The organism is Micromonospora sp. NPDC049662 (assembly GCF_040675055.1).
GTDB lineage: Bacteria > Actinomycetota > Actinomycetes > Mycobacteriales > Micromonosporaceae > Micromonospora.
On record NZ_JBFAOC010000042.1, the window covers coordinates 1 to 55,580 of the forward strand.

The following is a 55,580-nucleotide window of genomic DNA, read 5'->3' on the forward strand; positions in this document are numbered from 1 at the left end:
CGCGCGCTCTCGTCCGCTCTGACACTGGTCGGACTCATCGGGGCGATCGTCCTGCTGTCGGTCGCGCCGGCCCACGCGGGCGAGAACACCTTCGTCGAAGTGACACCGAACAGCGTCCCGGCGGGCAGCCGGGTCACGATCCGCGCGAGCTGCGACAACAACAACGATCGGCAGGCGAACGTACGCTCCGACGCGTTCGGGCACGTCATGCTCAGGCCGGACAACGGCTTCCTCAAGGGAGAGGTCACCGTTCCGGGCAACAAGGAGCCCGGTGACTACCAGGTCGACCTGCGCTGCCAGAACAACCAGACCGCGCAGACGATGCTGACCGTGCTCAACATGGCCTCGCCCAGCAAGGGGCCGGCGACCGGGGGCGGCGGGACCGCCGGCGGCCGGGGAACCGGCTCGGTCCTGGTCCTCGGCGGCGTGGCACTGGTGGCCGCCGCGGTCGCGCTCGGCATGATGGGCGGCCGGCGTCGGCCCGGAGCCGGCTCCTGACCCGGAGCTGCCATGACCCGCAGATCCGCGCGTACGCGGCCGGATGGCCCTGCCCGCTCCGCGCGTACGCGGCCGGATGGCCCTGCCCGCTCCGCGCGGTCGGACCGTACGGCCCGCGTCCGGGCCGCGAGGACGCTGCGCGCCGCCGGCCGGCTGGTGGCCCGGGCCTCGGGCCGGCTGCGGCGGGTCGCCGGGCAGGCGGTCTCCGCCAGTGTCGCCACCACCGACCCGGACGCGCGGCCGCTGCCGCCGCGCCGTCCCGGCGGGTCACCGTTGGCCCGGCGTCGGCTGGGCGGTACCGGTCCGGGGGTGCCGGTCCTGGTCATCGCCACGCTGATGGTGCTGATCGTGGCGATGCTCGGCGTCGAACGGGTGACCGGGGTGAGTCTGCTGCCGGACCGGATCAGCGCGGGCCTGCGGCCGCCGCCGAAGAAGTTCCCGGTGCTGCCGGCCAGCCCACCGACCGCCCTCGCCATCGACACGATCGACCTGCGGGCGCCGCTGCACGACGTGGGCATCGCCCCGGACGGCACCATCGCCGTGCCCGACGTGGCCCGCGCGCAGGAGGCCGGCTGGTACGACCAGGGCCCCACCCCGGGGCAGTACGGGCCGGCGGTGATCGTCGGGCACGTGGACACGACCACCGGGCCGGCCGTCTTCCACCGGCTACGGGAACTGCGCTCCGGCGACCGGGTCGACATCACCCGCGCCGACGGTCGGGTGGCGGTCTTCGAGGTGGATTCGGTGGAGCGGTTCAGCAAGGATCGGCTACCGGTGGACGAGGTGTACGGCGACTTCAGCCGTCCCAGCCTGCGACTGATCACCTGCGGCGGCCGGTGGGTGGGCGGTGAGACCGGCTACTCGGACAACCTGGTGGTCTTCGCCTCGCTGGTCGAGGCACGTGGCGGGTGACCTCCCGCGCCGTCGTCGAGGTACGCGGCGAGCCGGGCGGCCCCGGTGAGCATGGCCCGGCCGCGCTCGGTGAGTCGTCCGCGCCACTGGGTCACTGACGCGGCCAGTGGTTCGGCGCCGCCGGCGTCCCGTACGCGACGCAGCACGTCGGCGATGTGGCTCAGCCGGTACCCGCCCCGGCGCAGCAGGTGCGCGAGTTCGGCGTCCCGGACGTCGTCGGGCGAGTAGACGCGGTGGCGGGTGGCCCGGTCGCGCTCCGGTCGCAGGATTCCGGCCGACTCCCACTTGCGCAGCGTCGCCGGTCGTACGCCGACCCGGTGCGCGAGCACGCTGATCGGTACGGCCCGCCGGGTCTGCGGCGCGGGCTTCGTGGCGGTGAGCGTGCCGACCGCCACCTCGACCGCGTCCAGGGTCTCCCGGTCGCGTCGCAGCAGGCCGTGGCCGTCATCGATCGCCCGCAACGCGGTGTCGAGCTCGCCCCGGTTGACGGCGCGCATGATGTCACCGCCGGCCGCGTGACCGTGGCCCGCGACGAGGGCGAGGTAGGCGTCAAGTGCCCGGGCGTGCGTCTCGGTGAACCGACGGTACCCGCTGACGGTGCGCTCGGCCGGCGGCAGCACACCGTCGCGTTCGTAGTTGCGGACGGCCTGCGCCGACAGCCCGTGCCGCCGGGCGAGGTCGACCGGCCGGCGTACCCCTGGGTTTGAGGGTTTTGGGGTGACCACCGTGCTCTCCTGCTCTGAAGTCTCAACCGCTGGTTCAACGATACGGTCGATGCAATGACCACTGTTCTCGACCTGCTCGCCGGCTCACCGACCCTGCTCGCGATCGGCGAGCCGACGCACGGTGAATCCGCCTTCCTCCAGATCCGCAACGACACCTTCCTGACGCTGGCCGAGCACGGTTACCGCTCCATCGCCCTGGAGAGCGACCGGGCCGCCGGGCTGCTCGCCGACGAGTTCGTGGACGGCGGGCCCGTGCCGCTCGACCGCGCGCTCGCCGAGGGGTTCAGTCACGGCTTCGGCGCCGCCCCGGCCAACCGTGACCTGCTGCTGCGGATGCGGGAGTGGAACGCCGGACGACCCGCCGCGCAGCGCCTGCGGTTCCACGGTTTCGACGCGCCGCTGGAGATCGAGGGCGCCCCGAGCCCGCGCCGGCACCTGACGTTCGTCTGCGACTTTCTCGGCCTGGACCGGTCGGCGGAGATCGACGACCTGGTCGGGGACGAGGCCCGGTGGAGCGACACGGCCGCGGTGTGGGAGCCGGGCCGGTCCGTCGGACGCTCGACGGACGCCCACCGGCTGCGGGTCCTCGCCGACGACCTGCTGACCGAGCTGTTTCTCCAGGCGCACCGCCGGCCCGCGGGCTGGCGGGAGGCCCACGTGCACGCCATGTCCGCGGTCGCGTTGCTGCGGTACCACGCCGCCGCGGCGACCGACCTCGCGCCGGAGGAACGGTTCGCGCGCCTGGCCGGGGTCCGGGACGCGCTGATGGCCGAGAACCTGCTCGCGATCCGGGCGGTCGAGGCCGACCGGGGACCGACGCTGGTCTTCGCGCACAACACGCACCTGCGACGCCATCCGGCCACCATGACGATCGGTGGCGCGACGGTGTCGTGGGCCGGCGCCGGCGCGATCGTCGGAGCGCTGCTGGGCGAGCGGTACGCGGTGGTGGTCGGCGCCCTCGGCGCGAGCCCCGCGCTCGGCATCGACGCGCCCGCCGCGTCGACCTACGAGGGTCGGCTCCAGCGTCTGGGCGACCTCCCCGGGTACGTCCCGACGGCCGACATCGAGCCGGCCGAGCGCAGGACGCACGACTACCGCTACTTCCCGCTGGACCAGGCGACCATCGACAACGCCGAGGCGGTGCTGCATATCCCGACCGGCGTCGACGCGGCCGTGCTCGCCGAGCGGATCGGCGCGCTGCCCGGCGTCGAACAGGTGGTGGCGGGCGCGGAGAACGGATCACCGGAGGCCGCGTGGGGCGATCGCTTCTTCCACGTCGGGCCGGACCGCCGCCAACCGTTCGCCACCATCGTCGAGCACGACGTGCCCGGCTTCGACGAGGCCGGGCAGCTCGACCGCCCCGGCGTCTTCCGCCTCAACCTGGAGCTGGGCCGGGCCGAGTTCGAAAAGGCGTTCGGCTTCGCGCCGGCTGCCTTCGAGGAGCACCGGGAGGACTTCGACTACGCCCGGCTGGACACTCTCACGCCGCACCCGGGCTACGCGCTGTACGGCTTCGCCAGCATCGTGATGCCGGGTCCGCAGATGCTGCCCGAGGTCGACCGGCTTCTCGCCATCGCGCACCGGCGGGCGGTCGACCGGCACGAGCGCGCGACGCGCCGGGCCGCCGGCCAGCAGGACTGAGCCCGACGCCGGCCTGCCGTCCTGCACGGCGGGGCCCGCGGGTGCAGCCGGGCCCGCACGGGTACGGGTCAGGCCGCTGCTTCGGGCTCGCGCAGGTCGAGCCAGTCGGCCCAGCGCGGGTCCGGAGCGCGGTGCCCGAGGACCCGCCACGCGGTGCCCTTCGGCGCGGCCGGCAGGGCGTGCAGCCGCCAACCCAGCTCGGCCGGAGTCTTGTCGCCCTTGGTGTGGTTGCACCGCGCGCACGCGGCGACCACGTTCTCCCATGCGTGCCGGCCGCCCCGGCTGCGCGGGAAGACGTGGTCGATGGTCTCGGCCGGGCCCCGGCAGTAGGCGCACCGCCAACCGTCCCGGGCGAAGATCGCCCGGCGGGACAGCCCGACGTGGGTGCGGTAGGGCACCCGGACGAAGCGGGTCAGCCGCACGACCGATGGCACCGGCAGCGCGTCCCGGGCGCTGTGCAGGATGCCGTCGCCGTCGGCGACGCAGACGGCCTTGGAGGAGAGGACGAGGATCGCGGCGCGACGCACCGACACGACACACAGCGGCTCGTAGGTGGCGTTGAGAACCAGCGCGCCGGAGCCCACCGCGGGTCGTATGTCAGGCATCGCGATCACCCTCCCGGTTCAGCGGCTGCTGCGAACCTGCCGCCGACCGGAGTTGGGCACGAGGGCCCGCACCGTCGACGCCCGTTCGATCACCGACGTCCGTTGCGCCAATAGTCCCTGATCGGACCCCGGATTGCACGTACTAATCCGGGGTCGGATGTGAAGCTCTTTTCCGCACCTGTCACGATGGCCGGTTCGCCCCGGTCCGACCCGGCGCTCCGGCGCATCTCACCCGGCTGGTGGGTCGGCGGCGACCGGTCCGAGGTGTTGCGGTACGAAGACAGGGTGAGTGCCGCCAGCGTGACGCCCCTTGCCCTGCCCGACGTCGTGTCGGTGAACTGTCAGGGCAGCACCTCCTGCGAATGGATCTACGGGATCACCCGCTCGGCGTGGTTCGCCGAGGGCAGCTACTGGATCCTGCTCAAGCCACTGCGGGTCCTGCTGATCCTGGCGCTGGCGATGGTGGCGCGCTGGGCGCTGCACCGGACGATCAACCGGCTGGTCCGGACGACCACCGACGGCGCGGTGCCGACGATGCTGCGGCCGCTGCGCGAGCGGGTGCCGACCGCGGCGGTCGACCCGACCGAGTTCGTGCCGGAGCGGCGGCGGCAGCGGGCCGAGGCGATCGGCTCGGTGCTGCGCAGCCTGACCACGGCGTTCGTCTTCGGCATCGCGCTGTTGATGATCCTGCGCGAGTTCAGCTTCGACCTGGCGCCGCTGCTGGCCAGCGCCGGCATCGCCGGCGTCGCACTGGGCTTCGGCGCGCAGAGCCTGGTCAAGGACCTGATCGCCGGTCTCTTCATGCTCATCGAGGACCAGTACGGCGTGGGCGACAACGTCGACCTCGGCGAGGCGTCGGGCGTCGTGGAGTCGGTCGGGCTGCGCGTCACCACGGTCCGGGACGGACGTGGCGTGCTGTGGTACATCCGCAACGGCGAGATCATCCGGGTCGGCAACAAGAGCCAGGGCTGGGCGCTGGTGGTGGTGGACCTGCCGATCGGCTTCAGCGGCACGGAGGAGGCCAACGCGGTGCTGCGGACGGCCGCCGCGTCGGTGGCGGTGGACCCGGACCTGTCGCCGGAGATCGTGGAGGCGCCGGAGGTGCTGGGCGTCGAGCAGATGACGGTGGAGGGCGCCGTGATCCGAACGGTGGTCAAGACGACTGCCGACGGCCAGTTCGCGGTGGGCCGGGAACTGCGGCGCAGGTTGGCGGAGGCGCTAGAGAACTCGGGCATCACCGCGCAGATCGCCGCTGCCCGCAGCTATCCCGGCGTGCCGAGCCGGCCCTTGCCGGACGGTGAGACCGGTCAGGGCGGCGCCACCTGACCCGGTGAGAATGGCCGGCAATCCAGGGGTCGCGGTCCAGCCGGCCCCTGGAGTATCGTCCGTTCGTTCAGTCGGGGATGCGACGAACGATCCGTTCACCCTAGCTAGTCGTCGGACGATCGGGCAGAATCCCGAAGCACGCGTTCCCGCTGGAGCGCGGTCACATCCTCGCTGATCCGACAGATCTGACGAGTGTTCCCGGCCCGGCGGCCACAAGCAGCCGTGCCCGGGGGCCGATGGAGGCGACGGTGCCCGACGAGCGACCTTCCGCGGAAGGTCCGGCCACTTTTCGCGAAGTGTTTGCCCAACGTGAGTTCCGGGCTGTCTTCACCGCCGGGTCGCTGTCCTGGGTCGGTGACTACGTCGCCAGGGCCGCCGTGACCCTCCTCGTCTACCAGCAGACCAGGTCCGTCGCGCTCTCCGCCGCCGCGTTCGCGGTGAGCTACCTGCCGTGGCTGCTCGGTGGTCCGCTGCTCGCCGCGCTGGCCGAGCGGCACCCGTACCGGCGGGTGATGGTGGCGTGTGACGTCATCCGGATGGTGCTGATGGTGCTCATCGCCCTCCCTGGTCTGCCGGTCCCGGTGGTGCTGGTGCTCCTCTTCACCACCACGCTGGCCAACCCGCCCAGCCAGGCGGCGAAGTCGGCGCTGATGCCGCAGATCCTCACCGGAGACCGCCTGGTGGTCGGACTGTCGCTGAACGGCAGTATCGGGCAGGCCGCACAGGTCGTCGGGTACCTGTTCGGCGCCGCCGTCGCCTCGATCGACCCGACCGTCGCGCTGCTGTTCAACGCCGCGACCTTCGGCGTCTCGGCGCTGCTGCTGCGCTTCGGCGTCCGGAATCACGCCGCCGCGATAGCCACCGCCCACCGGGGCCACCTGCTGCGGGAGACCGCCGAGGGCTTCGGGATCGTCTTCCGTACGCCGGTGTTGCGGGCCATCGCGGTGCTGGTGTTCAGCGCGATGCTCTTCTCGATCGTCCCGGAAGGGCTGGCCGCCGCCTGGGCCAACGACGATGCCAGGAGCGGCATGGCCGCCGGTACCGCGCAGGCCGTCATCATGGTCGCCAGTCCGGTGGGCTTCATCCTCGGCGGGCTGCTGGTGAGCCGGTTGTGCGGCCCGGCCCGCCGGTTGGCCATGATGCGCCCGCTCGCGGTGCTCGCCCCGCTGGCGCTGGTGCCCGCGCTCTTCGATCCGCCACCGCTGGTGGTGGCGCTGCTGGCCGCCCTGTGCGGATTCGCGGTCGCCGGCATGCTCCCGATGGCCAACGGGCTGTTCGTCCGGGCCCTGCCGGCCGGGTTCCGGGCTCGCGCGTTCGGCGTGATGGCCACCGGTGTGCAGGTCATCCAGGGGATCGCCGTGCTGGTTACCGGGTTGCTCGCCGAACGGTTCCCCATCCCGGTGGTGGTCGGCCTCTGGAGCGCCGCCGGAGTGCTGCTGATGACTGTCGCCACCCTGCGCTGGCCGAGCCGGCAGACGATGGAGGAGGCGGTGGCGGCAGCCACGGCCGCCAACGTCGCGCAGGCCCGCGCGGCGGGCGACGTCGCCGTCAGCGGGACGACGGGGCTCACCGACCCCCGGGCAGCCGGAGGCCACCGTCGGCACGCGGTCACGTGATCCACGGGGTGAGCCGACGCACGGCCTCCGGGTCGGGTCCACGGCCGACGCACCTGGCAGGATGGAATGGTGAACCCCGCAGGTGAATCCGACCGTCCCGACGCGTCGATGACGCTCTTCGAAGCGGTCGGCGGCGAACCCACCTTCCGCCGGCTGGTGGACGAGTTCTACGTCGGCGTCGCCAGCGATCCGCTGCTGCGACCCATGTACCCGGAGGAGGACCTGGGCCCGGCGGCCGACCGGTTGACCCTGTTCCTGATGCAGTACTGGGGTGGGCCGAACACGTACTCCGCGCAGCGCGGTCACCCACGGCTGCGGATGCGGCACGCCCCGTTCCGGATCGGGGTGGCCGAGCGGGACGCCTGGCTGCGGCACATGCGCCAGGCGGTGGACCGGCTCGACCTGGAACCGCAGCTCGCCGTCGCCCTCTGGGACTACCTGGAGCGGGCCGCGTACTTCATGGTCAACGCCATGGAGGACCCGGCCGAGCGCGCCTGACGGCGCGCGCACCGGGCACCCGGGCCGCGGCCCGTCTCAGAGCAGCGCGCCCTCGTCGTGCAGCCAGTCCACGAAGCTGGTGGCCACGGCCGCGCCGCAGTCGAGCATCTCGACCAGCAGCGCGTCGTGCGTACCGGCGCCGAGGGGGACCTGCAGCTCGGCGTAGATCGGTAGCTGGCCGCGCTCGGTCGGATCACCGATGTACGCCTTGCAGAAGCGGCGGGTGTGGTTCCACTCGTTGACCACCCGGTAGGCCCGGTCGGCCCAGTCGGGCGGGACCGTGGCGTGCGGGCGGGCCCGCATCACCAGGATCTCGTCCTCCGGACCCTCAAGGGTCACCAGCACGGCGTGGCGCTCCCACATGGCCAGCAGGTTGCCGTCACCGTCGGCCAGGTAACGCACGTCGAGCAGGTCGAGTGCGTCACAGACCCGGCGCAGGCTCACCGGCTCGATGCTGGCCGCCATTTCGGCCAGTACGGGTCGGTCGCTGCCCGGGCAGTCGTCCCCCGGCTGGCGAGGACTCGGCGGCCCGACCCGGACCGCGCTCTCCACTGTGATCCCGCTTCGGGTTTCCGGATCACCGCCGTCGGCGGGACCGGGGCGCCATGACCACCACGGCATCGCTCGTCGCACCTCACTCCCCAGCGGATCCAGCCGCCTACGGTGCGTTGGATCCGAGGATGGACGGTACCCGGACAGCCGGGTTGAAGCACCCCCCCAACGACCCCACCGGCCCAGAAGAATGAAGGGGGGTCATCCGTTCGGACGAGTAGTGAGCGGAGTCACGGCGAGATCGGTGGCCTTCTGCAACCAGGCCGCTCCGTACGGTCCCACCAGGCCCACCCAACGGCCGGCGACCCTTACCCGCACCGCGGCGCGCGCCGCAGGGACGGCCGGCTCGTCGACCGCGCCGAGGAAGCCCATCCGGACCAGTCCCTGCACCAGTCGCTGCGGCACCTCGACCGGCGGGCCCGGCGGATCGTCCGGCGTGACCACCACCGCCACGTGGTCGAGCAGCGCGTCGCGCAGGACCCGCTGACCCACCGCGCGGCCCGCCACCCCCTCGGCGCTCGCCGTACGCAGGGTGCCCGCCGCCGCGGCCGCGATCCGGCGCACCTCGACGCCGGGCAGCACCTCAACTGGCTCGCTGCGCGCCGGCGGCAGGGGCCAGCGCCACTGCGCGTCCCGGCGCTCCGGCAACGCGGTACCGCCGCGTCCCAGCTCGGCCAGCAGGTCGGCCGCGCCCACGGTGACGTCCCCGGCGGCGTCGCCGGCCACCGTGGAGGCGACCAGCACCTGCCACGGCAGCCGGGCCCACAGGACGACCCGCCCGGAAGCGCCGGCCGGCCGCAGCCGCACCGGCGCCGCCGGGTCCAGCCGGACCAGCCGGGCCAGGAAGGCGCCCGCGTCGGCCACGCCGGCCAGGCCGTGGCTGGACGCCGACGACGCCACCCGTTCCGGCCGCGTCACGATCCGCCGCCCTGCGGGGCGTACGTCAGCAGGAAGTCCCGCTCCTCGACGGTGATCCGCCGGGGCACCTGACGCGTCAGGTCGAACGGCACCAGCACCGAGCGGGCGCGACTGGCCAGCACCTCACCGTCGTACAGCTCGTAGGCGACGGTGAACCGGGACGCCCTTATCTCCTCCACCCACAGCTCGATGCGGACCGTGGGCGCGGACTCCGCGGTGGCCCGTCCGAGCGCGTAGTCGACCGGGCGCAGGTAGTCGACCTCGTGCCGGCGGATCACCACCCCGTCGGCGAACGAGCCCACTCCCCAGGCCCGGCCGCCGGCGAACATCAACGCCACCCGCGCCTCCTCGTACAGCGTGAGGAAGCGCGAGTTGTTGACGTGTCCGTACGCGTCCAGGTCGGACCAGCGCAGCGTGCAGTGGTAGACGAACCGGTCAGTCACGGGTCAGCTTGCGGTAGGTCACCCGGTGCGGTCGGGCGGCCTCCGCGCCGAGGCGGTCGATTTTGTTCTTCTCGTACGCCTCGAAGTTGCCCTCGAACCAGAACCACCTGGACGGGTCCTGGTCGTCGCCCTCCCAGGCCAGGATGTGCGTGGCGACCCGGTCCAGGAACATCCGGTCGTGAGAGATGACCACGGCGCAGCCGGGGAACTCCAGCAGGGCGTTCTCCAGGCTGGACAGCGTCTCCACGTCCAGGTCGTTCGTCGGCTCGTCGAGCAGGATGACGTTGCCGCCGATCTTGAGGGTCAGCGCCAGGTTGAGCCGGTTGCGCTCACCGCCGGAGAGCACCTTCGTCGGCTTCTGCTGATCCGGCCCCTTGAAGCCGAACGCCGCGATGTACGCCCGCGACGGCATCTCGACCTTGCCCACCATCAGGTAGTCCAGCCCGTCGGAGACGACCTCCCAGACGGTCTTGTCGCCGTTGAGGCCCTCGCGGTTCTGGTCGACGTACGACAGCGAGACCGTCTCGCCGACGCGCACCGAACCGGCGGTCGGCTCCTCCAGCCCGACGATGGTCTTGAACAGCGTGGTCTTGCCGACGCCGTTGGGGCCGATGATGCCGACGATGCCGTTGCGCGGCAGCGAGAACGACAGGTTGTCGATCAGCAGCCGGTCACCGAAGCCCTTGCTGAGGTTCTGCGCCTCGATCACGGTGCTGCCCAGGCGCGGGCCCGGCGGGATCTGGATCTCTTCGAAGTCCAGCTTGCGGGTCTTCTCCGCCTCGGTGGCCATCTCGTCGTACCGGTCCAGGCGGGCCTTGGACTTGGTCTGCCGGGCCTTGGCGTTGGAGCGGACCCACTCCAACTCCTCGGTGAGGCGCTTCTTCATCTTGGCGTCGCGGCGGCCCTCGACGGCCAGCCGGGCGGCCTTCTTCTCCAGGTAGGTGGAGTAGTTGCCCTCGTACGGGTACGTCCGGCCACGGTCCAGCTCAAGGATCCAGTTGGCCACGTTGTCCAGGAAGTACCGGTCGTGCGTGATCGCCATGACGGTGCCGGCGTACTTCGCCAGGTGCTGCTCCAGCCAGGAGACGCTCTCCGCGTCCAGGTGGTTGGTGGGCTCGTCCAGCAGCAGCAGGTCGGGCGCCTCCAGCAGCAGCTTGCAGAGCGCGACCCGGCGGCGCTCACCACCGGAGAGCTGGGTCACGTCGGCGTCCGGCGGCGGGCAGCGCAGCGCGTCCATGGCCAGTTCGAGCTTGGAGTCGACGTCCCAGGCGTCGAGGTGATCAAGCTCTTCCTGGAGCTTGCCCATCTCCTCCATCAGCTCGTCGGAGTAGTCGGTCGCCATCTGCTCGGCGATCTTGTTGAACCGCTCCAGCTTGGCCTTGGTCTCGGCGACCGCCTCCTCGACGTTGCCGAGCACGGTCTTGGCCTCGTTGAGCGGGGGCTCCTGGGCGAGCATGCCGACGGTGTAGCCGGGCATGAGCCGGGCCTCGCCGTTGCTCGGCTTGTCCAGCCCTGCCATGATCTTGAGGAGGCTGGACTTACCGGCGCCGTTGGGGCCGAGCACACCGATCTTGGCCCCCGGCAGGAAGCTCAACGTGACGTTGTCGAGCACGACCTTGTCGCCGTGCGCCTTGCGCGCCTTTTCCAGGACGTAGATGTACTGGGCCACGGTGCGGGCTACCTCCGTCGGTTTGCTGTCGCCTGAGTGGGCGGCGCGGCGCGAGCTGAGACCTCCGCCCGCCGCCGCCGGCCGGGAGCCGGCCGCGCGCACGCCATCGTCAATCCTGACAGGTACGACGCGCTTCGCCCACATCACCCCGCCCCAGGAGTACGCCGGCGAGCGCGTCGACCTCTGACCGTCGGGCTGTCGACAAGATCACCTTCAGGATTCACCGCACACTGGGCGGGTAGGAGACTCCGGCACGGGGGCCCAGACACCGCAGCTACGCTCAGTACGCTCATCGCGGTGGACCCGTCAGTACCCGGAGGTGGCCGATCGTGACCGTCCGTAGCTCCTTTGTCGTAGTGGCGAATCGTCTGCCGGTCGACGAGGTGAGCACACCCGAGGGACGGCAGTGGCGACGCAGCCCCGGTGGGCTGGTCACCGCGCTGCATCCCGTACTCGCCGAGCACCAGGGCACCTGGGTGGGCTGGGCCGGCGGCACCGGTGCCGCTCCCGAGCCGTTCGACCTGGAGGGCATCCGGCTGCACCCGGTCCCGTTGAGCGCCGAGGAGTTGGAGCGCTACTACGAGGGCCAGTCCAACGCGACGATCTGGCCGCTCTATCACGACGCGGTGGAGACACCGGCGTACAAGCGTCGCTGGCGTGAGGCGTACCGGCTGGTCAACGCCCGGTTCGCGGAGGCCGCAGCCGACGTCGCGGCCGAGGGCGCGACGGTCTGGGTGCAGGACTACCAGCTCCAACTGGTGCCGGCCATGCTCCGCGAGCTGCGCCCCGACCTGCGGATCGGCTTCTTCCTGCACATCCCGTTCCCGCCGATCGAGCTGTTCATGCAGATGCCGTTCCGTACCGAGCTGCTGCGCGGTCTGCTCGGCGCGGACCTGGTGGGCTTCCAGCAGCGGTTGGCCGCGCAGAACTTCGTCCGGCTGGCCCGGCACCTGCTCGGGCTCCGGTACGAGGGTCAGATGATCCAGGTCGACGGTCGGCAGGTGAAGGCGGGCGCCTTCCCCATCTCCATCGACACGCAGGAGATGGAGCGGATGGCGGCCGACCCGGCGATCCAGGCGCGGGCCAAGCAGATCCGCGCCGAACTGGGCGACCCGAAGACGATAATCCTGGGCGTGGACCGGCTCGACTACACCAAGGGCATCGAGTTGCGCCTGAAGGCGTTCCGCGAGTTGCTTGCTGACGGAAAGTTGACAGTTCCGGACGCCGTTATGGTGCAGGTGGCCACGCCGAGTCGCGAGCGCGTCGAGCACTACCAGGCACTTCGGGTCAAGGTGGAGCGCGAAGTTGGTCGGATTAATGGCGAATTCGGCCGAGTCGGCGTGCCGGCCGTGCATTACCTCCATCAGTCGTACAGTCGCAGTGAACTGGCCGCGATGTACGTTGCTGCGGACGTGATGATGGTGACCCCGCTGCGAGACGGCATGAATCTCGTGGCCAAGGAGTACGTCGCATCCCGTGCCGACCAGGGCGGTGCGCTCGTGCTCAGCGAGTTCGCTGGCGCCGCAACGGAGCTGCGCCAGGCATTCCTATGTAACCCGCACGACCCGGACGCGGTGAAGGACGCCCTGCTCCGGGCCGTGCACGTGGAGAAAACCGAGGCACGCCGCCGGATGCGGACAATGCAACGTCACCTGCGTACCCACGACGTGGGGCACTGGGCCAAGTCTTTCCTCTCCGAACTGGGAGTTTCCGAGGCGGAGGCCGCGTGAACACGGCCGTCAACGACGGAACGGCGATCGCCACCGGGGTGATGGACCCCGAACTGCGATCCGCCATCGGCCGGATCGCCCGGGTTCCGCAGCTCCTGATCGCCTGCGACTACGACGGCACACTCGCGCCGATCGTCGAGGATCCCAGCACCGCCGTACCGCTGCCCGAGTCGGTGGCCGCGATCCGCGCGCTCGCGGCGCTGCCGCAGACGAGCGTGGCCGTGGTCTCCGGTCGCGCCCTGCGCGACCTGGCCGCGCTCTCCCGGCTGCCCAGCGAGGTACACCTCGTCGGCAGCCACGGCTCCGAATTCGACATCGGCTTCGTCGAGCGCCTCTCCCCCGAGCTGGTCGCGGTCCGCACCCAGGTGCGCAACGCGCTGCGCGAGATCGCCGCCGAACACCCGGGCATCCGGCTCGAACGCAAGCCGGCCAGCGTCGCGGTGCACACCCGGGGCGTCGACCCGCAGGTCGCCGCCGCCGCCATCGAGGCCGTCCGCAACGGCCCGGCCGCCTTCGACGGCGTCACCGTGACGCAGGGCAAGGAGGTCATCGAGCTGTCCGTGGTGGCCACCCACAAGGGCACGGCCGTCGACCAGCTACGGACCCAGCTCTCGGCGAGCGCGGTGCTCTTCATCGGCGACGACGTCACCGATGAGAACGCCTTCGGCAACCTGCACGGGCCGGACCTCGGTATCAAGATCGGCCCAGGCGACACCAAGGCCAACTTCCGGGTGGCCGAGCCCATCGAGGCCGCCCGCGCGCTCGGGCTGCTGCTGGAGACCCGCCGGCACTGGCTGTTCGGCGAGCGGGCGGTGCCCATCGAGCGGCACTCGATGCTGGCCAACGGTCGTACCGTCGCCCTGCTCACCCCCGAGGCGAAGGTGAGCTGGCTCTGCCACCCCAAGCCGGACTCGGCGGCGATCTTCGCCGACCTGGTCGGCGGCAGCCCGGCCGGTCACTTCAGCATCGCCCCGGAGCGCGGCGGCATCCCGCTGGGCCAGCGCTACCGCTCCGGCACGATGACCGTCGAGACCCGGTGGTCCGGGCTCACCGTCACCGACTGGCTGGACAAGCCGGCCCGCGAGACGACGCCCGACGGTCCCGCCGTGGTCACCGGCGACTCGACCCTCGTCCGGGTCCTCAGCGGCAACGGGCGGGTCCGGGTGGAGTTCGCGCCGCGCCCCGAGTTCGGCCAGGTGGCCGTGCAGTTGCAGCCCGTCGGCGACGGCCTGCTGGTGCTCGGCTCGAACGAACCGGTCGCCCTCTACTCCCCCGGGGTCGAGTGGCAGGTCAACAACGACGGTGGGTACGAGACCGCCAAGGCGGTCGTCGACCTCTCCGCCGCTGGTGGGCAGGTCGTGCTGGAGCTGCGCTTCGGCACGCACAGCCTGGAGCACCACCGGGTGCCGATCCACGAGCGGCAGGCCGCTGCCGAGCAGCCGTGGAAGGACTGGGTGGCCTCGCTGCGGCTGCCGTCCACCTCCCGTGACCTGGTCGCGCGCAGCGCCCTCACCCTGCGCGGGCTCTGCCACGAGACGACCGGCTCGATCCTCGCCGCGGCCACCACCTCCCTGCCGGAGGAACTGGGCGGCGTCCGCAACTGGGACTACCGCTACTGCTGGCTGCGCGACGCCGCGCTGACCGCCCGCGCGCTCGTCGACCTCGGCTCCATCGACGAGGCCGAGGCGTTCCTGCGCTGGGTGGACGGCTGCATCGAGCGCACCGGCGGCCACCCGGAGCGGCTGCACCCGCTCTACACCATCGACGGGTACGAGCTGGGCGCCGAGGCGGTCATCGACACGCTGCCCGGGTACGCCGGCTCCCGGCCGGTCCGGGTCGGCAACCTCGCCAACCACCAGCTCCAGCTCGACGTGTTCGGCCCCATCGCCGACCTGATCGCGGCCGTCGCCGACGCGCGCGGCTCGGTCCGCGACGACGAGTGGCGGGTCCTGGAGAACATGGTCGAGGCGGTCCGCCGCCGCTGGCACGAGCCCGACCACGGCATCTGGGAGGCGCGGCTGCCACCCCGGCACCACGTCTTCTCGAAGGTGATGTGCTGGATGACCGTCGACCGGGCGCTGCACGTGATGCGTCAGCACGGCGGCGAGGACCGGCCCGAGTGGACGGACCTGCGCGACCGGATCGGCGCGAACGTGCTGGAGCACGGCTGGCACGACGACGTCGAGGCGTACAGCGTCGCGTACGGGGACGAGGACATGGACGCCTCGTCGCTCTGGATCGGCCTCTCCGGCCTGCTCCCGGGTGACGACCCGCGCTTCCTGTCCACGGTCCTGAAGATCGAGGCGGACCTGCGCAGCGGCCCGGTCGTCTACCGGTACCACTGGGACGACGGCCTGCCCGGCCGCGAGGGCGGCTTCCACATCTGCACGGCGTGGCTGATCGAGGCGTACCTGCGCACCGGCCGCCGCACCGACGCGGAGGAGCTGTTCGCGCAGATGGTGCTGACCGCCGGCCCGACCGGCCTGCTCCCCGAGCAGTACGACCCGCTCGCCGAGCGCGGCCTGGGCAACCACCCGCAGGCGTACAGCCACCTCGGGCTGATCCGCTGTGCCCTGCTGCTGGACAACATGCTCAAGCAGTAACGACAGCACGTACGACGGGGCCGGGAGCGCTGACGCTCCCGGCCCCGTCGTCACGTGGCACCACCTCGCCGATCATGGCGCCGTGGTGGGCAACAAAACGCCGGTAAGGCACCAACCCGGGCACCACAACTCCATGATCGCCGCATCCGGACTACCCTGCTCGCCGATCTTGCACTTCCTGTCCCGACACAAGGGAGATATAAAGCGTATCGACCGCCGAAACCGCAAGATCGGTGGGCACCCGTTGCTCAGGCGTCGAGGGCACCCACCACGTCGCCCACGACGACCACGGCGGGTGGGCGCACCTCGGCTGTGTGCACGTCGGCGGCGACCGCTTCGAGCGTGGACCGCAGCACCCGCTGCGTGCCCGTGGTGGCTTCCTGGACCACGGCGGCCGGTGTCTGCGGCGACCGGCCATGCGCGATCAACGTCTCGGCGATAGCGGCGAGGTTCTTCAGCCCCATCAGGATCACCAGGGTGCCGCGCAGGCCGGCCAGGGCGTCCCAGCGCACCAGCGACGCCGGCGAGTCGGGCGCCACGTGCCCGGAGACCACGGTGAACTCGTGCGCCACCCCCCGGTGGGTGACCGGGATGCCGGCCGCAGCCGGCGCGGCGATCGAGCTGGTCACCCCGGGGACGACGGTCACCGGCACACCGGCCGCCGCGCAGGCCAGCAACTCCTCGCCGCCCCGGCCGAAGACGTACGGGTCGCCGCCCTTGAGCCGCACCACGGCAGCGCCGGCCAGCGCCCGGTCGACCAGGATCTGGTTGATCTCCTCCTGGGCGCGTGACGGGCCGTAGGGGATCTTCGAGGCGTCCACCAGCTCGACGTCGGGGCGCAGCTCGTCCAGGAGCAGGCCGGGTACCAGCCGGTCGGCGACCACCACATCCGCCTCGGTGAGCAGCCGCCAGCCCTTCACGGTGATCAGCTCCGGGTCACCCGGCCCGGACCCGACGAGAGCCACCCGCCCGCCGGTCGAGTTAGGAAGGGCCCCTTCCTCTACCCCAGGCGTTAAGAGGGGGCCCTTCCTTGCAGCGAGCAGGTCGCGGATGGCGTCGCGGACGCTCATCGCCCGTCGGGGGTCACCACCGCCGAGCACCGCCACGGTGACCGGTCCCTGCCGGGTCACCGCCGGAGTCCAGGCGGTGGCGGCCGCCCGGTCGTCGGCGCGTACGCAGAAGATCCGCCGCTCGTCCGCGACGGCACTGACCGCGGCAGCCGCGGTCGGATCGTCGATCGCCACCTGGACCAGCCAGGCCCCGTCCAGGTCCTCGGGCACGAAGCGGCGCGGCACCCAGCGCAGCCGACCCGCGTCGACCCGGGCCTGCAACGCCGGGGTCAGCTCCGGTGCCACCAGCAGGACATCCGCGCCGGCGTCCAGCAGCGCCGGCACGCGCCGGGTGGCGACCGCGCCGCCACCCACCACGACCACCCGCCGTCCGTCGAGCCGCAGACCAAGGGGGTACGGGTTCGCGCTCATCCGGCACCACCGGACCGCTCGCTGGACGTGGTCACTTCTCGGCCACGCCGGCCGAGTCGAACGTGGCGACCTCGTGCAGCACCCGGACCGCGCCGGTGACCACCGGCAGCGCCAGCAGCGCGCCGGTGCCCTCGCCGAGGCGCAGCCCCAGATCGATGAGCGGGTCGAGGCCGAGGTGTCGCAACGCCACCGTCGCGCCGGGCTCCGCCGAGCGGTGTCCGGCGACCATGGCGGCGACCGCGTCCGGAGCGAACGCGGCGGCGGCGAGCGCCGCGGACACCGCGATCACCCCGTCCAGCAGGACCGGCGTACGACGGGCGGCGGCACCGAGGATCAGCCCGGCCAGGGCGGCGTGCTCCAAACCGCCGACGGCGGCGAGGACACCCAGCGGGTCGGCCGGGTCGGGGGTGTGCCGGGCCAGCGCGGCCCGCACCACGGCCACCTTGTGGGCGTACGTCGCATCGTCCACTCCGGTGCCCCGACCCGTGGAGTCGAGCGGGTCGACGCCGGTGAACGCGGCGATCAGCGCGGCGGCCGGGGTGGTGTTGCCGATGCCCATGTCCCCGGTGAGCAGGATGCCGGCGCCGGCGTCGATCAGCTCGTCGGCGACCCGGACGCCGGTCAGGACCGCCGCCAGCGCCTCGTCCCGGGTGAGCGCTGCGGTCACCGACAGGTCGCGGGTACCGCGGCGTACGGACGCGTCGATCAGCCGCGGCGCGGCCAGGTCCGACACGGGCGCGGCCGAGCCCGTGGGCGCGGCCAGGTCCGACGCGGGCGCGGCCGACCCGGTGGGCGCGGGCAGCGGGTGGGCCACCCCGACGTCGATCACGGTGACCGACGCGCCGGCCTGCCGGGCGAACGCGTTGACGACCGCGCCACCGGCCAGGAAGTTGCCGATCATCTGCGCGGTGACCTCCTGCGGCCACGGGGTGACTCCCTGGGCGTGCACCCCGTGGTCGCCCGCGAAGATCGCCACGGCGGCGGGCTCGGGCACCGGCGGCGGGCAGATCCCGGCCAGTCCGGCGAGGCGTACCGACAGGTTCTCCAGCAGGCCCAGCGAGCCCGCCGGCTTGGTCAGCCGGCCGTGCAGCTCGCGGGCGGCGGCCATCGCCGCCTCGTCCGGGGGCCGGATCGCCGACGTCGTGGTCTCCAGCATCATGCCTCCATGATCTCGCGCAGCACCGCGATGAACGCGTCGGTGGTGTCTCGGTCGCGTACCGCCACGCGCAGCCAGTCCGGGCCGAGCCCGGGGAAGGTGTCGCCCCGGCGGACCGCCCAGCCCCGGTCGCGCAGGGCGGCCCGTACCCGGGTCGCGTCGGGCAGGCGCAGCAGGACGAACGCGCTGGCGGGGCGGCCGGCGACGCGTACGCCCGGCAGGTCGGACAGGCAGGCGACCAGGTGGTCGCGGTCGGCGGCGAGTTCGGCGGCGATCGCGCGTTCGGCCTGGACCGCGACGGGCGTGGCGCAGGCCTCGGCGGCGGCCAGCGCGGGCGTGGAGACGGCCCAGAGCGGCTGGACGGCGGCCAGCCGGGACAGCAGGGCCGCGTCGCCGAGCAGGTAGCCGATCCGCAGGCCGGCCAGGCCCCAGGTCTTGGTGAGGCTACGGAGGACGAGCAACCCGGGCAGGTCGCGCCGCTCGGCGAGCGACTCGGGTTCGCCGGTGTCCGCGCCGCCCGTGGTGTCGGCGAACGCCTCGTCGACGACCAGCACCCGGCCGGGACGGGCGAGCGCGGCGATGGTCCGGGCGGGGTGCAGCACCGAGGTGGGGTTCGTCGGGTTGCCGATCATGACCAGGTCCGCGTCGGCGGGCACGAGGGATTCGTCGAGGCGGAAGCCGTCGGCCGGGTCCAGCAGGACCCGTTCGACCGTGTGCCCGGCGGCCCGCAGCGCCGCCTCCGGCTCGGTGAACTGCGGGTGCACCACCACGGGCCGGCGCACGCCGCGCAGCGCCTGGGCGATGAGCACGAAGCCCTCGGCGGCCCCGGCGGTGAGCAGTACCTCGTCCGGGTGACGCCGGTGCCGGGCGGCGACGGCGGCGCGGGCCGGGGCCGGGGCCGGATAGCGGGCCAGGTCGGTGAGGGTGGCGGCGATCGGATCGGCCAGCCAGGCCGGTAGCGGCGCCCGGCGGACGTTGACGGCGAGGTCGACCAACCCGGCGCTGGCCTCGGCGTCGCCGTGGTGCGCCAGGTCGGGCTCGGCGTCGACGAACGGCGACACCCCGCACGGCTGATCACGCATGTCCGCGATCCTGCCGGGAAGGTGGCCGGCGGGACAGTCGATGTCGACGTAAGCCATGTCACCACCTCGCGGGTTTATGAGTTCTTCTCATGTACGAATCGGAAATGTCATAACTTTGCGACGTGAGCAACCGACCCCTTGCTGCCGCTGGTCGTCTCGTTCCTCTCCTGCGCGCCGGGCTCATCGCCGGCATCGTGATCGCCGCCGCCGCCTACCCGCTGGTCGCCCTCACCGGGCTCGGCGCGAAGGCCACCGCGCACGCCACGGAGCAGAAGACCCGGCTGCTGACCAAAGCCCTGCCCGCCGAAACCTCCTACCTGTACGCCCCGGACGGCAAGACCGTGCTGACCATGTTCTACGAGGAGTACCGGCAGTACACGAAGCTGTCGGACATGTCGCCGAACATCCAGCAGGCGATCGTCGCCGCCGAGGACTCCCGCTTCTACCAGCACCACGGCGTCGACCCGAAAGGCGTGGCCCGCGCCTTCGTGGCCAACGCCCACTCCAGCGGGCTGTCCCAGGGCGCGTCGACGCTGACCATGCAGTACGTCCGGATGGCCCTGCGGGACAGCGCCACCACCCCCAAGGAGGTCCAGGAGGCCACCCAGCAGACCAGCCTGCGCAAGGTCAAGGAGATGCGCATGGCGCTGGACCTGGAGAAGGAGATGAGCAAGGAAGACATCATGGAGCGCTACCTGAACTCGGCGTACTTCGGTCACCGGGCGTACGGCATCTACGCGGCCAGCGAGATCTTCTTCTCCAAGACCCCGAAGGACCTCACCCCGGTCGAGGCGGCCACCCTCGCCGGGCTCGTCAAGTCCCCCTCCGAGTACGACCCGGCCGACTCCGACCAGAAGGAGGCCACCGGGCGGCGCAACTACGTCCTGGACCGGATGAGCCAGCTCGGCTACCTGTCCCCCGACTCGGCCGCCGCCGCGAAGTCCGAGCCGATCCGGCTGAAGCTCACCACCCCACCGAGCGACTGCGCCTCGATCATCGAGAAGTACCAGAGCTGGGGCTTCGCCTGCGACTACGTGAAGAACTGGTGGAGCGCGCAACCGGCGTTCGGCAGCAACCGCCTCGAACGGATGGACAAGCTGCGCCGGGGCGGCTACCGGATCGTGCTCAGCCTCGACCAGAAGGTCCAGGAGGCGGCCGAGAAGAACGTCGGCGCGAAGGAGGGCACCGGCAGCCCGTTCGCCAACGGCATCGTGGTCTCCGAACCGGGCACCGGGCGGGTCAAGGCGATGGCGGTCAACCGGAACTACTCCCTGGATCTGGCCGACAATCCACCCAGCTCCAATCCCGAGGCCGGGCCGAAGGTGAAGGCCAACTACCCCAACACGGTGGCGCCGCTGCTCGGCGGCGGAGACCTGCCCGGCTACCAGGCCGGATCGACGTTCAAGATGTTCCCGATGCTGGCCGCGCTGGACTCCGGGATGACGTTGTCCACCTCGTTCAACGCCCCGTACCGCTACAAGTCGTCCGTCTACGACGGCTGGGCGCCGTCGAACGCCAGCGGCGCGATGACCGGCCAGCAGACCATGTGGTCGGGCTTCGGCAAATCCGTCAACACGTACTTCGTGTGGCTGGAGGAGAAGGTGGGCGCGGAGAAGGCGGTCCGACTCGCCGAACAGCTCGGCCTGCGCTGGCGTACCGACGTCGACCGGGAGCAGGCGTCACCGGGCAAGGCCAACAAGTGGGGCGCGTTCACCCTCGGCGTCTCCGACGCCACCCCGCTGGAGATGGCGAACGCCTACGCGGCCATCGCGGCCGACGGCCGCTACTGCGAGGCGATACCCGTGCAGGCGATCATGAACCGGGACGGCACACCGGCCACGTACACCACGCCGGGCGGCATCCAGCGCGAGGTGGCGAAGCCTCGCTGCCGCCAGGTGGTCAGCGCCGACGCCGCCCGCGCGGCCACCGACGCCGCCCGCTGCCCGACCGGGGACACCCCGGCACGCGGGGGCTGCGGCGGCTGGTCGACGGCCGACAGCGTCCGGGGTACGGTCGGCCGCCCGGTCGCCGGCAAGACGGGTACCACCGACAGCACCCGGTCCGCCTGGTTCGTCGGGTTCACACCGGAACTGGCTGCGGCGAGCTTCATCTCCGACCCGGACAATCCGTTCAACGCGGTCGGTGACGGACAGTCCCAGATCCCGATCGCGGCGGTGGCACAGACCCTGCGCGACGGCCTCAAGGGCACACCTACCCGCCAGTTCACGCCGCCCTCAGACGCCATCGTCGGGTGACGGCGGGGGTCGGCGAAAGGTCCGCCGGGCGGCGGGGCTCAGCGAAGGTCCGCCGCCACGAACGACCAGACTTCGAGGTCGACCCGGCCACCGCCGACGAAGCCGGCGTTGCGCAACAGGCCCTCGTAGCTGAAGCCGGCCTTCTCGGCGACCCGGCGGGACGCCAGGTTGCCGGGCGCGACCCGCAGCTCGACCCGCTGGAAACCGTGCTCCAGGATCAAGGCGATGGCCACCGCGTCCACCGCCTCGGCGGCCAGGCCGAAGCCCCGGGCGTGCGGGGCCATCGCGTAGGAGACCTCGGTGAGGCGGGCACCCCAGTCGGTACGCCGGGTCCAGAGGGAGCCGACCACCTGGTCGTCCTCCCGGCGGATCACTCCGTAGTGGTCGCCCTCGCCGCTGTCGCGTCGCTGCCGGGCCAGGTCGGTGCACCAGGCGTGCCCGTCGATCGGACCGGAGTCGCCGGGCAGCGGCAGCCAACGCCGGGTCAGCTTGTCGGCGAAGATCTCGCCGGCCGCCGCCGCGTCGGCCGCGGTGAGCCGGCGCACCTCCGTACGCGGGGTGGAGACGGTCAACACCGGAAACCGGCGGACCGCCACCTGACCGATCACGCCGGCACCACCGGCTGTGACACCGCCTCGGCTGCTGGCTCGCCCACCGCCGCGGCCACCACCCGGGCGGCGGTCGCCGGATGACCGGCCCAGTGCAGGGTGAGCTGCGAGGCGTGCACGTTGCGCCAGACGAACCCCTCCGGCGTGCCACCTTCCCACCGCCACGCCGGCCGCTGACCGGCGCGCGGGGTGAGCACCGCCCGGTGCTCCTTGTGCCCGACAACCACCGTGCCGCTCGCGGCGACCACGCTGTCGGTCTCGGCGGTCGCCTCCCGGTAGCCCACCACCAGGCCGTCGCGGCTCGCGCCCACCGCGTCCAGCACACCGCACATCGGCAGCCCGTCCAGCTCCCGGGCCAGCCAGAGCAGACCGGCGCCCTCGGCGACCACCGGCCGGCCGGTACGCGCCAACTCGGCCACCGCGATGCAGAGCCGACGGTTGGCCGACAGTTGCTCGGCGTACGCCTCGGGCAGCGCTCCCCCGACGACCAGCGCCCGCGTGCCGACGGGCAACGCCTCGTCGCGCAGCGGGTCGACCGTGACCACCTCGGCGCCGGCCGCCGTCAGCAGCTCCGCGGTCTCCGGGTGGCTGAAGCTGCCACCCGGACCACCGGCCACCGCGACCAGCGGACGCTGCGCGGGCACGACCAGCTCACCGAGCGCGTCCCCCGGCGACCAGGCCACCGCCGGCAGGGGCGGAGCGGAACGGGCCAGCCCGAGCAGACGTTCCAGGTCGACAGTGGCGGCGACGGCCTCACCCAGGCGACGCACCGCGCGGACGGCGTCGGCCGAGGAGTCGACGACCGGCGCGACCCCGTGCCGGCGGGACGGCAGCACGGCCGGCAGATCCTGGCGGCGCAGCGCGCCGTAGACGGGCACACCCACGTCGTCCAACGCCTCGCGCAGCATGCTCTCGTGCCGCGACGACGCCACCCGGTTGAGGATCACCCCGCCCAACCACAACTGCTCGTCGTACGAGCGGAACCCGTGCACCAGCGCGGCCACCGACTGACCCATCGCGGCCACGTCGACCACCAGCACCACCGGGCTGCGCAGCGCCGCCGCGGCGGCGGCCGTGGACTCCTGCTCGGGCCGGCCGCCCACCGAGTCGTACAGGCCCATGCTGCCCTGCACGACCGCGAGACCGGCACCGGCGGCGCCGTGCGCGACCAGCGGGGCGAGCCGGTCGACGCCGACCAGCCGGGGATCGATCACCCGGCCCGGTCGGCCGGCGGCGAGACCGAGGTACGCGGCGTCGACGTGGTCCGGGCCGAGCTTGAACCCGGCGACGTCGACACCCCGCTCGGCCAGGGCGGCGAGCAGCCCGATCGCCAACGCGTTCTTTCCGTGCCCGGAGGACGGCGCGCTGAGCACCAGGCGCGGCACGACGGTCATCATCGACTCCTCGCGGGCGGCGGCGGGTACGCGACGGACAACCGAGGGGGTCGATCCGTCGGCGTGACGATACTCGCCCGCACCGACGGGCGAGCACCGCCAACCGGGGGTCGGCGGACCGTCCCGGCCCGGTCGCGGTGAGTGGCCCCGGTCATACGGGTAGCCTCGGTGCCGTGTACCGGTTCCTGCTGAGCCCACGCTGGTTGGGCGCCCTCGCGCTGACGCTGGTCGCCGCCGCCGTCATGGTGTGGCTCGGCAACTGGCAGCTGGACCGCTACCGGGGTCGTACCGAGATCAACGAGCGGATCGACGCGGGCGAGCGGATGGCCCCGGCGCCCCTGGCCGACGCGTTCCGCCCGCCGGCCGGCGGGCCCGGCACCGCCGGTCCGGCTCCCGCGAAGGACCGGGTCTGGACCCGCGTCACCGCCACCGGCCGGTACGACACGTCGAACACCGTCCTGGTCCGGGGCCGGACGGTCGACAGCCGGGTCGGCTTCGAGGTGCTCACCCCACTCGTGCTCGCCGACGGCACCGCGCTGCTGGTGGACCGGGGCTGGATCCCGCCGGCTCCGGGCGGCGCGACCGCCCAACCGTCGGTGCCCACCCCGCCGGGCGGCGACGTCACGGTCAGCGGCCGGGTGCACGAGACCGAGAGCGGCGCCGGCGTGGTGGACCGCCGCGACGGACGGCTGGAGACCCGGCGGATCGCCGTGCCGCGGCTGGCCCGCGAGCTGCCCTACCCGGTCTACGGCGGCTACCTGCTGCTGGACGAGCAGACCCCGGCCGCCGACCCGCTCTTCAAGGCCGTCCCGGTCGGGCACACCAACAACTGGCAGAACTTCGGCTACGTCGTGCAGTGGTGGCTCTTCGCCGCGATGGCGATCTTCGGCTACGGCTGGGTGGCCCGCCGCGAGGCACGCCGGGCCGCCGGCCTCGGTGGCGCGCCGGCACCGCTGGACCGGGCGGCCGAGCCGACGCCCAGCGCCTCCGCCTGACCCCGCCCTGACAGCCTGAACCGGCGTCAGCCGGTGGGCTGGCCCCGACCGCCGTCAGCCGGTGACCCGGCCCGCGTGGATGGCGCGGACGGCGTCGATGGTGTCGGCCTCGGCGGCGGACTTGTCGTCCCGGTAGCGCACCACGCGGGCGAACCGCAGCGCCATTCCACCGGGATAGCGGGTGCTCGTCTGCACCCCGTCGAACGCGATCTCCACGACCTGCTCGGGACGCACCCGGACCACCCAGTCGCCGCGCTCGACGGCGAGGCCGAGGAACCGCTCGGTCTGCCACCGCAGCAGCTCGTCGGTGAGCCCCTTGAACGTCTTGCCGAGCATCACGAAGTCGCCGGTGCGCGGGTCACGGGCGCCGAGGTGCAGGTTGGAGAGCCAGCCCTTGCGCCGGCCGCTGCCCCACTCCACGGCGAGCACCACCAGGTCGAGGGTGTGTCGGGGTTTGACCTTGACCCAGGCCGCCCCACGACGGCCGGCGTCGTAGGGGGCGTCCGGCGCCTTGACCACCACGCCCTCCTGGCCCGCGTCGAGGGCGGCGGCGAACGCCGCCCCGGCCTGCTCCGGACCGTCGACCTCCATCCGACCGACCAGCAGTGACGCGTCCACCGCGCCGGCGAGCGCGGCCCACCGCTGGTGGCCGGGCAGGTCGATCAGATCCTCACCGTCGAGGTGCAGCAGGTCGAAGAAGTACGGGGTGAGCACCGTCGTGCCGGTGATGGCGGCGGCCGCGAGCACCGCCGGGGCGACCGGCGTACGGCCGGTGGTGCTCGGGGTGGTGCGCCGGGCGGCCCGGCTGGAGGTCTGCTGGAACGGCAGCGGGCGGCCCGTCTCGTCCAGGCCGATCGCCTCGCCGTCGAGCACCAGCTCGCGGCCGGGCAGGGCGCGCACCGCCGCGACGACCTCGGGCACCCGGCTGGTGATCTCGTCGAGGCTGCGGGTGAACACGGCGATGTCGGCGCCGGAGCGGTGCACCTGGATGCGGATGCCGTCGAGTTTCACGTCGACCACGGCCGGCGTGCCGGTCGCGGCCAGCGCCTCGTCAACCGAGGGGGCGCTCTGGGCGAGCATCGGCGCGAGCGGCCGGCCGACCCGCAGGCCGAAACCAGCCAACTCGGCGGCCCCTCCGCGCAGCGCGGCCACCGCCACGGCCCGCAGGTCACCGGCGAGCAGCAGGGCACGGCGGACGGTGGCGGCCGGCACCTCGGCGGCCCGGGCCACGGCATCGGCGAGCAGCCCGGCCTGCGCGCCCTGGCGCAGTTCACCACCGAACAGGCCGGTCAGCAGCCGTTGCTCGTCGGCGGTGGCCGCCGCGTAGAGGGCGCCGAGCAGAGCGCGGCGGCGGGCCTGCGCCCCCGAGCCGTGCACAGCGGCGATCTGGGCGATGGCCGCGTCGACGGCGGCCACGGTCAGCGTCGGCTCGACGGCCGGCGCGGGCAGGTCACGCAGACTGGCGTAGCCCACGCCGGTCTGGCGTTGCCGCAACTCACCGGCGAGATAGCCGGCGCCGGGCTCCACCTCGGCCGGGTCGAGCCGGCGCAGCGCGTCGGCGAGCAGCTCCACCTTGGCCCGCCGGCCGCTGGTGGCGCCCACGGCGGCGGAGGTGGCCGCCAGGTCGATGAACCGCACGACGCTCATCCTGCCAGTCACCTCCGACACCGCCCGGGCATTGCCGTGCCCGGGCGGTGTCGGCGCGGTGCCGCAGCCCGCTGGCCCTGGTTCTCAAGGCACTCAAGGGGCGGCGGGAATCAGGCGGAGACGGGCTCCTCGATGCGCAACCCTCGGGCGCGGACCTCACCGGCCACCCGGGAGAGCACCGAGTCGAGGGCGACCAGGGCGGCGGAGAGCTCACCGAGCTGTTCGTTGAGCGTGTCCTCGGACCACGCGGAGACGTCGACGTCCCCCAGTGCGCTGACGGCGGCCCCCAACCGGGCCATCACCTCGTTCGTACTCATGTTCGAAAGCCTATAACAACCCCATCGACGACACGCCGTAAACACGCAGTTCAGGCGCAAACTTGCCGTTATCACTCCGCCGCAGCGGCCACCTTGCCCAACAGCAGCGCCTCGGCGAGGCAGACCTTGGCGAACTCGCCGAGGTGCAGGCTCTCGTTCGGACCGTGCGCGCGGGCGTGCGGGTCCTCCACGCCGGTCACCAGGATCGCCGCCTGCGGGAACATCTCCTGGAAGGTGGCGATGAACGGGATCGAGCCGCCGACGCCGATGTCCACCGGCTCGGTGCCGTCCCAGGCGGCCTGGAACGCCGAGCGGGCGGCGTCGAACATCGGCCCGGACGCGTCGATCACGCACGGGTTGCCGTCGTGCTCGAAGGTGACCGTGACCTGAGCGCCCCACGGCGCGTGCTTCTCCAGGTGGGCGCGCACCGCCGCGTACGCCCGCTTGGGGTCGTCGCCTGGGGCGAGACGGACGCTGAGCTTCGCCTTCGCGGCGGGCACCAGGGCGTTCGGGGCCTCACCGGTGGCCGGGGCGTCGATGCCGAGCACCGCCAGCGCCGGCTTGGTCCAGAGCCGGTCGGTGAGCCGGCCGGTACCGATGAACTGCACACCCTCGACCAGCCCGGCCTCGGCGCGTACCCGGTCCTCCGGGTAGTCGACAGCGGCGCCCACCCGGCCGACCAGCCCGTCCACCGCCACGTCACCGGCGTCGTCGTGCAGGGTCGCCAGCAGCCGGACCAGCGCGGTCAACGCGTCCGGGATGGCGCCGCCGAACATGCCGCTGTGCACGGCGTGGTCCAGCGTGCGCACCTCGACGAAGCAGTTGACGATGCCGCGCAGCGAGGTGGTCAGCGCCGGTACGCCGATGTCCCAGTTGCCCGAGTCGGCGATCACGATGACGTCCGAGGCGATCTCGTCGCGGTGCTCGACGAGCAGCCGCTCCAACGAGTCGGAGCCGAACTCCTCCTCGCCCTCGATGAACAGCACCACACCGACCGGCAGCGCGTCCCCGTACGCCCGCAGGGCCGCGACGTGCGCCATGATGCCGGCCTTGTCGTCGGCCGCGCCCCGGCCGTACAGGCGGCCGTCGCGCTCCACCGGCTCGAACGGGTCGGACTCCCACAGCGACCGGTCGCCGACCGGCTGCACGTCATGGTGGGCGTAGAGCAGCACGGTGGGCGCGCCGGGCGGGGCGGCGCGACGGCCGATCACGGCCGGCTGCCCGCCGGAACGCACGATGTCGACGTCCAGGCCGCAGCCGCGCAGCAACTCGGCGACCGCCTCGGCGGAACGCTCGACGTGCGAGTGGTCGAAGCCGTCGAAGGCGATGCCGGGGATACGGACGAGGCGTTCGAGGTCGGCCCGGACGCCGGGCATCTCCCGCTCGACGGCGGCCCGCACCTCGGACTCGGACATGATCGGTGAGGTCATGACCGGCATCGTATGCCGGCCTTACCCAGGCCGGCCGGCCGAGCCCGCACCCGCAGCGGGGACCCGCACGAAGTAGCGCGACGCGTCGAGCGGCAGCGTCGGCGCTCCGTCGACCACCAGGTCGGCGTGCGCGGCGGTGTCGTCGGCGCTGAAGTGCGCCCGCTCACCAACATGCCAGCGGCGCAGCTCCGGCAGGATCTTCGCCCCGTCCCGTTCGACCGCGCGGGCCAGCCGCAGCGGCGCGGGCGCGGTCACGAAGACGGCGAGAGTCAGCTCCGGCCGGACGACGGCACGCGCGGCGCTGACCCCCTCCACGATCAGCACCGGCGTCACCGGCACCGGCACCGGGCGGGGCAGGAAGGACCGCCGTACCCAGCTGTACCGCCGGTACGCGCCCGGCTTCCCCTGGCGCAGCCGGGCCAGCACCTCGCCGTCGAGCCGGGGCCAGAAGGTCAACTGGTCGCCCCAGCCGTCGAGCAGGTCGTCGGTGTGCACCACGGGCGGCCGCCCGCCGGGCAGCGCCGCCAGGGCGTCCGCGAGGTGCGCCGCGAACCGGCTCTTGCCCGCGCCGCTCGGCCCGTCGACGGCGACCAGCCGGGTCCGTCCCAACCGCGCCGGGCCCGCGAGCACCCGGCGCGCCACCTCGGCGTACGCCTCGACGACTGCCACCGGTGCCACCTGCGCGGCGGAACCCTCGGTCGGCCCATCGGCGTCGTTTCGGTGTCGAAGGGTGCCGGGCTCACGCAGCGGCGGCCCCGTGCGTCCGAGCGGTCCCCTGGCGAAGAGTCCGTGCACGAGCGCAGTATGCCCCTCCCCTGGTCCGCGCTCGCCAGGCTCGGCGGTCTGGCCGTGATCGACTCGGTTTCACGGATGTCGCTCTCTCCCGCCCGCCACGACACCCCGACCTCACGGAAATCGAGTCGATCATGCCGATCCCGGCCGGGTGACACGTCTGGCTGAGCCTGTTGGGGCGGCCATTCTCACGTCCGGGGGAATTGGGGTGGCGAGGGGTGACGGGCGATCGGTTCGCCGCGCGGGCCGGTAGCCGAGTCGGCATGATTCGGTGGTGCTCCGAGACGTGATGAGCCCCGGCATCGACGCCCTGCTCGAACAGGCCCGCGCCGGGCTGCACCGACTGACTCCACAGCAGACCGTCGAGGCGGTCCGCGGTGGCGCTCTGCTTGTCGACACCCGTACCGACACGCAGCGCCGCGAACAGGGTGACCTCCCGGGGGCGGTCGTCATCGACCGCACGGTGCTGGAGTGGCGGCTCGACCCGGCCAGCGCCTGGCGCATCCCGGAGGCCACCGCGTACGACCGGGAGATCATCGTGGTGTGCCGCCAGGGCTACAGCTCCAGCCTGGCCGCCGCGAGCCTCCAGACCCTCGGGCTGCGCCGGGCCACCGACATGATCGGCGGCGTCGACGCGTGGCTGGCCGCCGGTCTGCCCACCACCGACCGCCCCGCCGACATCCGCCTCTGACCAGCCCGCTATCCCACCTCGCCGATCATGACGTTGTGGTGGCGGACGCAGAGGGCCATCAGCGACATATCAGGCACCACGACTCCATGATCGACGCCGGAGGCGGTGGTCTGTCGCGGGGTGGCGCTGTCGGCGCTGGAGGCGGTGGTCCGTCGTGGGGGTGGCGCTCAGGTGGGCGGGGCGCCGGGCGGGATGAAGGGAAGAGCCTCGGGTGCGCCGGTCTCGATGAGACGCCAGAGGGCGTCGGTGTCGAGGTGCTCCTCGACGAGGTCGCCGAGCAGGTCGAGCGAGCGTTCCCGGGCGGCGGCGAAGCTGGTGGCCGGCGCGACCCGGAAGCCGGTACGCCCGGCCAGCCGCGCCGCCTCGGTGAGGAACCAGCGGCGGAACCCGTCGGACTCGAACGCGCCGTGCCAGTGCGTGCCGTGCACCGCGCCGAGCACCGCTCCCTCGCCCGCGCCGTCGGCCCCGGTCAGCAGCGGGGGCAGGTCCGGGTCGGACTGCGAGACGTACCCGTGGTGGATCTCGTAGCCGCGGACCGTCACGTCGCCGGGGCCGGCGCCCACCGACTGCCGGACGGTCTTGCGGGGATCGAAGGTGATCTCGATGGGCAGCAGACCGAGCCCGGCTACGCTGCCCTGCCGACTCTCGACCGGGTCGTGGATGGCTCGGCCGAGCATCTGGAACCCGCCGCAGAGGCCGAGCAGCGGCTTGCCGGCTGCCGCGTGGGCGGCGACCGCGTCGGCGAGGCCGGTCTCGCGTAGCCAGGCCAGGTCCGCGACGGTCGACTTCGAGCCGGGCAGGACGATCACATCGGCGGAGGCCAGTTCGGCCGGCTCGACGGTGAGACGCACGCGGACACCCGGCTCGGTGGCGAGCGCCTCCACGTCGGTGGCGTTGCTGATGCGAGGCAGCCGGACGACGGCCACGTCCAGCCATTCGGTGCCGTGTGGGGCGGCGGGACGGCCGAGTATCCGGCCGTAGGCGAGGGAGTCCTCCGCGTCCAGCCACAGGTCGAGCGACCACGGCAGCACCCCGTACGTGGGACGGCCGGTCACGCGACGCAGCATGTCCAGCCCCGGCTGGAGCAGGCCGAGGTCCCCCCGGAACTTGTTGATCACGAAGCCGGCGACGAGAGCCTGGTCGGCCGGGTCGAGCAGGGCCACCGTGCCGAACATCGACGCGAAGACGCCGCCCCGGTCGATGTCGCCGACCACGATGGCGGGCAGGTTGGCGTGCCGGGCGAGCCCCATGTTGACGTAGTCCCCGGCCCGCAGGTTGATCTCCGCCGGACTGCCCGCGCCCTCGCAGATCACCACGTCGTACGCGGCGCGCAGCTCAGCCAACGCCGCGTACGCGGTCTCGGCGAGCCGGGGTCGCAGCTGCCGGAAGGTGCCGGCGGTGATCGTGTCGACCGCTTCGCCGAGGAGCACCACCTGACTGGCGAGGTCACTGCCCGGCTTGAGCAGCACCGGGTTGAAGCGCAGGTCGGGTGCGAGCCCGCACGCCGCGGCCTGCATGGCCTGGGCGCGGCCGATCTCCCCACCCCGCCCGTCCGGCCCGACCACGACGGCCGAGTTGTTCGACATGTTCTGCGCCTTGAACGGCGCCACTTTCACGCCCCGCCGGTGCAGCCAGCGGCAGATGCCGGCGGTGAGCACGCTCTTGCCGGCGTCCGAGGTGGTGCCGGCGACCAGCAGCCCGCCGCTCATCGCCCGCTCCCCCACCCCGGGACGCCGCCGACCCGACCCGGCTCCGACCGGACGGGCGGCGGGCCGCCTGCCCAGCGGCCCCGCGAAAACGCCTCCCGGCTCAGCACCGGGCCGGTGCCCCGACCCGTCGCGGCGCGCAGGCCCTGCCGCGCGACCGCGCCGGCGAGGCGACCGACGGTCAGCGGGTAGGCGGCGGCCAGCCCGAGGGCTGCCAGGCCGACAGCGCCGGAGATGCGCGCGGCCCGCTTGAGGTGTCGCGCCTCGGGACGGGGGCCGTCGCCCAGGAACGGGCGGACCTCGGAGCGCCCGAAGTACCTGTTGCGGCCACCGAGGCGGACGCCGAGCGCGCCGGCCATCGCCGCCTCGCACTGGCCAGCGTTGGGGCTCGGGTGGTCGTTGCGGTCCCGCCGCCACACCCGCCAGGCGCGCTCCCGGTCGCCGTGCGCCACCGGAGCGACGGCGATGGTGAGGAGCCCGGTCAGCCGGGACGGCACGAGGTTGAGCAGGTCGTCGAGCCGGGCGGAGGGGGTGCCGAACCGCGCGTAGCGCTCGGACCGGTGCCCGACCATCGCGTCCAGGGTGTTCGCGGCGCGGTAACCCAGCAAACCGGGCAGGCCAGCGACCGCGCCCCAGAGCAGCGGGGCGACCACCGCGTCGGAGGTGTTCTCCGCGACCGACTCGACGGTGGCGCGGGCCAACTCCGACTCGTCCAGGGTCGACGGGTCCCGCCCGCAGAGGTTGCCGAGGCGTTCCCGCGCGGCGGGCAGGTCGCCGTCGCGCAGCGTCCGACCCATGATCGCGGCCTCGCGCCGCAGGGTACGGCCGCCCAGCACGGTCCAGGTGCCGGCGGCGACGAGGACCGCGCGGCTCACCGGCCGGTGCCGGGTGGCCAGCGCGGCGGCCACCCCGAGCGCCACGGGCCCGCCGACCGCCAATGCCGTGAACACCGCCCCGGCGGTCCGGTCCGGGCGGTGCAGGCGACGCTCCAGAGCGCCGGCCACCTGGCCGAACCCGGCGACCGGGTGCCACCGGCGGGGGTCGCCGAGCAACCGGTCCAGGGCGTAACCGGCCACCAGGCCCACCGCGTTCGCCACCGGTGCTGTCCGTCGCACGCTCACCACCCCCGGCCGGCCAGCCTAGACGAGCACCGCATCAGCCAGCCGCGCCTGCCGTACTCCACCGAAGTCTCCTCCACCCGCTCTGCTCACGCGGGGTGACGACGCGAGCCGCGCCGCCACCCCGCCCCCGTCGTGCCCCCGGCGCGTACGGCGTCGGGACCTCACACGGCCGCGCTGCCGCCCCGGGACCGGACACTCATGCCGGCTGCGGCACCCGGCCTCGGCCCCGCCGGCCCCGACCGGACGACGGGACATCCGGCTGACCCTCGTCGGGTACCGGCCCCAACTCGTCGTCGGGGTCGTCCTCCGGGTCGGCGTCGTCCGCCGCCGCCGCGAGGGTGCGGCCGTCGTCGTCCAGGGCGACGTCGAGCGGGCCGTGGCCCAGGGGGCTGGTACGCGGTGCGGCGTACTCGGGCAGCTCGAAGTCGTCGTCGAGCGGACCGTCGTCGGGCAGCGCCGGGGCCTCCTCGGCGGGTACCGGCTCGGTGGGCTCGCCGTGCACGCGGCTCTCGGTGGCGGCGTCCTCGACGATGCTGGTGGTCATGGTCGGCCGGTTACGCAGGAAGCGGGCGCGTCCCCGGGAGAGGTCGTGGCCGACGGCGACCGCCTCCAGCTCGTAGAGGGTGCGGTGGGTGCCGGCCTCGTCGATCCAGTCGCGGGTGTAGAGCCGACCGCAGACCACCACCGGGTCGCCGACCATCACCGACGCGGCGACGCCCTCGGCGAGCTTGCGCCAGCAGTTGACGCGGACACGCAGCGAATTCCCGTCGACCCAACGGCCGCTGTCGCGGTCGAGGCGGCGTGCGGTGGAGGCGACCTTGAAATTGGCCACCAGCGTGTTGCTCTCCTTGGTCCGGCGCCACTCGGGCGCCGTCAGAATATTGCCGACAATCGTGACGTACGTGTCGAACATCGTCCCTCCAGGGGATCGGGGGTGTGCCAGCGCGAGTCGACTCGGCATCGAGCCTGTGCGATGTCGACGGCCACCGCCAGCGCCGCCACCCGGACCTGTGGACAACGGGCCACCTGTGGACAACGCCCTGATCAAGCCCCTGCTGTGGTACGGCCGACCCACCCGAACGGCCAAGGGCGGTTCCGGAGCCGACCGAACTGGGTATGGATTTGATCAACGCACCACCGACAAGCTCCACGTCGACGAGAGGTCAGCACCATGACGATCACTACTTTCGGCTCCGCGACCGTTTCCGAGGTGCGGCGATGAGCGCCGTGGCGAACCCGGCGACCGTGGGCGAGTGCCTGCGGGTCGGCGCTGGGTTCTCGCAGGGCGACCGCAACTGGATCGCCGAGCAGTTCGCCACCCTCGACGCCCGGCTGGCCGGTTTCCACGCCGACGCCACCGAGCTGGAGGTGTCGGTGAAGGACCGGGAGGCGCGGGGTCAGAAGGTCACGCTGGAGTGCTGGATCGCCGGCCGGCAGAAGATCGTCACCACCTCCACCGAGGAGGACCTGCACGCCGCCCTCAACGACGTCCGCGACGACCTGCGTCGCAAGCTCAACGACGCCAAGACCAAGCAGGAGCCGCGCAACAACAAGCACCTGCGCGACATCCCGCAGCCCCAGGGCGAGATCGACCCGATCGACGAGGACCCGGCCCGCGCCGACGCGGAAACGGTCTGACCCACGACCCGCCCGCCGCGCCCGCCCCCGCCCCGCGATCTTGCACTTTCGGACGCCGATATGCGGCTTTCCAGTGGTTATGCCGCAACAGAAAGTGCAAGATCGCGGGCAGGGGCGGGGCGGGCGCGGGCGGAGGCCGGGCAGGGGCGGGGCGGGCGAGGGCGGAGGCCGGGCAGGGGCGAGGGCGAGGGCCGGGCGGGGGCCGGGCAGGGCGAGAGCGCCAGGCGGGGCGGGGCTACCGTTGGGTAGGGCTGCGGGCGTAGCGTCGCGGTTGTGGAACCGGACGTGTTGGGGCTGCCCTACGAGCGGCGGACGATCGACCTGGGCGCCGACGACGAAGGTCCCGTTGTCGCGACCCTGGTCCGGCGGCGGGCCGAGCGGCCCACCGGGCGGGCGGTGCTCTACGTGCACGGGTTCGTCGACTACTTCTTCCAGACCCACCTGGCCGACTTCTTCGCCGAGCGTGGTTGGGACTTCTACGCGCTCGACCTGCGCAAGTACGGTCGTAGTCTGCTCGCGCACCAGACGCCGAACTTCTGCCGCGACATCAGCGACTACTTTCCCGAGCTGGACGCCGCCGCCGACATCATCCGCGGCGAGGACGAGCACGACACCCTGCTGGTGATGGGCCACTCCACCGGCGGCCTGATCATCTCGCTCTGGGCCGACGCCCGCCGCGACGCCGGCATCGTCGACGGCCTGGTCCTGAACAGCCCTTTCTTCGACCTCAACGCTCCCTGGGTGGTCCGTCGACCCCTCGCGGCCGCCGTCGCCCGGCTGGGCCGCAGGGCGCCGCACCGCGTGCTGCCGCTGGGCCTGGGCACGGTGTACGGCGAGAGCCTGCACGCCGACCACCGCGGCGAGTGGACCTATGACCTGGCCTGGAAGCCGCTGGCCGGGTTCCCGGTGCGGGCCGGCTGGCTGAACGCGATCCGCACCGGCCAGCGTCGGCTGCGCGCCGGCCTGGACATCCCGGTGCCGGTGCTGCTGGCCTGCTCGACCCGCTCCTTCCGGGGCAAGAAGTGGCACGACAACGCCACCCTGGCCGACGCGGTGCTGGACGTCGGGCACATGGTGAAGTACGCGCCCCGCCTCGGCCAGCACGTGACCCTGGCCCGCTTCGACGGCGGGTTGCACGACCTCACGCTCTCCGGCCCGGTCGTACGGGCGAAGGTCTTCGACGAGGTCGGTCGCTGGGCCGAGGCGTTCCTGGCCGCCGGCCCCACCGCCCCGGCCGACGACGATGCCGACACCGACGCGCCCACGCTGCCGCAGAGCCGCCGCCCGTCGACCGACACCGCCGAGGCAACAGCGGTCGGCGACTGATCCGACCCAGCTCGGACGACCGCCCGCGCCCAAGCTGTGGTCAGCGACCTGTCCGCCGGCCCGAACGAGCTGACCGCCCCGGGGCGACGGCGCTCAGCGACCGAGCAGCCTCGGAAACGTCGGCGCGCTCGTGCGACTGACCGGTCCCGCTCGGCGGGCCAGCAGCGTCGAAGGAAGGTGGGCGGTGACTGAGCGGTCGAGCCGGGTTCAGGCGTCGCCGCGCGCGGCCGAGAGGACCGCGCCGATCCGGTCGAAGGTCGCCACCGGGTGCCCGCCGACGCCGGGCAGCACCAGGCCGAGGCAGTACAGCGACACGTCGCCCGTGGCGTCGGCCTGCACGACGAAGACGGGCGCACCCACGTACCCCGGTGGTAGTTCCGTGGTGATCCGCACGTCGTCCCCGTCGCGGACCACGCGCTCGATCGCCACCTCCAGGGGGCGGGAGCCGTCTTCGCGTACCCCATGGGCCAGCACGAAAGCGGAACTGGCGTCGGCGCCGAGGTCGGCGACGGCCTCGGGCCCGGCGGCGATCTCCGCCGGTACCGGCTGCACGCGCCACCGCCAGCCGCCGTCGCCGGCGTAGCGGTGCAGGCCAGCGGTCGGCAGTACCGCGACCCCGTCACCCGGAAAGCTGGACCAACCGGGCACGATCTCGCCCTGGGCGACAGCGTCCGGCGCGACGCCCGCCGGCTCGGTGACGCTCGTCCGCAGGCCCAGCTCACCGCCGGCCGCGCCGACGAGGTCGGCCGCCGTCAGCAGCGCCTCCCCCACCGGGTCGTCGCCGCCCTGAAAGAAGAAGGCGGTGCCGTAGGCGTCGGCCGCCCGGTAGGGCAGGATCGCCCGACCGACGACCTGGCACAGCTCATAGGCGACGCTGCTCTCGGCGTCGGGGTCCAGCAACACCAGCCGAGGGTACGGGGAGACGACCGGCCTCCTCGCGGGAACCCGGATGCCGACCGGAGCCGCCTCGTGAGACTCTGCACGGCAACGTGGAGGCGGCACCCATCGACCCGACACGCGGTGGGTCGGCGGTACCCTTCTGGCGCGACTTCCACGCCGCGCGCCCGTAGCTCAGCGGATAGAGCAGGGGACTTCTAATCCCAAGGCCGCAGGTTCGAATCCTGCCGGGCGCACAGGTAGTTCCGGCCATGCCGGACGCTGGCGCGGTGGTCACGTCATCCGCGTTGGCCCCAACGACCGAGGCGACCGCTCCGTCTTCTGGGTAGCACACCGCGACGCGTGACACCCGAGAAACGCATCTACACATCTCCGCGCGACGGGCAACTAGCAGGGAAAAAGGTGGCGGAGGCCAGGCCATCAGGAGCCATCGTTCTCCGCATCTTCGGAAGTCTTCACCAAGCTCACTGCCTGCCTGTGGAGATACCGAGATGGTTCAGCCCCTGCCCGATGGTTGGGTGCGTCGTCAACCGTTCGACCAATCCGAAGGGTGTTGCTCAGTAGCGCCAGGCCGACTATCGTTACTCGGCAATATTTGCCGGAGCGCCCAACGCATTCCTGAGGATACTGATGGAAGTTTTTATTAGCTGGTCGGGGTCGAGAAGCAATCAGTTGGCCCGGTCTCTTCGTGATTGGCTGCCGGAAGTTATCCAGCAGGTGACCCCGTGGATGTCCACTGAAGACATAGCCAAAGGCCAACGCTGGCTAGCCGAAGTTGGCGCGAGGTTGCAAAAGGGAAGCCAGGGAATAATCTGCGTTACCGCCGAGAACGTCAGCTCTCCATGGCTCAACTTCGAGGCGGGCGCTCTGGCCAAATCTCTCACCGAAGCTCGGGTCCGCCCAGTGCTTCTCAACGTCAAACCAGCCGATGTCACTGGGCCTATCGCCCAGTTTCAGGCCACCATGGCCACCGATAGCGAAGATATGCTAAGGCTTGTCTCGTCCATAAACGAGACATGCTCCGCACCGCTCAGCACCACTCGGCTTCAGAAGGCGTTCGATCGCAGCTGGGCCGATTTCTCGAATGCTGTAGGCGCAATATCCAAGAGCCCGGAGTCGCAGGTCGCCCCGGAGGTGCGCGACACTGGTGACGTGCTGCGAGAAGTTCTTGAAGGAGTGCGGGAACTACTGAGAGTTCGCCCGCAGGACGGCTATTCGGTCGTTCTGATGAGCTACGGAAAGAACGGGATCATTCAGGCAATCAAAGCAGTTCGCCAGACGACCGGAATCGGCCTCAAAGAGGCCAAAGACTTGGTTGAGTCAGCTCCGGCGACTGTTCTACAGAACATCAGCCGCGAAGAGGCAGGACGTGTGGCGGCCATTCTAGAAGCCGAAGGCTGCACAGTTGACATCCGGTGATTCATCCGTCGTCCAGGCGCGCCCGCCCCCACCGGAAGAGGTGTTTCCCGGCCGCCAGGCGGGACGATCGATGTCGGGGTTGCTCCAGGGGCCCGGATCCGCGCCTACGTCGATGCCGTCGCAGAACGCTGCACGATCCCCTTCAACCGGGCCGACGAGGTATCAGCGGCAGCAGCGCAACTAGCGGCCGATCATGGGCTCGTCTGCTACGACCCGCAACGGGAACACCTGCGCCCCACTGCCGCTCACCAAACCTGACCCTGCGCCTGGGTCCGCTGATAGCGTCGCCGCGTGTCGATGTTCCGAACTCCTCAGGTGATTCTCTTCAGCGAGGACGTCCCTCGCGCCGCCGAGTTCTACGGCGGTCTCGGCTTCACCGAGACCTTCCGGGTGCCGACCGAGGGCGAGCCGATCCACATCGACCTGACGCTCGACGGCTACAAGATCGGTATCGCCTCGGTCGCCTCCACGCGCGAGGACCACGGACTCGATCCCGTGCCGCAGGGTCAGCGGGCGGCGGTGATCCTCTGGACCGACGACACCGCCGGCGCGTACGCGGCCCTCACGGCGAACGGCGCCCCCGCCCTGGCCGCACCGCACCGCTGGCTCGACCGCCTGCTGATCGCGTGGACGGCCGACCCGGACGGCAACCCGATCCAGATCGTCCAGCAGCTCTGACGACTCGATTCGTCTGCGGCGCAGGCCGTAGCGGCTACTCGTAGAAGCAGCCGGCGCGCAGGGCGTCCGCGAGGAGTTGCCAGGTCGGTTGCGCCGGGAGAGGTTGACCGGCACGCCTCTGCAGGCGGCTTCGGTCCTGTAGGAACGCCGCGCACGCCTCCAGGTAGCGGTCTGTGGTCATGTTCTCGACCGCGTCTGGATCGCGAGCGACATCATCAGCTAGCCACCGCAGCCAGGTGACCAGGTCGTCCAGGCTGTCGACCCGCTTCAGCGGGCGGTTGTCGTCCTCGGTCATTGCCGCCTCACCAGATGCATCGGACGGCCTTACGTGATCGTGAAGAGCTGCTTGAGCCGGGCCTGGATCAGCGGTAGACCGGCGGTGGAGACGTCGTAGTGGCCCGCCCCTTCCAGGACGGCGAGGTTGACGTCGTTGTCGTTGATCAGCATCTTGTTGACGACGTTCCAGGTGACCGTGGCGGGGCTGGTGATGTCGTCGGTCCCGTACAGCCAGAGGATCGAGCCCGGCAGCGTCGCGTTCTCCAACCTGCCCTGGTTCTCCGCGTAGAACCGCCTGTTCTCGGGCAACGAGTTCGGTGTGTCGCCACGGATGCCGGGATAGGTGGTCAGCCGGTTCGCCGGGGACGCGGCCAGGTAGTTCTGGATGTCCTGCTTGACCAGGCGGTTGAGGTCGTCCAGGCAGGTGCGCCAGTTCTCGCGGTAGAACTTCAGCATGTTCGGGCCGTAGATGACGGTCGGGTCGATGTCGTAGCCGGCGTAGCGTTCGGTCCTGGTGAAGTAGATCGTTTCCGCGTTGGCGAAGACGAGCTGTTCGATCTGGTGTTCCGTCGGCGGGAGACCGGAGCGCGCGGCCCGCTCGATGTCGTTCCACAGGACCCGGTTCATGGCGGGCACGTCCGGTACCGGGGCGAGGGTGATGGTGCCGCGGTACTCCAGGTCGGGATCCGCCATGGCGGCCCGGTCGGAGTAGTACGCCGCGGCCAGGGCGGCGAAGCCGCCTTCCGACCATCCGGCCGGCACCCACTGACCCGACAGCCGGTCGCCGAGGAGTCGCTGCGCGGCCACCGCCGCGTAGACCATCGAATTTCCCTCGCTGGCCAGGTTGTAGTAGCCGTGCCCCTCCGGAACACCGTCGGCCACCGGGCCGAGTCCTTCGTAGTCCGGGGCGACCACGGCGATGTTCATTTTCAGGATGGCCGCCAACAGGGCGGCGTTCGGTCCGTCGGCCCACTTGCCGTGCTCCTGGAGTTGCACGCTGGGTGCGCACTCCGGGGCCCACCCGACGGTGCCGTGCCCCCAGACCACGAGTGGCCACCCGCCGGCCGGGGGTGCCTGCGTGGGCAGGAACAGCATCGCGGTGGCGTTGATCTGGTCTCCCTGAATGCCGGGCATGCGGTAGACGATGAGTTCGCCGTCGGCCACGTCGGCGATCACCGAGGGGACGTTGCGCAGGGGTGTGGGGGCACCGACCACGTCCCCGTCGGAGGCCACCTCGACGGTGCTGGTCGGACCGCCGTCGGCACCCCACGCCGGCGTGGCGGCGTTCAGCAGCCCGGCCAGCAGAAGAACCACCGCGACCCCGGGCCGGAAGCGGCCACGGCGGGCGCGTTGTGCGATGGGGTAGCTGATCATCGTGCCCCCGTCGTGGTGAGAGAGCGGTGCCGTCGGGCGTGACGGGGACCCGGATCGGAGCGCCAGGTCGGCGTGGCAGACCGCGCGGTCTCGCCAGCACGCCTTCGTACCTTTTCAGGTGTCTTTCCCACCCGTGGCAGGAAGCGAGGATCCTCCGGATCCGGTGCCTACTGAATGAGGATAAGCAGGTGCGGGCGGTGGGGCGGGGGGTTTCCTGGGCTGGCCCCGAGCGTCATGACGAATCGACCCCCGGCGTGGCCGCACCGACGAGTCTCGCGCGATGTGCTGGTCTGTAGGCGATAGCGGCTTACGGAAGACTGGCACGATGCGAAAACTGACCTTCGGTATGAGCGTGAGCCTGGACGGCTACGTCGCCGCGCCCGGTGACGACCTCGGATGGGGTGTGCCGAGCGACGAGCTGTTTCAGTTCTGGTCCGACCGGGTGGCGGCGACCGGCACGGCGCTGTACGGGCGCAGACTGTGGGAGGCGATGAGTTCCCACTGGCCGACCGCCGACCAGCAGCCGGGTGCCACACCGGCATCGATCGAGTTCTCCGGCCGCTGGCGGGACATGCCGAAAGTGGTCTTCTCCTCGACGATCGACACGGTCGACTGGAACGCCCGCCTGCACACCGGCGACGCGGTCGCTGAGATCACCCGACTCAAGGACGGGGACGGCGGTCCGCTGGACATCGCCGGCGCCACTCTCGCGGCGACGGCGATGCGAGAGGGGCTGATCGACGAGTACGTGCTGGTCACCCACCCGGTCCTGATCGGCGGCGGCAAACCGTTCTTCACCGCCCTCGACAAGTGGGTGAACCTGAGCCTGGTGGAGACCCGGACGTTCCCTGGCGGCGTGCTCCTGACCAGGTACGAGGTCAAACGCTGAACACAGCTCCCGGCCCAGATTGGCGGCCGACGTCCAGGATCTACTCGTCGCGCCCTGTTGAGGACGTGTGATCCTCCTGGAATGGAGGTCTGGGATCACGATGGCAAGCTGTACGAGGTCAACTCCTACTACAGCCTGCCCGACCACGCGTGGCAGTACGAGCTGGTTGGACTGACCGGAGCACCCCGGGACCGGCCCGTACATCACCGTCACGATTCCCGACGCGACGCCGGACGGCAGGCCGTTCACACCACGTCCGGCGAGCGACGTGACGTTCATTGCCGACGGCGGCGACGTCCCCTGGCCCATCCTGCGCCGCTTCGTCGAACTGGTGGAGTCGTCTGGCGACATCGTCCGAGGCCCGGCAGACAGTCCATCGCCGATCACCGAGCCTTCGCAAGATCGCGTTCACCCACCAACCGGTCAGGAAAGTGACGCAGGCCGTGTGTACGTTTTGCCGGTCGCCCAGCAGTGGTGACATGACAGCCGATCGGGAGGTCTCTGTGGGTGTTCTGTACGACTACTTCCGCGCTCGTGACGACGAAGCTGTCGTGAAGCTGATGGCCTCCACCGACGGCGGCCCGGTGGTGCGCGACGAAGGTTCTGCCGTCGAGGATGCCGTGGACGGCAAAGGGATCGATCCGGCCGTCGTCCTCGGCCAGGTCGTCTCGTTCGCCCTCGACGTGCCCTGGAAGGCCGACCTTGTCGGAGAACGACTTGTCTGGCCGGAGGGCGCCGGTGAGGACCGTGAGTACGAAGGGCCGTGGGTCGTCGTACTGAGCGATCGCACCCGCGACGTGCTTGCTGAGATCCCCGACGACCGCCTGCCGGGCCTGGCCGAGCAGTGGTCACACATCGAGGAGTTGTCCCGCTACAGCGACGTGCGGCCGGAGGTCATGCTGTCTCGCTTGCGAGAGTTCGTTGGACTGGCCCGCCGAGCGCGCACGAACGAGGAAAGCATCTACTGCTGGATCTGCCTCTAGTCGCCTGCACCCAGGGCGGCCGGTATCCGGAGATCCGCTTCGTGGTCCGTCGCTACGACACGAGCACGAGTCGGACGATCAGCTGTTAGCCCGCTTTAGCCAGCGGAGACCGCAGCCGACTCACCTCGTCGGACACCACCGCGCCAGGTGCGGGTCAGCCTTGCTCGGCGACGAAGGTGCCTCGCGCGTGCACCGTGACGACCAGGCCGCGCTCACGCAGCTCGCGCATCGCCATCCGGACGGTTCCGCGCGCCACGCCGTACGTCTGCTGCAAGTGAAGTTCGCTCGGCAAGGGCTGTCCAGGTCGGAGCTTGCCCTCCTCGATCTGCTTGGCGAGCAGGTCAGCCAACTGCCGGTAGAGCGGCATGTTGCTGAGCGGGCTCGTCATGGGCGGCAGCCTAGACCCGCCCAGTCGGAAAAGATGGACCCATGCGATTGCTGGTGCTCGGCGGGACCTGGTTCGTGGGGCATGCCGTCGTTACGGCTGCCATCGGTGCCGGCTGGGAGGTGACGACTTTCAATCGCGGCACGTCAGATCCCTTTCTGGAAGCCGTAAGGAACATCCGAGGCGACCGGACCCGGACTGAGGACGTCGCCGCTCTGGCGTCGGCCGGGCCATGGGATGCCGTTGTCGACACCTCGGGCTACGTGCCGAGGAATGTTCTCGACGTCGCTCGCGCGCTCGCGCCTGTCGCCGATCGCTACGTCTTCGTGTCGACACTCAGCGTCTACCGGGACTGGCCGGTCAAGCCGCTGGGCGAGCGAGCCGAGCTGCTCAGCTGCCCGCCGGACGCCGGCCCGGAGTACGGCACCGACACCGAGGACGGACCGAGTCGCTACGGCTACCAGAAGGCCGGCTGTGAGGCAGCGGCACTCGTCGCGTTCGGAGCGGACCGAACCACAATCTTGCGCGCCGGTGTCGTACTCGGCCCGCGCGAGTACATCGGTCGCCTGCCGTGGTGGCTACGCCGTGTGGCCGCTGGTGGCCAGGTATTGGCACCAGGCGCACCCGACCGGGCGATCCAGCCGATCGACGTACGAGACCTGGCGGCCTTCGCACTACGCGCCATCACCGACGACGTGGCCGGCTCGTTCAACGTCTGCGCTCCGGTGGCCAGCGCGACCTTCGGGGACCTACTCGCGCACTGCGCCCACTCGACGCGGGCCGATGTCTCCTTTACCTGGCTGCCCGACGAATTTCTGCTCGCCCAGGGTGTCCGGCAGTGGTCCGAGCTGCCGCTCTGGCGCACCTTCGACGGCGTGTGGAACGTCGACACCGCTGCCGCACAGACCGCCGGCCTCCGCACCCGACCTCTCGAATTGACCGTGCGGGACACCTGGCGGTGGTTGGTCGACAGCGAGGACACCGGCAACCACGAGCGGGCCGCCGAAATCGGGATCAGCCGAGAGAAGGAAGCACAGGTGTTGGCCGCCTGGCACCGCTCACACGACCGGTCGAGCTGACGGCCGAGCGCTCGCACCGCGCTGAAGATGACGACGGGATACAAGCCGTGATGCCGACGCTGCGCACGTAGACCTCCCGCTTGTCGGTGGCCGTGCCCTTCGCGTCGAGGACGTAGCCGGTCAACCACACCCACCCGTGGTATGCGTCGACCGCGCCGATCGACACGAGCCGTACGCGGAGCACGCGGTCTCCGCTGAACTGCACCGAACACGCCGCACCGATCAGCACGACATCACCCGCCTTGAACGCGGTCACGGCACCCACCCGAGGAAGCGGAGCCGAAGGGCCTCCGGTGGCGCGCAGCTCATGTCCTGGCGGGCAGAGGCGAAGCACATGCCCAGGTAGAGCTTCAGCGCGCACGAAGCTTCCGCGTACTCGCCCCGCAGTTCCTCTCGTCGCGCGACGCACGGCCAGGGCCGGTCGCACGTCTCGCAGAGCCAGAGCGGCAGGGTCGGCCCGTGCCGCGTCATTGGTCCTCGCCCGGCCAGAGGCCCCGATTGATGGGGATGCGGTGGCGAGAGTGGCAGGGCAGCTCCACACCACAGCGGCACACGTAACGCCAACGTTCCCAACTCCAGGCCGGACGGTGACGGCGGGCGAGGGTCAGTGCCGTCGACAGCAGATAGTCATCGAAATTGACCCTTCGCATCCGGCCTCCTACCGACTGTCAACCTCTCTGCCGTCACCGCAGCGCTGTACGTATGTGTACGTCCATAGACGTACTGGAGGTCTAGACGTCCATGGACGTGCCCTAAGTTGCGTTCATGATCGATCCGCTGTCTCCGACGCCGATGTACGTGCAGCTCGCAGACGTGATCGCCAAACGGATCGAGACCGGCGAGCTGCCACCGAAGCGACCGATCCCCAGCGAGTCCACGCTTCAGCAGGAGTACGGCGTCGCCCGCGGCACGGTCCGGGCGGCAGTGCGCCTGCTGCGCGAGCGCGGACTGGTCATGACCGTGCCGCAGCGCGGGACCTACGTGAGCGACAAGTAGTCGGAACGGGTGTCTACGGGCGACCCGGCCCGCGGCGTTAATAGGGCGTGACGTTCGAGGAATACGCGTTCGCCCGCACCTCGGCGCTGGTGCGGCTCGCGCGGCTGCTGACCGGCGACGAGCATCGGGCCGAGGACCTGGTTCAGGATGTCCTGGCCCGGGCGTACGCCCGCTGGGGGCGTATCTCGCGGACGGATCAGCCGGATGCCTACGTCCGGCGCATGCTCGTCAACGCCCACCACTCGTGGTGGCGTCGTCGTAGCAGCCGGGAGGTCACCGTCGCCGCCGTACTCGATCGGGCGGGTGACGTGGACGAGGCCGCCGGCGTCGCCGAGCGCGACGCGCTGTGGCGGCTCGTGTCCGACCTGCCGGCGCGTCAGCGCACCGTGATCGTCCTGCGCTACTACGAGGATCTCGACGACATGACGATCGCCGGGATCCTCGCCTGCTCGACCGGCACGGTACGCACCCACGCGAAGCGCGCCCTGACGACGCTGCGCAGACGGCAGGAAGCACCAACCCCCGCACGGGCAGGAGACCTCTGATGGTCAGCGACCTCGATCGGCGGCTCGCCGCCACGCTCGCGCATCGCGCCGGTGGCGACATCGATCCGACGCCCATCGTCGAGCACGCCCGCCAGAACGGCCGTCGTCTGCGGCGACGTCGCCGTGGGCTGCTCGCCGCGAGCGCGGCGGCGGCGTGTGTGGCCCTCGCCGCGGTGGGCCTGACCATCCCCAGCGCCGACGACCCGATACCGCCAGCCACAACGCTCCTGCTGCCGGAGGCAACCGTGCAGAACGGGCTGGCCGTCGGCGCCGACCCCACCACCGTGCACTTCTCGGCGGACGCGCTGGTCGGTGGTGCCGAATACGCGACGTGGCGGGCGGGGCGCGGCTCCGAGAGCGTCGAGTTCCGGGGCCCGGACGGCGCGGCGCGTTTCGCGCTGGCGCGCAGCGTCGCGGCGCTGGACGCGTTGCCGCAGACCCTGTCCTCGTCCGGCCGGCCGCAGCCCCGGACCGACGTACGGGTCGGCGACCGGCCAGGGGTCGCCTGGTTCGATCCGTCCGGCGACCAGAAGCTGTGGTTCGTCCGCTGGCAGCCCGCCGACGGGCTCTGGGCGCAGTTGGACACGTACGCGCCCACCAGCGACGAGGCCATCGCCACGGCGGGCCGGGTGCGGTTCGACGGTGCCCGCCGCTGTGTGGTGCCGTTCCGCCTGGAGTCGCTGCCGGCCGGCGCACGGCTGCTCGAATGCTCGGTCACCCTCGGCCGGTCGGAGAAGGCCGCCTTCGTCGAGGGTTCGCTCGTCGTCGGCGACGACGCCGGCCGCTGGCTGACGGTCCGGGCGCAGCCCGCTCCGGGCCAGCAGGTCAGGTCCGCCGACCTCGTCGCGGGCCCGTACCGGGCCCGTCGCCAGGGCAGCGACGTCCTGGAGATGACCGTCGAACCCTGCTTCGTCGAGGCGTTCCGCAAGGGCTGGGGAAACGGTTACACCGAGGCGGACGGCCTGGCGATCCTCGGCGGGTACCGGCCGACTGGCGACCTGGCCCGCCCCGACACCTGGCGGTAAGGCCAACCAGGCCGCACCGGAAGACGGTGCCGGTCCGTCGTGGCGGTGCCATATGCTGCGCGCGTTCGACACGGGGGCACGGGGAGAAACACATGCGACGGTACGGCTGGGCGGCGCTCACGGCTGCGTTCCTCACGTTGGTGCTAACGGGCTGCGGCACGCCGGCCGGCACGGATGGTGACCTGGCCGACGACTGGCGGCCGATGGCGGCGGCGCAGCAGTTCGTCCCGAAGGCCGACGAGTGTCACCCCACCGCCGAAACCACGTCGTACCTGAGCAGCTACTCCCCCGTCGACTGCGCGACGACCCACAAGGTGGAAACCTTCCACGTCGGCACCTTCACCGGCGCTCTGGCCACCCGCACCGCGCCACCCAAGACGGAGTCGGCGACGTTGCGGTCGACCTTCGCCGACTGCGACAAGCGCGCGAAGCAGTTCGTGGGCGGCGACTGGCGCGACGCCCGACTCTCGGTGCAGGTCACGGTGGCGTCGCCGGCCGCCTGGTCGGGTGGCGCGCGCTGGTACCGGTGCGACATCTTCGAGCTGGACGAGGTCAACGGCCCGAACGGCGAGAGCGACGCGGCGATCCAGCGGGGCGGATCGCTGCGCAACGCCCTGGCCAGCCGCTCCCCGCTGCACTACGGGTGCATGAACGAGGACAAGTGGCACATGCTGCGGCCGGTCGCCTGCACCGCCGGACATCAGTTCGAGTACGCCGGCACCTGGATGGCGCCGGATCGCTCCTGGTTTGACTCGACCCGGGACGAGGACTCCATCCACGCCGCCTGCCGCAAGGTCATCGCCCGGTACGCGAAATTGCCGGTGGACGGCGACCTGATCTACCGCACCGGCACCTCGTACCGCTTTCCGAACCGCTCGCTGTGGGAGCGCGGTGATCGCGGCGTGCGCTGCTACTACTGGTCCGGCGGCACCAACGTCAAGCGTTCGATCGCCGGCGGCGGCAAGAAGGCGCTGCCGATCCAGTACCAGTAAGGCGGCTCAGCTCGGCCCCAGCAGCGCCGCCAGCGCGGCGTCGCCCTGCCCGAGCTGCGACCCGCCGGGCGGTGCCACCACCAGGAAGCGCCGGCAGGCGTCGAGTTCGACGTACCACTCCGGCCCGTTGTCGTCGACGGCCCGGAGCACCGCGAAGCGGGACGCCGGGGTCGCGCAGTCGGCCGCCGGTCGCGTGCCGGCCAACGCCCGCAGCACGGCCGCCTGCCGCTCGGGCGGCAGCGGCCGGCCGTACACGAAGTCACCGGCCGGTTTGCCGCCACCGCGCTCGGACGGGGGCACCTGGTAGACGCAGAGCCGCAGCGGCCCGGTCTTCGGCGCGGTGCCGGGCGCGACGCGGGCGGGACCACCGATGGTGGCCTCTACCCACACCATGTCCGCCCACCGCTGCGCGCATCCGGCGGCCTCGGCCGCCGCAGATTCGACAACTCCGAGGGTACGGCTGTCGACGGTGGTCAACCGCAGCCCGTCCAGCGCCGCGCGGACCTCCGGGCGCGGCTTGCCGCAGACATCCATCGGCAGGTACGGGCGCAACCAGCGGCCCCGGTCGTCGAGCAGCGCCAGCCAGGGCGGGACGAGCATGTCGGCGGTGCAGGCGACCTCCCCGCGGCCGCGTGCCTCGTCGGCCAGGCCCAGGGCGGCGACCACTTCACCGATGTCGTCGGCGCGGCGCTCGGTGGCCACCTGCTCCCGGCCGCCAGCGGCCCCCCGCACGATGTCCCGACCGCACAGCACGGCGGCGACCGGCGTGAACGCCGGGTCGATCCGTCCGACGCGCGGCTCGACCCCGGCCGGCGGCGACGTCGCCGATCCTGGGGGTACGGGCAGCATGACGCCCGCCTGCGGGGCGATCTCGGCGCAGGAGGTCCACTTCTCGGCGATCTCGGCCGGGCCGGGGCCCTTCGGCGTGTCGACCCCTCTGGCGCAGCCGGTCAGTACCAGGCCGCACAACCCCAGGCCGAGCAGCGTCCCCACCAGTTTCGTTCCACCCGGGCGCATCCCGCTCACCACCTCTCCACCGCCGGATGAGACGGCCGGGCGGCCGGCGGGGTTCCCGCGTGACGCCGCCAACCACGGGTGACACCGCCCGCCGCCGTCGGAGCTTCCCTCGGCAGAATGGGCGGATGGCACATCTGGGACTGGTCGCGCTGCTCGTGAACGAGTACGACGAGGCGATCGACTTCTACGTCGGCGGGCTCGGCTTCGAGTTGGTGGAGGACACGCCTCGCCCGGACGGCTCACGCTGGGTGGTCGTCCGGCCTCCCGGGGCTCGGGAGACGGCCCTGCTGCTGGCTCGGGCGGGCAACGCCGAACAACGGGCACGGGTGGGCGACCAGACCGGCGGCCGGGTCGGCCTGTTCCTGCACACCGAGGACTTCGTCGCAGCTCACGCCCGGATGGTCGGGGCCGGCGTGCGGTTCCTCGAGGAGCCGCGGCACGAGGCGTACGGGTCGGTGGCGGTCTTCGTCGACCTCTACGGCAACCGCTGGGACCTGATCCAACCCCGCAGCGCAGAGTGACGACAAGGCGACACCACGCGCACGGTGGGTGAACGCTCACCGTCCGCCATGCTATTCTCCGATGTCGATCTCCGCCGCGCGGACCCGGGACCGGGTCGTTGTCGGAAGGACACCTCCCGATGCCGGCGACTGCCGCCCCGACCGTGCCACCGCCCACCCTGGACAATCCTGCCGGCGGGGCGTTCAGTTTCATCTTCACCACCCTGCCGGCCCTGCTGCGGCTGACGTGCGGGCTGGTCGGCGCCGCCGTGGCGCTGTCGGTGCGTACCCCGCCGGTGGACGCGGCCCTGCTGCTGCCCGGCGTGGCCGCGCTGACCGGGTGGTCGCTCTGGTACGCGGTCCGCGCGCTGCGCCACGGGATCACGCCAGCGCTGGTCGCCGGTGACGTCGCGATCACCGCAGTGGCCTGCCTGCTCATCCCCCGCCTGGTGGCGCCCGAGGTGTTGCCCGGCGAGGGCAGTTGGATCGCGGTGCTCGCCAGCACCACGGTTATCAACGCGCAGGCCACCGCCAAGGTCCGCTGGTCGATCCCGGCCGGACTGCTGGTGACCGCGGCCTACGTGACGGGCGCGCAGGCGGCCGGCGACGTCACCGAGGCCCGCGCACACGCCGCCACCCTGCTCGTGCAGACGGCCTGCACCGCGATGATGACGGGGGTGATGCGCCGCCGGATCGGCCGGGCCGACGACGCGTTCGCCGAGCACCAGCGGCTGACCCGGGAGGCGCTGGTCGCCCGGACCGCCCGGGAGGCGGAGCGCCAGCAGAACCGGGACCTGCACGACACGGTGCTCGGCACCCTGACCATGGTGGGGCTGGGCGCGGTACCCGGCCCGTCGGCCACGTTCCGTGAGCGGTGCGCCGCCGACCTGCGTACCCTCGTCGCGTTGACCGACCGCGGCCCGACGCCCGGCGACGGCCCGGTGCCGCTCGACGAGCGGCTGCGCACGGTGCCCGACCGGCTGCCCGAGCTGCCGGTGAGCCTGCAGCTGACCGCCTGCGCGGTGCCCGCCGGGGTGGCCGACGCGATCACCGAGAGTGCCTACGCGGCGCTGTCCAACGTGGTCCGGCACGCCCCGGGCGCGCGGACCACACTGCGGCTGAGCCGCGACGCGGTCGCCATCGTGGCCGAGGTGGTCGACGACGGCCCCGGCTTCGACCCGGCCACCGTCCCCGCGCACCGGTACGGTCTGCGCGAGTCGATCCAGGGGCGGATGGCGGCGGTCGGCGGGCGGGCCGAGGTGTGTTCCGCGCCCGGCGCCGGCACCCGGATTCGACTGGAGTGGCCCGGTGGCGGCTGACCTCGGCGCGACGGCGGACCGCGCCGGCATTCGTGCCCTACCGGTGCCTCGACCCGGCCCGGTCGACGGGCCCGAGCAGTCGGTGCTCGCCGCGCCCGCCGCCGTGGCCCAGGCCTCCGACCGGGGTGCCCGGATCGTCGCCGTCGCCATCGCGCTGGCCTGGCACGTCGCGATCGGACTGCCGGCGGTGCTGGCGACCCGCGCGCAGTTCTCCGCACCGACGGTCGTGCTCGGCGGCTGGGTGCTGGTCGCCGTGACCGGGGCGGTGGCCGGCGTCCGGCTGCTGCGCGGCACGCCACTGCCGCCGTGGCCGCTCGCCGGGGTGCTGGTCGCCGTCGACGCGGCGGTCTTCGCGGCGGTCGGCGAGCCACACCTGTTCACCGCCGCCAACTGGGTGTGGGGCACGCTCGGCTGGTTCTTCGTGCTCGCCGTGTGGGGGCGGCGGGTCGGCGGTCTCGTCGCGCTGCTGACCACGCACGCGATGATCGCGCTCACCGCCGTCCTCGCGTACGCGCCGAGCGCGGCCGATCTGGCCCGCTACACGATGTACGTCTACGGCACGTTCACGCTGCCGGTGGCGGTCTTCGCCGGCAGCGCGGTGATCGTCGGTCTGGCCCGGGACCGGGCCGCCGCAGCCGCGGCGATGCACACGATCGCCGCCGAACGGGCCGCCGCCGAGCAGGGCCGGCAGGAACGTCGTGACCGGCTCGCCCTGGTGGGCGCGGCGGCCGGGCGGGTGCTCGGCGAGCTGGCCGCCGGGGAGGCGGACCCGGCCGACCCGGAGGTGCAGAGCCGGTGCGTACTGGCCGCGGCCCGGCTGCGTCGCCTGATCGCCGAATCCGACGACGTGCCCGACCCGCTCCTGCACGAGCTACGGGCCGCCGTGGACCTGGCCGAACGCAACGGGTTGCCGATCGACCTGGTCGCCATCGGCAACCCGCCGCCACTGCCGGTGGAGATCCGTCGCCGGCTGGCCGACCCGCTCACCAGCCTGCTCGCCGACGCCCGGGAGTGGGCCCGCCTGACCGTGGTGTCCGGCCCGGACGAGGTGGTGGTCAGCCTCGTCACGCCGGACCGGGAGGGGCCGGACGCGACCGGCCCGCCCACCGAACACCAGGACGGGCCGGTGCAGCACCTTTACGAACGGGACGGGGACATCAGATGGGCGCAGACCCGGTGGTCGGGATGACCGGTGACCGGCCGGTCGGGGTGGCGATCGTCGACGACCATCCGGTGGTCGTCGACGGGGTACGCGCCTGGCTCGCCAGCGAACCGCGACTGACCGTGCTGGCCACCGGGGACGACCCGGACGAGGTACTGCGCGCCGCGCCGGACGCCGACGTCGTCCTGCTCGATCTGCGGCTGCACGGCCGGATGGCGCTGGACAAGCTGGCCGAGTTGAGCGCCACCGGGCGGCGGGTGGTGGTCTACTCGGAGCACACCGACCCGGAGACCATGCTCGCCGCGTTGGACGCCGGGGCGGTGGCGTTCCTGGCCAAGCACGAGGGCCGCGAACACTGCGTGGCGACCGTGCTGGCCGCGGCGAGTGACCGCCCGTACGTGCCTCCGGCGCTGGCCGGCGCGATGGTCGGCGACCCGAGACCGGACCGACCGGCACTGTCCGACAAGGAGCGGGAGGCCCTGCTGCTCTGGTTCCAGTCGATGTCCAAGGCGTCGGTGGCGCGTCGGATGCAGATCAGCGAGCACACCGTGAAGCAGTACGTTGACCGCGCGCGGATCAAGTACACCCGGGCGGGGCGACCGGCAGCCACAAAGGCGGCGCTGCTCGCCCGTGCGATCGAGGACGGCCTCGTCCGCCCGGAGGAGATCGGCATCTACCGGTCACAGGCGACGCACGACCGGCCGACCCCCTAACGGGCGTCATGACAGTGGCCGACGGATCGGCGAAGCTCAACGCACAGCCAGTTCACCGGGAGGTCGTGACGATGCAGGCCGACGCGTCCCCCTTCTTCATCGGCCCGCACCGGTTCGACGCGCCGGACGACGACGCCGGCCCCACCCTCGACCGGCGGTACGACATGCGCCCGCTGCCCGGCGAGAAGGTGCTCGGGCGGCACCGGCTGCTCGTGGCGGGCTACCTGCTCGGGCCGACGGAGACACGATGTGCCTGGCAGCTCCCCGGGCCCGTCTCGGTGACCGTCACCGACCAGCGGATCTGCTGGGTGGGCACCGGCTCGCAGCTCTCGCTGGTCGCCGACGACGCTCCCCGGCCCCGGCCGACCGGCCGCGTGACCGGCCTGATGACCGGCCAGATCCGCTGGCAGTGGCCGTCCCGGCTGGAGCTGCCCGCCGAGCCGCCACAACTGATGATCGTCTGCGACGCGTTGCGGACGATCCAGCAGCCGGCGCTGGCCCTGGGTGGGTCACCGGGTGAGGTCGTCGCGCTGGCCCAGCAGGTCCGCCGGGCGGTGGCCATGTTCCGCCTGACCCGCCCGCAACTGGTGGACCTCTCCGCCCAGGAGCGCGACGTCCTGCTGCTGCGGGCCGGCCCCGCGCTGCTCGCCGGGGACACCCGGATCACCCTGCCCGGCTCGCTGCCGGTGGAGTTCCGCTCCCGCGACGACTACTACCGCTCGGGGCCGGAACCCAGCTCCTGGGACGGCTTCGCCGACGGCACGTCCGGGCGTAACTGACGCGAACGCCGGCCGTCCTCAGAGGCTGGGGGCGCGCTCCTCCCCTTCGGCGTCCAGCGCGGCAGCCTCCTGTGGCGTCGGCGCGCTCCCACCGAGGTGCGCCGGCAGCCACCAGGTGTCCTCCGGGCCGGCCGGCGCGTCCGGGTACTCGCGCTGGGCCCGCTCCACGAGCGCGCTCAGCCGGGTGGTCAACTCGGCGGCCAGCACGTTCGGGTCCGGAAAGTCCGCCGGCAGGATCGGCTCGCCGATGAGGATCGTGATGGGCGTGTGCCGGCGGGTGAGGGTGCGGGGACGGCCCTTGGTCCAGAGTCGCTGGGTGCCCCACAGCGCGACCGGCAGCACCGGCACCTTCGCCGAACGGGCCATCCGGACGGTGCCGCTCTTGAGTTCCTTGACGGTGAACGACCGGCTGATCGTGGCCTCGGGGAAGACGCCCACCACCTCCCCGCGCTTGAGCGCGTCGACGGCCGTACGGAACGAGGCCGCGCCCGCCTGCCGGTCCACCGGGATGTGGCGCATGCCGCGCATCAGCGGACCGGAGATCCGGTGCGCGAACACCGACTGCTTGGCCATGAACCGGACGAGCCGACCGGAGGCGTTCGCGCCCAACCCGGCGAAGATGAAGTCGAGGTAGCTGACGTGGTTGCTGGCCAGCACCGCCCCGCCCGTGCGGGGTACGTGGTGGGCGCCCTCGATGGTGATCTTCAGGTCGAGGACCCGGAACAACGTCTTGGCAGCGGCGATAACGGGCGGGTACACGAGCTCCGGCATCCGCAGAATCTACCGTGCCCGGCTGGGGATCGCCTGGGTGGCGGCCCGGCGGCGACGCGGGTGGCGCGCCTGGGTGGCGGCCCGGCGGCGACGCGGGTGGCGCGCCGCCGCCGGTGTGCCGGGCGCGGCTCAGTCGGAGAGACTGTGCAGATCGAGCCGACCTCGGGCGAAGGCGTCCACCCGCCCCCAACGGCCCGGAATGTCCAGGACTTCGATCCGGCCCATCCCGACCGGGAGACGCGGCTCGACCGCCAGGTGCCCGTCGTGCGGTTCGAGACCGAGCATGGTGCGCAACAGCAGCAGCGGCGTACCCGTCGACCAGGCCTGCGGACTGCATGCCGTGGGGTACTCGACCGGGAACTTGGTCAGCTCCCGCGGGTAGCCGCCGAACGCCTCCGGTAGCCGCCCGTCGAAGTAGGTGGCCGCGTCGAGGATGCCGTTGGCGATGGTGGCGGCCTCCTCGGCGAACCCGTAGCGACGCAGGCCCCAGGCGATGAACGAGTTGTCGAACGGCCAGATCGTGCCGTTGTGGTAGCCGATCGGGTTGTACCGGGCCTCCCCCTCGGCGAGCGTGCGCACCCCCCAGCCGGAGAACAGTCGCGGCCCGACCAGGTGCGCCGCCAGCTTTTCGGCCCGCGCCGGATCGACGATCCCGCTCCACAGCAGGTGACCGATGTTGGAGCTGAGGATGTCGCACTGGCGACCGTCCGGGTCCAGGGCCAGCGCGTAGTACTCGCCGTCGGCCACCCACCAGTCCCGGTTGAACCGCTCCTTCAGCTCCGCCGCCTCCCGCTCCAACTGGTCGGCGAACTCCGGGTCGTCCCAGAACTGACGGGCCATCCGCGCCGCGCGGACCTTCGCGTCGTACGCGTACCCCTGCACCTCGCAGGTGGCCCGGGGAAACGGCGGCAGGGTGCCGTCGGAGTAGGAGATCGAATCCCAGGAATCCTTCCAGCACTGGTTCTCCAGGCCGGTCTCGGTGTTGCGGCGCTCGTACCAGATGTAGCCGTTGCCGACCAGGTCGGCGTAACTGTCGATCCACTTGAGCGCGGCCCGGGACTCCTGCTCCAACTCCTTGACCAGCGCCACGTCCCCGCTCCACCGCTCGTACTCGTCGAGCAGCACGAGGAACAGCGGAGTCGCGTCCACCGAGCCGTAGTACGGCGAGTGTGGCTGCTCCTCGAAGGCGGCGGTCTCGCCGTACCGCATCTCGTGCAGGATCCGTCCCGGGTCCTCGTCCCGGAAGTCGTCGAACCGGCTGCCCTGGAGGGACGCGAGGATGCGCAGCGTCGTCTTCGACAACTGCGGCGTGAACGGCAGCGTCTGGAGGCAGGTGAGGATGCTGTCCCGGCCGAACATGGTCATGAACCAGGGCAGACCGGCCGCGGGCAGGGTCGCGCCCCCGAGCGACAGCGGCGAGAAGCGCAGCGCGGCGAGGTCGATCAGGCTGCGCCGGTAGGTGCTGGCAACCCGTCCGTACTGACTGTTGACCTTCGGCGCGTCCGCGATCCACTGCTCCAGGTCGTGTTGCAGGGCCAGCCGCTCGCCGCCGTGCACGCGCAGACCCATCCGCAGGTCCCGGTCCCCTGGGCCGACCGCGCGCGTCTGCACGTCGATCTGCGCCTCCCACTGCTCATTCGGTTCCAGGCGGACGGTGTACGCGAAACCCCGGTTGTCGTAGCGCGGCGACATCGACGAGGAGATGATCGTTTCGCGCCGGAAGTTGCCCCGGCGGTAGCCCAGGCGCAGCTTGTCGGCCTCGACCTCGGTATAGATCTCGCCCTTCTTGTTCAGGATCTCGTCCTTGACCTGGAACAGGTCGGCGAAGTCGGCCGCGGCGTCCATCCGGATCTCCAGATCGACCGCCTTCTCGTCGTGGTTGAGGATGGTGAGCCGCTCGCAGAAGCTGCCGCCGACCGCGCGCTCGCGGATGATCGACAACTTCGCGTCCACGTAGTGGGTGGCCATCCCCGGCACGAGGAAGAACCGGGACTCGAAGTACTGCAGGTCGTCGTACGAGAGCGAGTTGAGGCGTTCACCGTTGACGCTCAGCACCCACGTCGACAGGAACCGGGTGTCGAGGGAGAAGAGCCCGGTCGGTTCGCTCGGCGTCGCCTCGATGTCACCGGTGTCCTCACAGACGACGAATGTGCTGCCGTCCAGGATCCGGATCGTGTTGCTCTGCCCCATCACCGCACCTCCCCCGCGAATCGGCGACGCGGCCCACGGGCGTCCGGCGACCCGGGGAAGATCCGCTCCACCTGCACCACCAGCCGGGCGTCCCCCGACACCGTCATGTCCCCACGCAACAGCGCCGCCAGGCCGTGCTCACGGCCGGCCGCTATCTCGTCGAACAGCATCGGGCTGGCGCCGATCACCGTGTCGGCCTCGCTGTCCTCCTGGCTC

General features: G+C 72.0%; 55 protein-coding genes, 1 tRNA gene and 1 pseudogene (1 of these 57 running past the window's edge). 29 read left to right on the plus strand and 28 right to left on the minus strand.

Annotated elements, in window-relative coordinates:
- The first annotated feature begins 24 nt into the window (after positions 1-24).
- Positions 25-498, plus strand: a complete 474-nt coding sequence (locus tag AB0J36_RS25220; protein WP_357395301.1) for a hypothetical protein — start codon at positions 25-27, stop codon at positions 496-498.
- A gap of 135 nt (positions 499-633) precedes the next feature.
- A complete protein-coding gene (locus tag AB0J36_RS25225; RefSeq protein ID WP_357395304.1) occupies positions 634-1,410 on the plus strand; it encodes a class F sortase in 777 nt (258 codons plus the stop codon).
- Here the strand turns inward: AB0J36_RS25225 and AB0J36_RS25230 are convergent.
- On the minus strand, positions 1,356-2,135 hold the full coding sequence (locus AB0J36_RS25230) for a TioE family transcriptional regulator (RefSeq protein WP_357174752.1): 780 nt from the start codon (positions 2,133-2,135) through the stop codon (positions 1,356-1,358). The two genes, AB0J36_RS25225 and AB0J36_RS25230, sit on opposite strands and share 55 nt — an antisense overlap.
- 54 nt (positions 2,136-2,189) lie before the next feature.
- On the opposite strand from AB0J36_RS25230, the gene AB0J36_RS25235 reads away from it, so the two are divergent.
- On the plus strand, positions 2,190-3,776 hold the full coding sequence (locus tag AB0J36_RS25235) for a DUF6194 family protein (RefSeq protein WP_357133594.1): 1,587 nt from the start codon (positions 2,190-2,192) through the stop codon (positions 3,774-3,776).
- 68 nt (positions 3,777-3,844) lie between these two features.
- Here AB0J36_RS25235 and AB0J36_RS25240 read toward each other — a convergent pair whose 3' ends face one another.
- Positions 3,845-4,381, minus strand: coding sequence for an HNH endonuclease (locus AB0J36_RS25240; protein ID WP_357133596.1), 537 nt, complete (start codon positions 4,379-4,381; stop codon positions 3,845-3,847).
- 159 nt (positions 4,382-4,540) lie between these two features.
- Here AB0J36_RS25240 and AB0J36_RS25245 point away from each other — a divergent pair, with 159 nt between their 5' ends.
- From AB0J36_RS25245 to AB0J36_RS25255, 3 genes are all read left to right on the plus strand, one after another.
- Entirely contained in the window at positions 4,541-5,707 is a 1,167-nt protein-coding gene (locus AB0J36_RS25245; RefSeq protein WP_357133598.1) for a mechanosensitive ion channel family protein, read from the plus strand.
- 236 nt (positions 5,708-5,943) lie between these two features.
- Positions 5,944-7,323, plus strand: a complete 1,380-nt coding sequence (locus AB0J36_RS25250) for an MFS transporter (RefSeq protein WP_357133600.1) — start codon at positions 5,944-5,946, stop codon at positions 7,321-7,323.
- A gap of 66 nt (positions 7,324-7,389) precedes the next feature.
- Positions 7,390-7,821, plus strand: coding sequence for a globin (locus tag AB0J36_RS25255; RefSeq protein WP_357133602.1), 432 nt, complete (start codon positions 7,390-7,392; stop codon positions 7,819-7,821).
- Positions 7,822-7,857: 36 nt separating this feature from the next.
- Here AB0J36_RS25255 and AB0J36_RS25260 read toward each other — a convergent pair whose 3' ends face one another.
- The 4 genes from AB0J36_RS25260 to ettA form a co-directional block, all read right to left on the minus strand.
- Complete coding sequence (locus AB0J36_RS25260) at positions 7,858-8,442, minus strand: YbjN domain-containing protein (RefSeq protein WP_357133604.1); 585 nt, start codon at positions 8,440-8,442, stop codon at positions 7,858-7,860.
- Positions 8,443-8,574: 132 nt separating this feature from the next.
- Positions 8,575-9,291 (minus strand): hypothetical protein, encoded by a 717-nt coding sequence (locus AB0J36_RS25265; RefSeq protein ID WP_357133606.1) that lies wholly within the window; start codon positions 9,289-9,291, stop codon positions 8,575-8,577.
- Complete coding sequence (locus AB0J36_RS25270) at positions 9,288-9,734, minus strand: thioesterase family protein (protein WP_357395260.1); 447 nt, start codon at positions 9,732-9,734, stop codon at positions 9,288-9,290. Before AB0J36_RS25270 ends, AB0J36_RS25265 begins: the two co-directional genes overlap by 4 nt.
- On the minus strand, positions 9,727-11,403 hold the full coding sequence (ettA, locus tag AB0J36_RS25275; RefSeq protein WP_357133610.1) for an energy-dependent translational throttle protein EttA: 1,677 nt from the start codon (positions 11,401-11,403) through the stop codon (positions 9,727-9,729). Before ettA ends, AB0J36_RS25270 begins: the two co-directional genes overlap by 8 nt.
- Positions 11,404-11,732: 329 nt before the next feature.
- On the opposite strand from ettA, the gene AB0J36_RS25280 reads away from it, so the two are divergent.
- On the plus strand, positions 11,733-13,133 hold the full coding sequence (locus tag AB0J36_RS25280; RefSeq protein ID WP_355052272.1) for a trehalose-6-phosphate synthase: 1,401 nt from the start codon (positions 11,733-11,735) through the stop codon (positions 13,131-13,133).
- A 41-nt stretch (positions 13,134-13,174) separates the two neighbouring features.
- A complete protein-coding gene (gene otsB, locus AB0J36_RS25285) occupies positions 13,175-15,736 on the plus strand; it encodes a trehalose-phosphatase (RefSeq protein ID WP_357133688.1) in 2,562 nt (853 codons plus the stop codon).
- Between the two features lie 248 nt (positions 15,737-15,984).
- Here the strand turns inward: otsB and cobA are convergent, their stop codons facing one another.
- Genes cobA through cobC form a run of 3 tightly spaced genes read right to left on the minus strand, consistent with a single transcriptional unit; the run spans position 15,985 to position 19,455 of the window.
- Positions 15,985-17,217 carry a uroporphyrinogen-III C-methyltransferase gene (gene cobA / locus AB0J36_RS25290; protein WP_357133613.1) on the minus strand — a complete coding sequence of 411 codons (1,233 nt, stop codon included), beginning with the start codon at positions 17,215-17,217 and terminating at the stop codon, positions 15,985-15,987.
- Between the two features lie 31 nt (positions 17,218-17,248).
- Positions 17,249-18,373 carry a nicotinate-nucleotide--dimethylbenzimidazole phosphoribosyltransferase gene (gene cobT / locus AB0J36_RS25295; RefSeq protein ID WP_357174814.1) on the minus strand — a complete coding sequence of 375 codons (1,125 nt, stop codon included), beginning with the start codon at positions 18,371-18,373 and terminating at the stop codon, positions 17,249-17,251.
- Positions 18,373-19,455, minus strand: coding sequence for an Rv2231c family pyridoxal phosphate-dependent protein CobC (gene cobC, locus AB0J36_RS25300; RefSeq protein ID WP_357174744.1), 1,083 nt, complete (start codon positions 19,453-19,455; stop codon positions 18,373-18,375). Before cobC ends, cobT begins: the two co-directional genes overlap by 1 nt.
- Before the next feature lie 122 nt (positions 19,456-19,577).
- Between cobC and AB0J36_RS25305 the strand changes: the two genes are divergently transcribed.
- Complete coding sequence (locus tag AB0J36_RS25305; RefSeq protein WP_363661191.1) at positions 19,578-21,710, plus strand: transglycosylase domain-containing protein; 2,133 nt, start codon at positions 19,578-19,580, stop codon at positions 21,708-21,710.
- A gap of 38 nt (positions 21,711-21,748) precedes the next feature.
- Here AB0J36_RS25305 and AB0J36_RS25310 read toward each other — a convergent pair whose 3' ends face one another.
- On the minus strand, positions 21,749-22,318 hold the full coding sequence (locus AB0J36_RS25310) for a GNAT family protein (RefSeq protein WP_357133619.1): 570 nt from the start codon (positions 22,316-22,318) through the stop codon (positions 21,749-21,751).
- On the minus strand, positions 22,315-23,712 hold the full coding sequence (locus AB0J36_RS25315) for a cobyrinate a,c-diamide synthase (RefSeq protein ID WP_357133621.1): 1,398 nt from the start codon (positions 23,710-23,712) through the stop codon (positions 22,315-22,317). The genes AB0J36_RS25310 and AB0J36_RS25315 overlap by 4 nt, the downstream gene beginning before the upstream one ends.
- 173 nt (positions 23,713-23,885) lie before the next feature.
- On the opposite strand from AB0J36_RS25315, the gene AB0J36_RS25320 reads away from it, so the two are divergent.
- Positions 23,886-24,707: an SURF1 family protein gene (locus AB0J36_RS25320; protein ID WP_357133623.1), complete on the plus strand. Its 822-nt coding sequence runs from the start codon at positions 23,886-23,888 to the stop codon at positions 24,705-24,707.
- Between the two features lie 54 nt (positions 24,708-24,761).
- Here AB0J36_RS25320 and AB0J36_RS25325 read toward each other — a convergent pair whose 3' ends face one another.
- From AB0J36_RS25325 to AB0J36_RS25340, 4 genes and pseudogenes are all read right to left on the minus strand, one after another.
- Complete coding sequence (locus AB0J36_RS25325; RefSeq protein ID WP_363661192.1) at positions 24,762-26,354, minus strand: ATP-dependent DNA ligase; 1,593 nt, start codon at positions 26,352-26,354, stop codon at positions 24,762-24,764.
- Positions 26,355-26,464: 110 nt separating this feature from the next.
- Positions 26,465-26,671: a hypothetical protein gene (locus tag AB0J36_RS25330; RefSeq protein WP_030333429.1), complete on the minus strand. Its 207-nt coding sequence runs from the start codon at positions 26,669-26,671 to the stop codon at positions 26,465-26,467.
- Between the two features lie 71 nt (positions 26,672-26,742).
- Entirely contained in the window at positions 26,743-28,086 is a 1,344-nt protein-coding gene (locus tag AB0J36_RS25335) for a dipeptidase (protein ID WP_357174811.1), read from the minus strand.
- Positions 28,079-28,770: pseudogene (locus AB0J36_RS25340) on the minus strand (hypothetical protein); the annotation flags it as partial. The gene AB0J36_RS25335 and the pseudogene AB0J36_RS25340, both read right to left, overlap by 8 nt.
- Positions 28,771-29,182: 412 nt before the next feature.
- Between AB0J36_RS25340 and AB0J36_RS25345 the strand changes: the two are divergent.
- Positions 29,183-29,584, plus strand: a complete 402-nt coding sequence (locus AB0J36_RS25345) for a rhodanese-like domain-containing protein (RefSeq protein WP_355052319.1) — start codon at positions 29,183-29,185, stop codon at positions 29,582-29,584.
- Positions 29,585-29,751: 167 nt separating this feature from the next.
- On the opposite strand, the gene AB0J36_RS25350 is transcribed toward AB0J36_RS25345, so the two are convergent.
- The 3 genes from AB0J36_RS25350 to AB0J36_RS25360 all read right to left on the minus strand — a co-directional run bounded on the left by AB0J36_RS25350 (position 29,752) and on the right by AB0J36_RS25360 (position 33,324).
- Positions 29,752-31,293: a cobyric acid synthase gene (locus AB0J36_RS25350; protein ID WP_357133628.1), complete on the minus strand. Its 1,542-nt coding sequence runs from the start codon at positions 31,291-31,293 to the stop codon at positions 29,752-29,754.
- The gene (locus AB0J36_RS25355; RefSeq protein WP_363661193.1) at positions 31,290-32,405 is read right to left on the minus strand and encodes a cobalamin biosynthesis protein; all 1,116 of its coding nucleotides are present in this window, start codon (positions 32,403-32,405) and stop codon (positions 31,290-31,292) included. The genes AB0J36_RS25350 and AB0J36_RS25355 overlap by 4 nt, the downstream gene beginning before the upstream one ends.
- A gap of 202 nt (positions 32,406-32,607) precedes the next feature.
- Positions 32,608-33,324, minus strand: coding sequence for a single-stranded DNA-binding protein (locus AB0J36_RS25360; RefSeq protein ID WP_357133632.1), 717 nt, complete (start codon positions 33,322-33,324; stop codon positions 32,608-32,610).
- 305 nt (positions 33,325-33,629) lie between these two features.
- On the opposite strand from AB0J36_RS25360, the gene AB0J36_RS25365 reads away from it, so the two are divergent.
- Positions 33,630-34,049, plus strand: coding sequence for an HPF/RaiA family ribosome-associated protein (locus AB0J36_RS25365; protein ID WP_357174729.1), 420 nt, complete (start codon positions 33,630-33,632; stop codon positions 34,047-34,049).
- Positions 34,050-34,322: 273 nt separating this feature from the next.
- Positions 34,323-35,375 (plus strand): alpha/beta hydrolase, encoded by a 1,053-nt coding sequence (locus tag AB0J36_RS25370; RefSeq protein ID WP_357133636.1) that lies wholly within the window; start codon positions 34,323-34,325, stop codon positions 35,373-35,375.
- Positions 35,376-35,582: 207 nt separating this feature from the next.
- On the opposite strand, the gene AB0J36_RS25375 is transcribed toward AB0J36_RS25370, so the two are convergent.
- The gene (locus AB0J36_RS25375) at positions 35,583-36,278 is read right to left on the minus strand and encodes a hypothetical protein (protein WP_357133638.1); all 696 of its coding nucleotides are present in this window, start codon (positions 36,276-36,278) and stop codon (positions 35,583-35,585) included.
- A gap of 157 nt (positions 36,279-36,435) precedes the next feature.
- Here AB0J36_RS25375 and AB0J36_RS25380 point away from each other — a divergent pair.
- The 3 genes from AB0J36_RS25380 to AB0J36_RS25390 all read left to right on the plus strand — a co-directional run bounded on the left by AB0J36_RS25380 (position 36,436) and on the right by AB0J36_RS25390 (position 38,369).
- A tRNA-Arg gene (locus AB0J36_RS25380) sits at positions 36,436-36,508 on the plus strand.
- A 394-nt stretch (positions 36,509-36,902) separates the two neighbouring features.
- Positions 36,903-37,691: a ribosomal protein L7/L12 gene (locus tag AB0J36_RS25385; RefSeq protein WP_357133640.1), complete on the plus strand. Its 789-nt coding sequence runs from the start codon at positions 36,903-36,905 to the stop codon at positions 37,689-37,691.
- A 297-nt stretch (positions 37,692-37,988) separates the two neighbouring features.
- Entirely contained in the window at positions 37,989-38,369 is a 381-nt protein-coding gene (locus AB0J36_RS25390; protein ID WP_357133695.1) for a VOC family protein, read from the plus strand.
- A gap of 34 nt (positions 38,370-38,403) precedes the next feature.
- Here AB0J36_RS25390 and AB0J36_RS25395 read toward each other — a convergent pair whose 3' ends face one another.
- Both AB0J36_RS25395 and AB0J36_RS25400 read right to left on the minus strand, forming a co-directional pair.
- Positions 38,404-38,664, minus strand: a complete 261-nt coding sequence (locus AB0J36_RS25395; RefSeq protein WP_357133642.1) for a hypothetical protein — start codon at positions 38,662-38,664, stop codon at positions 38,404-38,406.
- A gap of 29 nt (positions 38,665-38,693) precedes the next feature.
- Positions 38,694-40,019 carry a hypothetical protein gene (locus AB0J36_RS25400; protein WP_363661194.1) on the minus strand — a complete coding sequence of 442 codons (1,326 nt, stop codon included), beginning with the start codon at positions 40,017-40,019 and terminating at the stop codon, positions 38,694-38,696.
- A 325-nt stretch (positions 40,020-40,344) separates the two neighbouring features.
- On the opposite strand from AB0J36_RS25400, the gene AB0J36_RS25405 reads away from it, so the two are divergent.
- The 3 genes from AB0J36_RS25405 to AB0J36_RS25415 all read left to right on the plus strand — a co-directional run bounded on the left by AB0J36_RS25405 (position 40,345) and on the right by AB0J36_RS25415 (position 41,891).
- Positions 40,345-40,908 carry a dihydrofolate reductase family protein gene (locus tag AB0J36_RS25405; protein ID WP_357133646.1) on the plus strand — a complete coding sequence of 188 codons (564 nt, stop codon included), beginning with the start codon at positions 40,345-40,347 and terminating at the stop codon, positions 40,906-40,908.
- Positions 40,909-41,176: 268 nt separating this feature from the next.
- Positions 41,177-41,386 (plus strand): hypothetical protein, encoded by a 210-nt coding sequence (locus AB0J36_RS25410; RefSeq protein WP_357174719.1) that lies wholly within the window; start codon positions 41,177-41,179, stop codon positions 41,384-41,386.
- Between the two features lie 25 nt (positions 41,387-41,411).
- A complete protein-coding gene (locus AB0J36_RS25415) occupies positions 41,412-41,891 on the plus strand; it encodes a hypothetical protein (protein ID WP_357174716.1) in 480 nt (159 codons plus the stop codon).
- Positions 41,892-42,045: 154 nt separating this feature from the next.
- Here AB0J36_RS25415 and AB0J36_RS25420 read toward each other — a convergent pair whose 3' ends face one another.
- Positions 42,046-42,279, minus strand: a complete 234-nt coding sequence (locus tag AB0J36_RS25420; RefSeq protein WP_357174712.1) for a GntR family transcriptional regulator — start codon at positions 42,277-42,279, stop codon at positions 42,046-42,048.
- 41 nt (positions 42,280-42,320) lie between these two features.
- Here AB0J36_RS25420 and AB0J36_RS25425 point away from each other — a divergent pair, with 41 nt between their 5' ends.
- Complete coding sequence (locus AB0J36_RS25425; RefSeq protein ID WP_357174709.1) at positions 42,321-43,355, plus strand: NAD-dependent epimerase/dehydratase family protein; 1,035 nt, start codon at positions 42,321-42,323, stop codon at positions 43,353-43,355.
- Here AB0J36_RS25425 and AB0J36_RS25430 read toward each other — a convergent pair.
- Both AB0J36_RS25430 and AB0J36_RS25435 read right to left on the minus strand, forming a co-directional pair.
- Positions 43,291-43,611, minus strand: a complete 321-nt coding sequence (locus AB0J36_RS25430) for a hypothetical protein (protein ID WP_363661195.1) — start codon at positions 43,609-43,611, stop codon at positions 43,291-43,293. The two genes, AB0J36_RS25425 and AB0J36_RS25430, sit on opposite strands and share 65 nt — an antisense overlap.
- Positions 43,608-43,826 carry a hypothetical protein gene (locus AB0J36_RS25435; RefSeq protein WP_357398611.1) on the minus strand — a complete coding sequence of 73 codons (219 nt, stop codon included), beginning with the start codon at positions 43,824-43,826 and terminating at the stop codon, positions 43,608-43,610. Before AB0J36_RS25435 ends, AB0J36_RS25430 begins: the two co-directional genes overlap by 4 nt.
- A gap of 294 nt (positions 43,827-44,120) precedes the next feature.
- Here AB0J36_RS25435 and AB0J36_RS25440 point away from each other — a divergent pair, with 294 nt between their 5' ends.
- From AB0J36_RS25440 to AB0J36_RS25455, 4 genes are all read left to right on the plus strand, one after another.
- Positions 44,121-44,351, plus strand: a complete 231-nt coding sequence (locus AB0J36_RS25440) for a GntR family transcriptional regulator (RefSeq protein ID WP_357133660.1) — start codon at positions 44,121-44,123, stop codon at positions 44,349-44,351.
- A gap of 47 nt (positions 44,352-44,398) precedes the next feature.
- On the plus strand, positions 44,399-44,896 hold the full coding sequence (locus AB0J36_RS25445) for a SigE family RNA polymerase sigma factor (RefSeq protein ID WP_357398614.1): 498 nt from the start codon (positions 44,399-44,401) through the stop codon (positions 44,894-44,896).
- Positions 44,896-45,921 carry a hypothetical protein gene (locus AB0J36_RS25450; RefSeq protein ID WP_357133664.1) on the plus strand — a complete coding sequence of 342 codons (1,026 nt, stop codon included), beginning with the start codon at positions 44,896-44,898 and terminating at the stop codon, positions 45,919-45,921. The genes AB0J36_RS25445 and AB0J36_RS25450 overlap by 1 nt, the downstream gene beginning before the upstream one ends.
- A gap of 92 nt (positions 45,922-46,013) precedes the next feature.
- Positions 46,014-46,913, plus strand: a complete 900-nt coding sequence (locus tag AB0J36_RS25455; protein ID WP_357133666.1) for a septum formation family protein — start codon at positions 46,014-46,016, stop codon at positions 46,911-46,913.
- 6 nt (positions 46,914-46,919) lie between these two features.
- On the opposite strand, the gene AB0J36_RS25460 is transcribed toward AB0J36_RS25455, so the two are convergent.
- Positions 46,920-47,939, minus strand: coding sequence for a hypothetical protein (locus AB0J36_RS25460; protein WP_363661196.1), 1,020 nt, complete (start codon positions 47,937-47,939; stop codon positions 46,920-46,922).
- A 116-nt stretch (positions 47,940-48,055) separates the two neighbouring features.
- Here AB0J36_RS25460 and AB0J36_RS25465 point away from each other — a divergent pair, with 116 nt between their 5' ends.
- The 5 genes from AB0J36_RS25465 to AB0J36_RS25485 all read left to right on the plus strand — a co-directional run bounded on the left by AB0J36_RS25465 (position 48,056) and on the right by AB0J36_RS25485 (position 52,403).
- Entirely contained in the window at positions 48,056-48,451 is a 396-nt protein-coding gene (locus AB0J36_RS25465; RefSeq protein ID WP_363661197.1) for a VOC family protein, read from the plus strand.
- Between the two features lie 119 nt (positions 48,452-48,570).
- Positions 48,571-49,749 carry an ATP-binding protein gene (locus AB0J36_RS25470; RefSeq protein ID WP_357133670.1) on the plus strand — a complete coding sequence of 393 codons (1,179 nt, stop codon included), beginning with the start codon at positions 48,571-48,573 and terminating at the stop codon, positions 49,747-49,749.
- 43 nt (positions 49,750-49,792) lie between these two features.
- Positions 49,793-50,938 carry a hypothetical protein gene (locus tag AB0J36_RS25475; protein ID WP_357398624.1) on the plus strand — a complete coding sequence of 382 codons (1,146 nt, stop codon included), beginning with the start codon at positions 49,793-49,795 and terminating at the stop codon, positions 50,936-50,938.
- Positions 50,911-51,624: a response regulator transcription factor gene (locus AB0J36_RS25480; RefSeq protein ID WP_357133672.1), complete on the plus strand. Its 714-nt coding sequence runs from the start codon at positions 50,911-50,913 to the stop codon at positions 51,622-51,624. Before AB0J36_RS25475 ends, AB0J36_RS25480 begins: the two co-directional genes overlap by 28 nt.
- Before the next feature lie 71 nt (positions 51,625-51,695).
- Positions 51,696-52,403, plus strand: a complete 708-nt coding sequence (locus AB0J36_RS25485) for a hypothetical protein (protein WP_357133674.1) — start codon at positions 51,696-51,698, stop codon at positions 52,401-52,403.
- Between the two features lie 18 nt (positions 52,404-52,421).
- Here the strand turns inward: AB0J36_RS25485 and AB0J36_RS25490 are convergent, their stop codons facing one another.
- The 3 genes from AB0J36_RS25490 to AB0J36_RS25500 all read right to left on the minus strand — a co-directional run.
- On the minus strand, positions 52,422-53,174 hold the full coding sequence (locus AB0J36_RS25490; protein ID WP_357133676.1) for a lysophospholipid acyltransferase family protein: 753 nt from the start codon (positions 53,172-53,174) through the stop codon (positions 52,422-52,424).
- Positions 53,175-53,303: 129 nt separating this feature from the next.
- Positions 53,304-55,364, minus strand: a complete 2,061-nt coding sequence (locus tag AB0J36_RS25495) for a glycogen debranching N-terminal domain-containing protein (RefSeq protein WP_357133678.1) — start codon at positions 55,362-55,364, stop codon at positions 53,304-53,306.
- Positions 55,364-55,580, minus strand: the 3' portion of a protein-coding gene (locus AB0J36_RS25500) for an SCP2 sterol-binding domain-containing protein (protein ID WP_355052240.1). The gene runs 155 nt beyond the window's last position; 217 of the gene's 372 nt are visible here — the last part of the coding sequence; its start codon lies beyond the right edge, outside the window — the gene reads right to left on this strand; its stop codon occupies positions 55,364-55,366. The genes AB0J36_RS25495 and AB0J36_RS25500 overlap by 1 nt, the downstream gene beginning before the upstream one ends.

Bases quoted from the DNA above. Each gene is read 5' to 3' on its own strand.
- AB0J36_RS25235 (WP_357133594.1), top strand. From the start codon at position 2,190: ATGACCACTGTTCTCGACCTGCTCGCCGGCTCACCGACCCTGCTCGCG.
- AB0J36_RS25240 (WP_357133596.1), bottom strand. From the start codon at position 4,381: ATGCCTGACATACGACCCGCGGTGGGCTCCGGCGCGCTGGTTCTCAAC.
- AB0J36_RS25250 (WP_357133600.1), top strand. From the start codon at position 5,944: ATGGAGGCGACGGTGCCCGACGAGCGACCTTCCGCGGAAGGTCCGGCC.
- AB0J36_RS25255 (WP_357133602.1), top strand. From the start codon at position 7,390: ATGGTGAACCCCGCAGGTGAATCCGACCGTCCCGACGCGTCGATGACG.
- AB0J36_RS25260 (WP_357133604.1), bottom strand. From the start codon at position 8,442: ATGCCGTGGTGGTCATGGCGCCCCGGTCCCGCCGACGGCGGTGATCCG.
- otsB (WP_357133688.1), top strand. From the start codon at position 13,175: ATGGACCCCGAACTGCGATCCGCCATCGGCCGGATCGCCCGGGTTCCG.
- cobA (WP_357133613.1), bottom strand. From the start codon at position 17,217: ATGAGCGCGAACCCGTACCCCCTTGGTCTGCGGCTCGACGGACGGCGG.
- cobT (WP_357174814.1), bottom strand. From the start codon at position 18,373: ATGCTGGAGACCACGACGTCGGCGATCCGGCCCCCGGACGAGGCGGCG.
- cobC (WP_357174744.1), bottom strand. From the start codon at position 19,455: ATGCGTGATCAGCCGTGCGGGGTGTCGCCGTTCGTCGACGCCGAGCCC.
- AB0J36_RS25315 (WP_357133621.1), bottom strand. From the start codon at position 23,712: ATGACCGTCGTGCCGCGCCTGGTGCTCAGCGCGCCGTCCTCCGGGCAC.
- AB0J36_RS25325 (WP_363661192.1), bottom strand. From the start codon at position 26,354: ATGAGCGTCGTGCGGTTCATCGACCTGGCGGCCACCTCCGCCGCCGTG.
- AB0J36_RS25330 (WP_030333429.1), bottom strand. From the start codon at position 26,671: ATGAGTACGAACGAGGTGATGGCCCGGTTGGGGGCCGCCGTCAGCGCA.
- AB0J36_RS25335 (WP_357174811.1), bottom strand. From the start codon at position 28,086: ATGTCCGAGTCCGAGGTGCGGGCCGCCGTCGAGCGGGAGATGCCCGGC.
- AB0J36_RS25345 (WP_355052319.1), top strand. From the start codon at position 29,183: ATGAGCCCCGGCATCGACGCCCTGCTCGAACAGGCCCGCGCCGGGCTG.
- AB0J36_RS25350 (WP_357133628.1), bottom strand. From the start codon at position 31,293: ATGAGCGGCGGGCTGCTGGTCGCCGGCACCACCTCGGACGCCGGCAAG.
- AB0J36_RS25360 (WP_357133632.1), bottom strand. From the start codon at position 33,324: ATGTTCGACACGTACGTCACGATTGTCGGCAATATTCTGACGGCGCCC.
- AB0J36_RS25365 (WP_357174729.1), top strand. From the start codon at position 33,630: ATGAGCGCCGTGGCGAACCCGGCGACCGTGGGCGAGTGCCTGCGGGTC.
- AB0J36_RS25385 (WP_357133640.1), top strand. From the start codon at position 36,903: ATGGAAGTTTTTATTAGCTGGTCGGGGTCGAGAAGCAATCAGTTGGCC.
- AB0J36_RS25390 (WP_357133695.1), top strand. From the start codon at position 37,989: ATGTTCCGAACTCCTCAGGTGATTCTCTTCAGCGAGGACGTCCCTCGC.
- AB0J36_RS25395 (WP_357133642.1), bottom strand. From the start codon at position 38,664: ATGACCGAGGACGACAACCGCCCGCTGAAGCGGGTCGACAGCCTGGAC.
- AB0J36_RS25400 (WP_363661194.1), bottom strand. From the start codon at position 40,019: ATGATCAGCTACCCCATCGCACAACGCGCCCGCCGTGGCCGCTTCCGG.
- AB0J36_RS25405 (WP_357133646.1), top strand. From the start codon at position 40,345: ATGCGAAAACTGACCTTCGGTATGAGCGTGAGCCTGGACGGCTACGTC.
- AB0J36_RS25420 (WP_357174712.1), bottom strand. From the start codon at position 42,279: ATGACGAGCCCGCTCAGCAACATGCCGCTCTACCGGCAGTTGGCTGAC.
- AB0J36_RS25425 (WP_357174709.1), top strand. From the start codon at position 42,321: ATGCGATTGCTGGTGCTCGGCGGGACCTGGTTCGTGGGGCATGCCGTC.
- AB0J36_RS25435 (WP_357398611.1), bottom strand. From the start codon at position 43,826: ATGACGCGGCACGGGCCGACCCTGCCGCTCTGGCTCTGCGAGACGTGC.
- AB0J36_RS25440 (WP_357133660.1), top strand. From the start codon at position 44,121: ATGATCGATCCGCTGTCTCCGACGCCGATGTACGTGCAGCTCGCAGAC.
- AB0J36_RS25450 (WP_357133664.1), top strand. From the start codon at position 44,896: ATGGTCAGCGACCTCGATCGGCGGCTCGCCGCCACGCTCGCGCATCGC.
- AB0J36_RS25455 (WP_357133666.1), top strand. From the start codon at position 46,014: ATGCGACGGTACGGCTGGGCGGCGCTCACGGCTGCGTTCCTCACGTTG.
- AB0J36_RS25465 (WP_363661197.1), top strand. From the start codon at position 48,056: ATGGCACATCTGGGACTGGTCGCGCTGCTCGTGAACGAGTACGACGAG.
- AB0J36_RS25470 (WP_357133670.1), top strand. From the start codon at position 48,571: ATGCCGGCGACTGCCGCCCCGACCGTGCCACCGCCCACCCTGGACAAT.
- AB0J36_RS25480 (WP_357133672.1), top strand. From the start codon at position 50,911: ATGGGCGCAGACCCGGTGGTCGGGATGACCGGTGACCGGCCGGTCGGG.
- AB0J36_RS25485 (WP_357133674.1), top strand. From the start codon at position 51,696: ATGCAGGCCGACGCGTCCCCCTTCTTCATCGGCCCGCACCGGTTCGAC.
- AB0J36_RS25490 (WP_357133676.1), bottom strand. From the start codon at position 53,174: ATGCCGGAGCTCGTGTACCCGCCCGTTATCGCCGCTGCCAAGACGTTG.
- AB0J36_RS25495 (WP_357133678.1), bottom strand. From the start codon at position 55,364: ATGGGGCAGAGCAACACGATCCGGATCCTGGACGGCAGCACATTCGTC.